The sequence below is a fragment of the Streptococcus dentiloxodontae genome (assembly GCF_053206925.1).
In genome coordinates this window covers 1-57671 of sequence record NZ_JBRUHR010000009.1, presented here as the reverse complement: position 1 = coordinate 57671, position 57671 = coordinate 1, and the positions used below count along the sequence as shown (strand labels likewise).

44 protein-coding genes, 3 pseudogenes and 1 CRISPR repeat array (1 of these 48 running past the window's edge) are annotated in these 57671 nt (G+C 39.6%); of the genes and pseudogenes, 1 reads left to right on the top strand and 46 read right to left on the bottom strand.

What is annotated here, in order from left to right; genetic code table 11:
* From malQ to ACVRZ8_RS06045, 33 genes and pseudogenes are all read right to left on the bottom strand, one after another.
* Positions 1 to 459: the 5' portion of a 4-alpha-glucanotransferase gene (gene malQ / locus ACVRZ8_RS06205; RefSeq protein ID WP_447448446.1), read on the bottom strand. 1035 nt of this gene lie to the left of the window's left edge; 459 of the gene's 1494 nt are visible here — the first part of the coding sequence; the start codon lies at positions 457 to 459; the stop codon falls past the left edge of the window.
* 83 nt (positions 460 to 542) lie between these two features.
* Complete coding sequence (locus ACVRZ8_RS06200) at positions 543 to 2948, bottom strand: glycogen/starch/alpha-glucan phosphorylase (RefSeq protein ID WP_447448445.1); 2406 nt, start codon at positions 2946 to 2948, stop codon at positions 543 to 545.
* Positions 2949 to 3060: 112 nt separating this feature from the next.
* Positions 3061 to 4491 (bottom strand): glycogen synthase GlgA, encoded by a 1431-nt coding sequence (gene glgA, locus ACVRZ8_RS06195; protein ID WP_447448444.1) that lies wholly within the window; start codon positions 4489 to 4491, stop codon positions 3061 to 3063.
* Positions 4488 to 5621 (bottom strand): glucose-1-phosphate adenylyltransferase subunit GlgD, encoded by a 1134-nt coding sequence (glgD, locus tag ACVRZ8_RS06190; RefSeq protein ID WP_447448443.1) that lies wholly within the window; start codon positions 5619 to 5621, stop codon positions 4488 to 4490. Before glgD ends, glgA begins: the two co-directional genes overlap by 4 nt.
* Positions 5611 to 6750, bottom strand: a complete 1140-nt coding sequence (locus ACVRZ8_RS06185; RefSeq protein ID WP_447448442.1) for a glucose-1-phosphate adenylyltransferase — start codon at positions 6748 to 6750, stop codon at positions 5611 to 5613. The genes glgD and ACVRZ8_RS06185 overlap by 11 nt, the downstream gene beginning before the upstream one ends.
* 95 nt (positions 6751 to 6845) lie before the next feature.
* Positions 6846 to 8729, bottom strand: a complete 1884-nt coding sequence (glgB, locus tag ACVRZ8_RS06180; RefSeq protein ID WP_447448441.1) for a 1,4-alpha-glucan branching protein GlgB — start codon at positions 8727 to 8729, stop codon at positions 6846 to 6848.
* Positions 8730 to 8808: 79 nt separating this feature from the next.
* Positions 8809 to 11136, bottom strand: a complete 2328-nt coding sequence (pulA, locus tag ACVRZ8_RS06175; protein ID WP_447448440.1) for a type I pullulanase — start codon at positions 11134 to 11136, stop codon at positions 8809 to 8811.
* 285 nt (positions 11137 to 11421) lie between these two features.
* Positions 11422 to 12093 carry a hypothetical protein gene (locus ACVRZ8_RS06170; RefSeq protein WP_447448472.1) on the bottom strand — a complete coding sequence of 224 codons (672 nt, stop codon included), beginning with the start codon at positions 12091 to 12093 and terminating at the stop codon, positions 11422 to 11424.
* Between the two features lie 338 nt (positions 12094 to 12431).
* Positions 12432 to 12581 (bottom strand): annotated as a pseudogene (locus ACVRZ8_RS06165) (cell filamentation protein Fic); the annotation flags it as partial.
* Between the two features lie 34 nt (positions 12582 to 12615).
* Positions 12616 to 13179 (bottom strand): hypothetical protein, encoded by a 564-nt coding sequence (locus tag ACVRZ8_RS06160; protein WP_447448439.1) that lies wholly within the window; start codon positions 13177 to 13179, stop codon positions 12616 to 12618.
* Positions 13176 to 14222 (bottom strand): hypothetical protein, encoded by a 1047-nt coding sequence (locus ACVRZ8_RS06155; protein ID WP_447448438.1) that lies wholly within the window; start codon positions 14220 to 14222, stop codon positions 13176 to 13178. The genes ACVRZ8_RS06160 and ACVRZ8_RS06155 overlap by 4 nt, the downstream gene beginning before the upstream one ends.
* Positions 14223 to 14386: 164 nt before the next feature.
* Positions 14387 to 14902, bottom strand: a complete 516-nt coding sequence (locus ACVRZ8_RS06150) for a hypothetical protein (protein WP_447448437.1) — start codon at positions 14900 to 14902, stop codon at positions 14387 to 14389.
* Positions 14903 to 15214: 312 nt separating this feature from the next.
* A CRISPR array of direct repeats spans positions 15215 to 18748; the repeat unit is 32 nt; unit sequence ATTTCAATCCACGCACCCGTGTAGGGTGCGAC.
* A 146-nt stretch (positions 18749 to 18894) separates the two neighbouring features.
* A complete protein-coding gene (cas2, locus tag ACVRZ8_RS06145; protein WP_447448436.1) occupies positions 18895 to 19188 on the bottom strand; it encodes a CRISPR-associated endonuclease Cas2 in 294 nt (97 codons plus the stop codon).
* Between the two features lie 10 nt (positions 19189 to 19198).
* Complete coding sequence (gene cas1c, locus ACVRZ8_RS06140) at positions 19199 to 20224, bottom strand: type I-C CRISPR-associated endonuclease Cas1c (RefSeq protein WP_447448435.1); 1026 nt, start codon at positions 20222 to 20224, stop codon at positions 19199 to 19201.
* Positions 20221 to 20892: a CRISPR-associated protein Cas4 gene (cas4, locus tag ACVRZ8_RS06135; RefSeq protein ID WP_447448434.1), complete on the bottom strand. Its 672-nt coding sequence runs from the start codon at positions 20890 to 20892 to the stop codon at positions 20221 to 20223. Before cas4 ends, cas1c begins: the two co-directional genes overlap by 4 nt.
* A 1-nt stretch (position 20893) precedes the next feature.
* Entirely contained in the window at positions 20894 to 21742 is an 849-nt protein-coding gene (cas7c, locus tag ACVRZ8_RS06130) for a type I-C CRISPR-associated protein Cas7/Csd2 (protein ID WP_447448433.1), read from the bottom strand.
* 3 nt (positions 21743 to 21745) lie between these two features.
* The gene (gene cas8c, locus ACVRZ8_RS06125) at positions 21746 to 23632 is read right to left on the bottom strand and encodes a type I-C CRISPR-associated protein Cas8c/Csd1 (RefSeq protein WP_447448432.1); all 1887 of its coding nucleotides are present in this window, start codon (positions 23630 to 23632) and stop codon (positions 21746 to 21748) included.
* A complete protein-coding gene (gene cas5c / locus ACVRZ8_RS06120) occupies positions 23632 to 24360 on the bottom strand; it encodes a type I-C CRISPR-associated protein Cas5c (protein ID WP_447448431.1) in 729 nt (242 codons plus the stop codon). Before cas5c ends, cas8c begins: the two co-directional genes overlap by 1 nt.
* Before the next feature lie 121 nt (positions 24361 to 24481).
* Positions 24482 to 26881, bottom strand: a complete 2400-nt coding sequence (gene cas3, locus ACVRZ8_RS06115; protein ID WP_447448430.1) for a CRISPR-associated helicase Cas3' — start codon at positions 26879 to 26881, stop codon at positions 24482 to 24484.
* A gap of 241 nt (positions 26882 to 27122) precedes the next feature.
* Positions 27123 to 28106 (bottom strand): helix-turn-helix transcriptional regulator, encoded by a 984-nt coding sequence (locus ACVRZ8_RS06110; RefSeq protein ID WP_447448429.1) that lies wholly within the window; start codon positions 28104 to 28106, stop codon positions 27123 to 27125.
* 74 nt (positions 28107 to 28180) lie between these two features.
* Positions 28181 to 28692: pseudogene (locus tag ACVRZ8_RS06105) on the bottom strand (IS982 family transposase); the annotation flags it as partial.
* 363 nt (positions 28693 to 29055) lie between these two features.
* Positions 29056 to 31701, bottom strand: a complete 2646-nt coding sequence (locus ACVRZ8_RS06100; protein ID WP_447448428.1) for a valine--tRNA ligase — start codon at positions 31699 to 31701, stop codon at positions 29056 to 29058.
* Positions 31698 to 33356: an AIPR family protein gene (locus ACVRZ8_RS06095; RefSeq protein WP_447448427.1), complete on the bottom strand. Its 1659-nt coding sequence runs from the start codon at positions 33354 to 33356 to the stop codon at positions 31698 to 31700. Before ACVRZ8_RS06095 ends, ACVRZ8_RS06100 begins: the two co-directional genes overlap by 4 nt.
* A gap of 115 nt (positions 33357 to 33471) precedes the next feature.
* A complete protein-coding gene (locus ACVRZ8_RS06090; protein ID WP_447448471.1) occupies positions 33472 to 34479 on the bottom strand; it encodes a virulence RhuM family protein in 1008 nt (335 codons plus the stop codon).
* Between the two features lie 29 nt (positions 34480 to 34508).
* Positions 34509 to 35711: a helix-hairpin-helix domain-containing protein gene (locus tag ACVRZ8_RS06085; protein WP_447448426.1), complete on the bottom strand. Its 1203-nt coding sequence runs from the start codon at positions 35709 to 35711 to the stop codon at positions 34509 to 34511.
* 23 nt (positions 35712 to 35734) lie between these two features.
* On the bottom strand, positions 35735 to 36484 hold the full coding sequence (locus ACVRZ8_RS06080) for a DUF4336 domain-containing protein (RefSeq protein ID WP_447448425.1): 750 nt from the start codon (positions 36482 to 36484) through the stop codon (positions 35735 to 35737).
* 3 nt (positions 36485 to 36487) lie between these two features.
* A complete protein-coding gene (locus ACVRZ8_RS06075; protein ID WP_447448424.1) occupies positions 36488 to 37204 on the bottom strand; it encodes a ligT like phosphoesterase in 717 nt (238 codons plus the stop codon).
* Between the two features lie 343 nt (positions 37205 to 37547).
* On the bottom strand, positions 37548 to 37748 hold the full coding sequence (locus tag ACVRZ8_RS06070; RefSeq protein ID WP_447448423.1) for a hypothetical protein: 201 nt from the start codon (positions 37746 to 37748) through the stop codon (positions 37548 to 37550).
* A gap of 164 nt (positions 37749 to 37912) precedes the next feature.
* Positions 37913 to 38521: a TVP38/TMEM64 family protein gene (locus tag ACVRZ8_RS06065; protein ID WP_447448422.1), complete on the bottom strand. Its 609-nt coding sequence runs from the start codon at positions 38519 to 38521 to the stop codon at positions 37913 to 37915.
* Between the two features lie 1045 nt (positions 38522 to 39566).
* On the bottom strand, positions 39567 to 39776 hold the full coding sequence (locus ACVRZ8_RS06060) for a hypothetical protein (RefSeq protein ID WP_447448421.1): 210 nt from the start codon (positions 39774 to 39776) through the stop codon (positions 39567 to 39569).
* 154 nt (positions 39777 to 39930) lie between these two features.
* Entirely contained in the window at positions 39931 to 40863 is a 933-nt protein-coding gene (gene rarD, locus ACVRZ8_RS06055) for an EamA family transporter RarD (protein WP_447448420.1), read from the bottom strand.
* Entirely contained in the window at positions 40856 to 41719 is an 864-nt protein-coding gene (gene thrB / locus ACVRZ8_RS06050) for a homoserine kinase (protein ID WP_447448470.1), read from the bottom strand. The genes rarD and thrB overlap by 8 nt, the downstream gene beginning before the upstream one ends.
* A gap of 158 nt (positions 41720 to 41877) precedes the next feature.
* Complete coding sequence (locus ACVRZ8_RS06045) at positions 41878 to 43164, bottom strand: homoserine dehydrogenase (protein WP_447448419.1); 1287 nt, start codon at positions 43162 to 43164, stop codon at positions 41878 to 41880.
* Positions 43165 to 43299: 135 nt separating this feature from the next.
* Between ACVRZ8_RS06045 and ACVRZ8_RS06040 the strand changes: the two genes are divergently transcribed.
* A complete protein-coding gene (locus ACVRZ8_RS06040; protein ID WP_447448418.1) occupies positions 43300 to 44214 on the top strand; it encodes a polysaccharide deacetylase family protein in 915 nt (304 codons plus the stop codon).
* A gap of 63 nt (positions 44215 to 44277) precedes the next feature.
* Here ACVRZ8_RS06040 and ACVRZ8_RS06035 read toward each other — a convergent pair whose 3' ends face one another.
* From ACVRZ8_RS06035 to ACVRZ8_RS05975, 13 genes and pseudogenes are all read right to left on the bottom strand, one after another.
* Positions 44278 to 45162: an SLAC1 family transporter gene (locus tag ACVRZ8_RS06035; RefSeq protein WP_447448417.1), complete on the bottom strand. Its 885-nt coding sequence runs from the start codon at positions 45160 to 45162 to the stop codon at positions 44278 to 44280.
* Positions 45163 to 45177: 15 nt separating this feature from the next.
* Complete coding sequence (locus tag ACVRZ8_RS06030) at positions 45178 to 46242, bottom strand: acyl-CoA dehydrogenase family protein (protein WP_447448416.1); 1065 nt, start codon at positions 46240 to 46242, stop codon at positions 45178 to 45180.
* A gap of 76 nt (positions 46243 to 46318) precedes the next feature.
* Entirely contained in the window at positions 46319 to 46870 is a 552-nt protein-coding gene (locus ACVRZ8_RS06025; protein WP_447448415.1) for a carboxymuconolactone decarboxylase family protein, read from the bottom strand.
* Positions 46871 to 47102: 232 nt separating this feature from the next.
* Entirely contained in the window at positions 47103 to 48104 is a 1002-nt protein-coding gene (locus tag ACVRZ8_RS06020; protein ID WP_447448414.1) for a DUF3114 domain-containing protein, read from the bottom strand.
* Between the two features lie 439 nt (positions 48105 to 48543).
* A complete protein-coding gene (locus ACVRZ8_RS06015; protein ID WP_447448413.1) occupies positions 48544 to 48963 on the bottom strand; it encodes a hypothetical protein in 420 nt (139 codons plus the stop codon).
* On the bottom strand, positions 48960 to 49373 hold the full coding sequence (locus ACVRZ8_RS06010) for a helix-turn-helix domain-containing protein (protein ID WP_003081006.1): 414 nt from the start codon (positions 49371 to 49373) through the stop codon (positions 48960 to 48962). Before ACVRZ8_RS06010 ends, ACVRZ8_RS06015 begins: the two co-directional genes overlap by 4 nt.
* A gap of 136 nt (positions 49374 to 49509) precedes the next feature.
* Positions 49510 to 49662 (bottom strand): annotated as a pseudogene (locus ACVRZ8_RS06005) (His/Gly/Thr/Pro-type tRNA ligase C-terminal domain-containing protein); the annotation flags it as partial.
* A 69-nt stretch (positions 49663 to 49731) separates the two neighbouring features.
* Complete coding sequence (locus ACVRZ8_RS06000; protein ID WP_447448469.1) at positions 49732 to 51060, bottom strand: hypothetical protein; 1329 nt, start codon at positions 51058 to 51060, stop codon at positions 49732 to 49734.
* A gap of 780 nt (positions 51061 to 51840) precedes the next feature.
* Positions 51841 to 52770: a 3-oxoacyl-[acyl-carrier-protein] synthase III C-terminal domain-containing protein gene (locus ACVRZ8_RS05995; protein ID WP_447448412.1), complete on the bottom strand. Its 930-nt coding sequence runs from the start codon at positions 52768 to 52770 to the stop codon at positions 51841 to 51843.
* Positions 52771 to 52779: 9 nt separating this feature from the next.
* A complete protein-coding gene (locus tag ACVRZ8_RS05990) occupies positions 52780 to 54054 on the bottom strand; it encodes a F390 synthetase-related protein (protein ID WP_447448468.1) in 1275 nt (424 codons plus the stop codon).
* Positions 54047 to 54847, bottom strand: coding sequence for an MBL fold metallo-hydrolase (locus ACVRZ8_RS05985; RefSeq protein ID WP_447448411.1), 801 nt, complete (start codon positions 54845 to 54847; stop codon positions 54047 to 54049). Before ACVRZ8_RS05985 ends, ACVRZ8_RS05990 begins: the two co-directional genes overlap by 8 nt.
* Positions 54825 to 55799 (bottom strand): NAD-dependent epimerase/dehydratase family protein, encoded by a 975-nt coding sequence (locus ACVRZ8_RS05980; protein WP_447448410.1) that lies wholly within the window; start codon positions 55797 to 55799, stop codon positions 54825 to 54827. Before ACVRZ8_RS05980 ends, ACVRZ8_RS05985 begins: the two co-directional genes overlap by 23 nt.
* Positions 55787 to 57061, bottom strand: a complete 1275-nt coding sequence (locus ACVRZ8_RS05975; RefSeq protein ID WP_447448409.1) for a nucleotide disphospho-sugar-binding domain-containing protein — start codon at positions 57059 to 57061, stop codon at positions 55787 to 55789. Before ACVRZ8_RS05975 ends, ACVRZ8_RS05980 begins: the two co-directional genes overlap by 13 nt.
* Between the last annotated feature and the right edge of the window lie 610 nt (positions 57062 to 57671).

Below are 57671 nucleotides of genomic sequence, written 5' to 3'. Positions count from 1 at the left end.
GTCAAAGCCCTCCTTGATTGTCATAAAGTCCGCAAAATCTTCCAGCCAATAGCTTTGTTTATGCTTAAAGGCTGAGAAAGCTTCTGCTTCACGATTCTGATTAAGAAAATTAGCAACCGCCTTTTCTAAAATAGGCCGTCTTCCGTAAAAAATTTTTTCATAATCCACCCAATCAGAATTTGTCATCAACTGACTGTCATCAATATCGCTGCTTTCCAAATAACCATCTGCTACCAGAAAATCCAAATCAATCAGGTGTGTATTGCCTGCAAAAGCTGAAAAAGACTGATAAGGTGAATCACCGTAGCTAGTTGTCGTCAAAGGTAAAATCTGCCAATAGCTTTGCTTGCTGGCTACCAAAAAATCAACAAAATCATAAGCAGCTTGTCCAAAAGAGCCAATGCCATGCTGACTTGGCAAGGAAGTCACGTGGAGAAGAATTCCGCTGCTGCGTTTCATGTAATTGTAAGCTCCTTTCACTTAAAAAGCGGTCGGGCTGTCCCAACCACTCTAAACTGTTTTATTTTAATAAAGAATAGCTATTATTTGTTCAATTCCCAAATCTCTTCGGCATACTCTGTGATGGTGTCGTCTGAAGTAAATTTATGAGATTGGGCAATATTACGCAGGCTAATACGCGACCAAGTCTCTTTATCGCGATATAGAGCCTCAATACGCTCTTGGGCTTCCACATAAGAAGCGAAATCCTCTAACAAGAAATATTCATCGTTGTGAGTGACCAAAGCGTCGTAAATTTCTGTTCCTTCATTTTGACTGTCTGGAATTGTTCCATCAATAAAGGTATCCACAACACGTTTAACGATAGGATTACTATCATAAACATTACGTGAGAAGTAATCATGATTGTCATAATGGCGATAGACATCATCTTTATCCATACCAAAGATAACAATATTATCATCACCGACTTCATCTTTGATTTCAATGTTAGCGCCATCTAAGGTTGCTAGAGTCACTGCACCCGTCATCATGAATTTCATGTTTGAAGTCCCAGAAGCTTCTTTTGAAGCCAAAGAAATCTGCTCTGATACATTTGCCGCTGGAATAATAATTTCAGCTAGGCTGACATTGTAGTTTTCAAGGAAGATAACTTTGAGTTTGCCTTGGAGAGTTTCATCATTATTAATGAGATTGCCAACTTCATTAATCAGCTTAATAACTGATTTAGCAAAGTGGTAACCTGGCGCAGCCTTTGCTCCAAAAATAAAGACACGCGGTACCATATCTTTTTCAGGATTGTCTTTCAAATCCCAATAAAGTTTAATAATATGGAGCAAGTTAAGCAACTGACGTTTGTAAGCATGAAGACGTTTAACCTGAACATCAAAGATAGCATCCGTTGAAACTTCCACCCCTGTCGTCTTTTTAATATACTCAGCCAAACGCACTTTGGCCTCTTTTTTAACCTGATAGAAAGTATCTAAAACCTGCTTATCGTCCAGATAATCATTCAATTTGCTTAGCTGATGGATATCTTTACGCCATTCTTTACCGATAGTATCGTCAATAGCTGCCGACAGTTCTGGTGCAGCAATTTGCGTCCAGCGACGTTGAACAATCCCATTAGTCTTATTATTGAATTTTTCTGGGAAAAGCTGATAAAAATCATTGAGAGTGTCTTCTTTAAGCAACTCCGTGTGGAGCTTAGCCACCCCATTGACCGAATGACCGCCAATGATTGCCAAGTTAGCCATGTGAACCTGACCATTTGTAACGATACGCGTTCTTTCCAGCAACTCTAGATTATAACCCTTTTGAGATAATTCCTGAAGGTAACGGTTGTCGATTTCAAGGATAATCTGATGCACGCGCGGTAAAACCTTACTAAAGAGCTCAGCATCCCATTTTTCTAACGCTTCAGATAAAATGGTGTGGTTAGTGTAGCTCATCGTTTTATAAGTTGCTTTCCATGCCAAATCCCATTCCAAACCGTAATCATCAACCAGCAGACGCATAAATTCGGCAGGTGCTACGGCAGGGTGTGTATCATTGATATGAACAGATACTTTTTCATGAATTTTCTCTAAAGGAAGACCCAGCTTCAGATAATTTTTAATGATGGTTTGCAAACCAGCTGAAGTCATGAAATATTCTTGAATAAGGCGGAGCTGCTTACCTTCGTAGCTGCTGTCATCAGGATAGAGGATAGCTGTAATATCTTGGATGCGGCGGCGATCTTTGAGTGTAGGGTAATTGAGTTCTTCTTCCTCAGGAATTTCGACATCCCAAAGACGAAGATTATTAATCACACCATTTTCAAAACCAATTTGCGGCACATCATAAGGGACAGCACGAAGAACCTGTGCACCTTCATAAACAGGGACAGCACGCCCTTCTTCGTTAACTGTTAAATAAACATTACCAAAGAGCTTAACATCAACAACATCGTGATCCTTGCGGACTTCCCAAACATTGCCAGTTGAACCAAACCAAGAATCAGGCAGTTCAACTTGATAGCCATCAACAATACGCTGTTTAAAAAGACCGTATTTGTAACGAAGACCATTACCAAAACCAGGATAACCGGTTGTCGCCAAAGAATCCATGAAAGCAGCGGCTAAACGGCCTAGTCCGCCATTTCCCAAAGCCATATCATGTTCGGCTTCTACTACTTCTTTAAAGTCTACACCAAGTTCGTCAAAACTTTCTTTGACCACATCTAGGATTCCAAGATTGAGAAGATTGGTCTCAAGCATACGTCCTGGCAAAAACTCAATAGAGAAATAATAAGCAATCTTTTCTTGTTTTTCTGAGAGTTCACGATTGCGAGCCAACCATGTATTAGTATAGTATTTGCGTACTAACATAGCAAGCGTTGTGAAAATTTCAGTAGGAGTCGCACGAGGTACCTTAATTAATTGTTCCTCATGAAGAGTATCCTTGAAATCACGAATAAACTGTTCTTTTGTTAGGGTTCTAAATGGCATGGTGTTCAAGATTCCTTTCTAAACTGATAAAACACCAAGAAAGCAAGGACAAAGAATTGCCCTTGTTTTCTGACAACTAAACGATTAAAAATTAACAAAGCTACTAATGTGACTAAAGTAAGGACTTGTATAAATCAACATAAGCATCACTGGCCGTATCCCAAGAAAAATCTTGAGTCATTGCAGTCTTTTGAAGAACTTTCCAATCCTCTGCTTTATTATAATAAACATCCAAAGCTTTTTCCAGTGTTTTAACTAGCCAATAACCCGAAAAATCATTGAAGGTAAAACCGGTTCCTGACTGGTCAAATTTATTGTAAGGCTGAACGGTGTCTTTAAGACCGCCAACTTCGCTGACAATTGGCAAAGTACCATAACGCATAGCCATCATTTGTGATAAGCCGCAAGGCTCAAAAGCCGATGGCATGAGGAAAAGATCACTTGCTGCATAAATTTGCTGCGCCAGCTCTAAATCGAAAGTGATATTGGCCGATAATTTGTCTGGGTATTGATTGGCAAACCATGAAAAAGCATTTTCATAACCTGCATAACCTGTTCCCAATAGAACAATTTGCAAATCATGCTGGAGAATATTATGAAGTTCATTAACAACTAAATCAAAACCTTTTTGATCTGTCAAGCGTGACACAACACCAATCAAAGGTAAATCATCTCTTACTGGCAAACCGACACGTTCTTGCAATTCAGCCTTATCTAAAGCCTTACCAGACAAATCTTTCACAGAAAAATGATGCGCGATATAAGAATCTGTTTCAGGATTAAGCAAATCAGTATCAATACCATTAACAATTCCTGAAAGTTTACCTGATTCCATCCGCATAATTTGATCCAATCCCTTACCAAATTCCGGTGTTTGAATCTCGCCAGCATAAGTAGGAGATACCGTCGTTACACGATCAGCATAAAGAACAGCAGCTTTCATCCAATTGAGGCAATCATTCCAACGCAGAGTACCATCAGCATAACGTTCAAAACCTACTCCAAAGAGGTCTCCCAGCATAGCTGGATCAAACTGACCCTGAAACTCAATATTGTGAATCGTAAAGACGGTTTTAATATGACGATAAGCTTCAATCCAATGATATTTTTCCTTAAGCAAATAAGGAATCATAGCAGTGTGATAATCGTGAACATGAAGCAAATCTGGGATGAAATCTACTCTTTCCATAAGCTCCAGCGCAGCTAATTGGAAAAATGCAAAGCGTTCGCCATCATCCCACTCACCATAAATTTTACCACGGTGGAAATATTGCTGATTGTCAAGGAAATAGAAGGTCACACCATCACGAACGATACGTTTGACCCCAACATATTGATGACGCCAACCTACATTGGTGAAGTAATAAAGCAAATCTTCAGCTTGATCGCCAAACTTAGCAGCAACTACATCATAGTAAGGTAAAACAACCGCTACTTCGTGACCTTTTTTTACTAAGGATTTAGGCAGAGCACCAATAACATCCCCCAAACCGCCTGTCTTGGCAAATGGGGCACCTTCTGCAGCTACAAACATGACTTTCATTGGATAATATCTCCTGTAATTGTTTGACCTTTACCAATAACCAAAGGCTTATCGGGACTTCCTTGTAAAGTTACACCATCAGGAATGACAATATTTTTGTCAACAATCGCATAAGCAACTTTTGCTCCTTCGCCTACAGTGACTTTTGGGAAGATAATAGCATTTTCCACAACAGCCCCTGAAGCCACATTACAATTTCTGGAAACAATCGAATGTTCTACATGACCTTTGATAACCGATCCAGAAGCAAATTGTGAATTATTAACAACAGATTGAGCATCAAAGTAGGTAGCTTCTTCATTCTTCACCTTAGTATACACTCTTTGGTTAGAATACAAAAGGGAATAAAATTTTTGAGGATCCAACATGTCCATATTGGCATCATAATAGCTCTTAACTGAGCAGATATTTGACAGATAACCTGTATACTCAAAGGCCAGCGCATTTTCTGATACAATCAGTTCGCGAAGAAGATAACGGATTTTACGCGGATTTTCTTTTCGTGATTCTTCTTCCAACTTTTCAATTAACCATGGCGTATTGATAACATAAATGTCAGCAGACATTGGCACTGTTCCTGTAACAGAATCAATATCTCCCTTGCCAACAACCTTATCAGTTTCATCAATTTCCAAAACTTCATTGGCTGGTGAAAAATTAGACTTAGTCATTTTTTTGTAAACGACTGTGATATTTTGATTGTTAGCATTGTGCAGGTGAATAACCTGACGTAAATTAATATTGCAAAGAATATCACAAGACATGTAAATGGTTTGATCTGAACCTGAACGTTTCAGATAGGTCAGCACTTGATCATAATAATCCGCATCAGCTTCTGTTGAACCGTCTTTCGTATTATAGAAACCTAAGAAATAATGGCTGAGCAGCGTATTTAATCCCCACTCACGTCCTGAACGGATATGGTCGAAAATAGAACGAACGTTTTGTCCGCGGAAAATACCATAAACACTGCGAATACCAGCATTGGCCAAACTAGATAGCTGGAAGTCAATCAGACGGTACTTCCCATCAAAAGGCAAACTAGCCAGCGGACGTTGACTTGTTAGACTTTCCATATCGTGATAACCGATCGAATTGCCCAAAATAGCTGAGTATTTATCAATCTTCATTTTTTACCCCCACTCTTTCACCGTATCCGATGACTTGTACTTCTTCTGTTCCATCAATTTCAACATTATCACCAATCACGGCACCTTCGCCAATAATGGCACGCGTAATTTTAACATTTTCACCAATCTTAGCGCCGCTCATGATGAAACTGTCTTTGATTTTAGCACCTTCTTTGACTTGAACATTGGTTGACAAAATGGAATGCTCTACCGTTCCCGATACAAAACAACCATCTACAACCAGAGAATCTTTGACATCAGCAGTCTCGGTAATAAAGTTTGGTGGTGCTATCATGTTCCTAGAATAAATCTTCCACGAACGATCGCGGCTGTCCAACTCATTATCCACCGCAATATATTCCATATTAGCTTCCCAGAGAGATTCAATCGTTCCTACATCTTTCCAGTAACCTGAGAAGTTATAGGTATAAACAGGTTCGCCTTGTTCCAAATAAGCGGGAATAACATGCTGACCGAAGTCTGTCATGTCAATGTTGTTCTTTTCAGCCTCTACCAGCATATTGCGGAGCTTTTGCCAATTAAAAATGTAAATTCCCATAGAAGCCTTGGTAGACTTAGGATGTTCTGGTTTTTCTTCGAACTCCACAATACGGTCGCTGCTGTCTGTATTCATAATACCAAAACGGCTAGCCTCTTTAAGTGGAACATCAATAACTGCAACAGTCAGGCTGGCTTGATTATCCTTGTGAGTTTGCAGCATGTCATCATAATCCATCTTGTAAATGTGGTCTCCCGACAAAATCAAGACATATTCAGGATTGATACTGTCAATGTAGTCGATATTTTGATAAATAGCGTGGCTGGTTCCCATGAACCACTTGTTGCCTTCAGTTGCAGAATAAGGCTGCAGGATAGTTGCTCCGCTATTAATACCATCAAGACCCCAAGATGAACCATTTCCGATATGGCTGTTAAGAGCCAGCGGTTGGTATTGCGTAATAACTCCGACCGAATTAACACCAGAATTAGCACAGTTTGAGAGGGCAAAATCAATGATACGGTAGCGACCTCCAAATTGAACGGCTGGTTTGGCAATGCTTTGTGTCAGCTTGCCCAAACGTGTACCTTGCCCCCCAGCAAGAATGAGGGCCAACATTTCATTACTCATAAAGATATATTCCTTCCTAATCTATATCTATTTAGCTAACTGAATATAATACTCATAAAAACAGTTAGTCGTGGACTACTCATCAGAGCACATTTTCACTTAGAACGGCTGCGGCGCTTAAGTTTCCAAATAGAAGCACCCATAGCAGGAACCGTAAAAGTCAAGGTGTTTTGATAATCTTTCCAAAGCCCGTCTTGGGTCTTGGTTTGAGGATTGCTTTTCTTCCAAACACCTCCCCATTCTTCCAGCTCAGTGTTGAGAACTTCTTCATAAAGACCTGCTAGCGGAACACCGATGGTAAATTCGCGGCGTTCAAGCGGTGTCATATTGAAGACACAAATCAAGAAATTACCTTTGTCATCCTTACGAATGAAGGATAGGATACTTTCGTTTCGATTATCCGCATCAATAATTTCCAATCCCTCATAGGACTCATCAATCTGCCAGAGGCATTTATGTTCCTTGTAAAAAGCATTGAGATTGCTGGTAAAGGTTTGCATTTGCTGATTGAGAGGATCTTCAAGATTACCCCATTCTAACTCATGGTCATATTTCCATTCCAAAAATTGACCAAATTCAGAACCCATAAAGAGCAGCTTTTTACCGGGATGACACATTTGATAAGTGTACAGACAACGAAGCCCTGCAAATTGATTATAACGGTCGCCCCACATTTTATGCATCAGGCTTTTCTTGCCGTGAACAACCTCATCATGGCTAAATGGCAAGATAAAGGCTTCCTCAAAACAATACATAAAACTGAAAGTCACCAGATTAAAGTCGTACTGCCGATAAATAGGATCCTCTTCGTAAAACTTGAGAATATCATTCATCCAGCCCATATTCCATTTATAATCAAAATTCAGACCATCTTCTTCAAAAGGCTTGGTAATTGGTGTTGCTGCGGTTGATTCTTCAGCAATCATCATGACATCTGGGTGGTGGTACTTGATAACACCGTTGAGCTTTTGCAGAAAATTAAAGCCTTCCAAATTACGATTTCCACCAAAAACATTAGGTGACCAAGGACCATCATCATAGTCCCGATAAAGCATGTTGGATACTGCATCTACTCTGATGCCATCAATATGATAGTGTTCAATCCAAAAGAGCGCTGAAGAAATCAAGAAAGACTGTACTTGATTTTTTCCTAGGTCAAAATTGAGTGCCCCCCAGCGGTAATTATGTGCCCGATCATGTTCTTGATATTCATAAGTCGGTGTTCCATCAAAATAAGCCAGAGCATCATCATTTTGCGTGAAATGGCCTGGAACCCAGTCTACAATCACACCAATATTGTGCTGATGACAGCTGTCCACAAATTCTTGAAAATCCTCTGGTTTGCCATAACTATGTTCAAATGCAAAATAACCCATCAGCTGATAACCCCAGCTCATTCCCAAAGGATGAGCCATAAGTGGCATGAATTCCACATGTGTGTAATTCATCTTAATCAGATAAGGAATCAGCTCTGCGGTTAATTCCTTGAACGTGTAAGGCTTTCCAGTTTCGTCGTTTTTCCAAGAACCAGCATGTACTTCATAAATACTAACCGGACGCTTCTTGAAGCCAAAACGCTTTCGGCGCCCCAGCCAGAGGCTATCCTGCCACTTGTATTGACTCTTAGTTCTGACAATAGCTCCTGTTGATGGCCTTGCTTCCAAATAATAGGCCATGGGATCCATCTTTTCAACCTGCTGACCGCCTTTTCGCGTCACCAAATATTTGTAAATCTGACCTTCTTGGGCAGAATCTGCAGAAACTTCCCAGATTCCAACCTCGTTTTTTTCCATGGCTAGAGGATTGTCAAACCAATTTGTAAAGTCACCGATAACAGAAACTGCTTCTGCATTTGGAGCCCAAACACGAAAAACATAGACTTCTTTACCTTCTACAACTTCCCTTTGAACCCCCAGATAATCCTGCAAATGGAAATTTTCTCCGGTGCCAAAGGTATAGTTTTCTAATTCTCTTGTCATTCCTTCCCCCCTTTTGTGCTTATCAATTCAATATAAAGAATTTTCAAAGCAGTGCCTTAAAACGAAAAAGAGACCAAGCTTAAAACTTGGACTCTTTTTGAATGTCAAAGACCACCGCTGTCAAATCTTCAATAGTTAAAAGATTTTCATGAAAGCGCTTTTTATTTGACACTAGTATATCATATTGTTCATGGTTTGTCATGCTGATTTCTAAATTTTTCCCACTTGCGTTAAAAAGAACCTTAATCTTTTGCTTATTCTTTTCTATTGTGTAGGAAATAAATCCAGATCCTTGAATGGCTGTTTCCACATAAACCTGCTGACGAATCTCCTCATAACTTGAGATAGATAAGAGAGGATGGTAGCGTTTCAAAACAATCAGCTGCTGCACAAAGTGGACTGTTTCTTTGTGGATTGTCACATTGTTCCAGTCTACCTGATTGACTCTGTCTGGTGCATTGTAGGAATTCATAGCCCGCTTTTTATCCGCATCTGTCAGAGTACCATTTTCTCCTGTTGGATAACGTTTCGTCCGAAGGAATTCCTGCCCCAGCTGCATGAAAGCTATCCCCTGCATAAGCAAATTCATAGCTGTGGCCAATTCAACCCGCTTAATGTGTGCTTCAAAATCATCATCAGGATGTAGCTCTAAAAGCAGATCGTTAAGGTTATAATTGTCATGAGCTTCAACATAATTAACGACTTGCGCTGGGCTTAGATACGGAACTAATTCGTCAGAACCCAAGATGGCTTTAGCAACTTTGTCTTCTGTAGAGGCACCAGAGACAAATCCTGCTTCAAAAGAGCCGTAAATTTCCGCGCCCTTAACAGCATTGCGTTGATCGTCATTAAAGAATCCTACCCTTGGCAGCTGCGGTGCATTGTCCTTTTTAGCCTTATCCTCTGCTGGAATGCCCTGCCCCATGTCCCAACCTTCGCCATACATCATAATGCGAGGGTCAATTGTATCTAATGCTTCCCGTATAGCTTTGAGGGTTTCAATGTCATGCAGCCCCATGAGATCAAAGCGAAAACCATCTACACCGTACTCAGTAACCCAGTATAGGACTGAATCAACCATGTACTTACGAAACATCTCTTTTTCACTGGCTGTTTCATTGCCGCAGCCCGAACCGTTTTGGAAAGAGCCGTCTCTATTCATACGGTAATAATAATCAGGAACTGCCAGCTGAAAAGCTGAATTATAAGAGGAATAAGTGTGGTTGTAAACCACATCCATAATAACCCCAATACCTGCTTCATGATAAGCCTTAATCAAATTTTTCAATTCATGAATCCGCGTTGCCGGTTCCGTCGGGTTACTGGAAAAGCTAGCCTCTGGAACATTATAGTTTTCAGGGTCATAGCCCCAATTGTAAGCATAGGAACCATCTGCCTCTATAATCTGATGATGATCAAAAACCGGCTGCAGCTGAATATGGCTGATCCCTAAATTCTTAATATAGTCAAAAGCAGAGCTATCGCCATAAGCATTTTTAGTTCCCTGCTCATAGGCACCCTTGAATTTACCGCGGTTATTGGGATGTACTCCCGAAGTTACCGACTTGGAAAAGTCACGTACATGCATTTCGTAAATAACGGCACTACTAGGATTGTCCAAACGCCAAATAGCTTCTGTCCCTTGCTGAACCTGAAAATCTTGAGGCGTCCTGGCTTCAGGACTCAAAATAACCGAACGCCTCCCATTAGCCGTCGTTGCAATACTATAGGGGTCTCTGGTATCCTTAAAAGCACGCCTTCTGTAGTGAACGCGATAACGGTAAGCGTGATAGTTGAGATCCTCTGCTACCTGCGTCTCCCAGAGGCCATGAGTATTTTCCTTATGGTTTTCTGGAGAATAGCTGTCGCCTCGCTCCATAGGAAGAACCCTAGCAACACTGGCCTTGTCATCCGCAGAAGCATAGAGTATTAATTCAACCCGCTGTGCTGTCGGAGCCCAAAGACGAAAATGCGTTTCTTCAGCCGTATAATGAGCTCCCAGCCAGCCATCAAATCCCCACTTTTGATCAAAAGCTCTGCTATTGACCGCCATATCAAAAGCATGAGGCTGTCTGCGGCTAAAATGGTGGGAGGTTAAGGCAGCCTGTCTGGAATAATAGAGAGTATCATCGCCATCTACAATCCAAACCTCAGTCTTAGGAATACCGACATCACGATTGATGTGAAATTCCTGAGACTTAATTGACCAGTCATGATTTTTAATCATGACATAGACCTTAGATAAGAAAAAATAGGCTGGGTAGTTAAGATGAGCCACTGCCCCAAAACTGTCAAAATGCTGGAAAGCTGTGTCACGTCCCATCTCATGATCGCGCCATTGCCACACACTCAACTCAAAATAATTATGATACTTAGAATGAAAATGCACAATAACCTGATTGTCCATATAAGCCCCCTAACGAGAAATACTGACTCTATTATAACAAAATAAAAAAGCTTGGTCTTCTACAAAAAATAAAACCAAGTCTTTTGAGGAAAAAATTCTGCCTTCGTTGATGGATCAGCTGTGATATGTCATTTCTCAACCAGACTATACTTTTAAGAAAAACATAACATACCAGATATTTAACGCTAACACTTCATCATTTTATTGTGAGAGTTTGTAAGTTATCCACCATCATCCAAGTAGCTAAACTCATTTTCAGATTTGCACGGACTTTAAGGAAAAATCTTATCTGACATTTTCATTGCTTTCTTCATTTTTAAAGATGACTTTATCTTCACTGTATAAGCGCATAATCTTCATAAAGCGCACAGGATTGTTTTGATTATAGAGCAAGAAAGTTACAAACCATATCAGTCCCATAATCCACAAATCATAGCTCAGCTTAATTGGCTGACCAAATTGCTGCGCGTAATGGTAAACCAAATAAAGTGAGTAAAAACAACAGCCAACCATAATTCCTCTGACTATGCGATATAGGGCAGTTGACCCCTTGGCTGGATCAAAATGACTATCTCGACTAACCATCAAATTACCACAAGCTGCCTCCCAAAACACTCTTTTGCTCGTTGGCTGTGCCTGACGGACATTTTTATAAAGTCCAATTTCCAAGATTGCTGTCAGCACAATAAATTCTGCCAGCCAAAGCAGTAAAATATAAGAAAGGCTCTGCCAATTATAAACACCAATACTGGGCAAGCTGAAGAAGGCAAACACCCCAGGACCACCGCCGATAAGCAAAACAACAATGAGAGGAATATAATCGTTAGTCTTTTTAGCCCCTTCTGTATTAAGAAGGGTACTTTTTGGTGCAGATAAAGCTGCTCCCGTTTTCTGGTCATAATAGACCGCTTGACCTCTATACTCTCCGATGAATACACGTCGCCTTAAAAACATTATTTTTATAAAACCTTTCTCCGTAATTACCTCTATTATATCAAAAATACTAGGCGGCTGGGGTTGTTTTTCAGTTCTTCCCCTTAAACTTACAAACATCTGAACGTTTTGCTGCATAAATAGCCATACTGACAAAATTCTCATCATCAACCTGAACAATGATACGGTAAAGTCCTACACGAAAGCGAACATGTGTTAAGATAAGTCAGCCTACTACAGTTGACAAAGAGCCAAAATATTAAAAGCCGCCACAAAGTGACGGCCACATACACTAACAGTCTATTGCAGTCAGAACCCTTTTCTGGCCTTAGGTATTAGCTTGTCCATTATTGATATAGGTACTACTGCTTAGCCCAACCTAGTCTTTCATATAAACCCGCATTAGATAACTCATTCTGACCGCCAAGCAGGAGATGTTCAAAGAATGTTGTTGAAAATTCAGACTGTTTCTGGAAGATTTTGACATTGTCCAAAATCAAAGCATCTCGGAAACTTTAGCATATTTTCTAAATGCTATCTAAAAAATCACCAGCGTTTGTATGCGTAACCATCAATCTTACCATCACGGACAACAGTGAAGCGCGTTAACGTGATTTCATCTCCCACCTGATAGTTCTGATAATCGTCCAAGGTACAGGAAACCCTTTGCTTCTTTCCGTCTACCTTGACCACGAACTCATAAGAAAGATATGGATAGTAATGACTATATTCAGAATAGTCCGTTCTTTTCTTTAACTTTTTGAGGACAATGGCAGAAACTTTCTCATCATCCGCCATCCGATAACTTGCTTTTCTGAAAAATGTGGAACTGTAAAAATGTTTTGATTTCAGATAGCCCGTTAGACACAGATCTGCTATCGCATAGACAATAAGCCCTGGTATACAGATTAAGAACACTATCAGAACAAGTAGAAAACACAGCAAGAATCTGGTGCCCCAATCTGACTGTACCAGTTCATCCAGCCAGAGATGCGCCATCTCACTGATCCCCTTGCGAAAAATAAGGAAGACGATCAAATAGCACAAAACGGTTACAACAGCAGCAAGAAAACTCGCTGTGTGTTTTTCAATAAAAGGTGTCTTTTTCATCTTTCTTCCTCACTCGTTAACACATCAGCACTATTTTCCACACCCAGCAACTTAAAAATGCCTTTTCTAAAGTCAGCTAGCTGCGCATTGGTTTGTGGGATAAAGCGAGTCCCATCATCCAGTTCAAAATACATGTTTGCCTCTACATTCAGCTCCTTAGTAGCATTGTCATAGAGAAAAGAAATACGAGGTAAGAGATGGTCGCCTTCAAGGTTATCATCATCAAAGACAGCTTCTCCCCAGTCAACAGTCAAATTTTTTATCTCACCAGGCACATAATGCTCCATTCTCTGCGTCATCACATCAGCTTCCTCAATCCCATCTGAGGTGATGACGGCATAGACCTCCGTGCGAACACTTTCCCCTTGATGAAACAACTTGGTCACAGAATCTGTCAGTTGCCGGACTAGGCTCTCCTTACTAATTTTCACCTTCAGCTGACTAACCTGAGCCCAGTCAATCGTCGGATAATCAAAGGTCATTCCCATCTTTTCATGAACAAAATCAAGAATCGTTTGAGCCAAAGCGTAGCCTTTAACCTTTTGTCCCTTTTCCTCTGCCCAATAAGACTTCGACCAGTCTAAGGTAGGAAGAGTAAAGGTTTCGGATTTCGTCTGATATTTAAAGCGATAATATCGGTTTGGACCATAATAATCTCCCCCGCTACTAACATTGTAATTAAAATGAAAGCTCTCTAAGTCCGAATAGAAAATCTCTTTTTTGAGTTTCTCCGTCTTCCTTGAATAAACCAACAGGCGATCTGGCAACAGCTCCATTACCACTCTCACTTGCGGCTCAGGATTATCCTTTGTCAAGCGATACTTATACCACACATAAGCGGGAAATACCCAAACGATCACACCAAGGAAGATAAAGAAAAAATAGTCAAATGACGAATGATGTTCTCCACCTAATTTCAAAGTGACATCTAGAACCGTTGCAGTCAATATAAAAAGACAAAGACCCGTCACTATTAAAGCAACACCAACCGCCAATTTCACCAATGATTTATTTGCTCCGTATTCATAGTCATAGACTTTCATGCAAACATCTCCCTTGTGGTTTATCGCTATTATTGTATTCCAAAATCTAAAGAAAGACAACTGGAGAGTTGAAAAGTTTCTGATTAAAGCTTGCTCCTGTATTCAAGGGAAAAGGAATTTTAGTCTTCTAACTGGGGTGTTTCAAAGCTACCCTAAAAGGGAAATCACAGTTTGTACACGTATTGAACAAATTTATCTTGATGATTCACTTGCTGACGAGTAAGGAGGATTTCGTCTCCAATATGGTAATGGCCATAATCCTTAAAAGGACAGAGAAGCTTCTGCTGTTTCCCATCAACCTTAACCACTAACCAATAATCCGTTGTAGAGACAGTGTCTCCATACGTATCCGCCTTCTTTTTAAGCACAGTAGCTGAAACTTTTTTGGTGTCCACAATTTCATAGAATCCATTAGAATACAAATGAGGTTGGACAAAAATAGTGAGGATAAAATAGATAAAACCACCCGGCAAACACAACAGCATAGTCAGCGATACAAAAACTAACAGCAAGCTACTCCATGTGAAATAACCAGGAGTATTTATAGAATCTCTCAAAACAGTCAGAATACCAGCAATCTGATGGCGAAAAATGGCTCCACAGATAAGATAAAGCAAAACTGTCATAATAGCCGAAATGAAGCTAGACAAGTGCTTCTCGACAAATGAAGCTTTTTCCATGTTTTCCTCAACTCCCTGCAAAACTCTTTCTCCCTTAAACTTTTGATTATCTATCTCTGTTCATTATATCAAAAACAAGCCCAACCTTGCCGTTAGACTTGCTTAGAGAAGATTGTTTTTCACCCGTTGCCTTTAAACTTATAAACATCTGAACACGTTGCTACATGAACATTTAGAATCACAAAATTCTCATCAACCTTTGCAATGATATAGTAAGACCCTATACGAAAACGAACATGTGCTAATACTCCTTGAAAATCAAAACTATACGTCGTTGACTTCAGCTTAAAAACGACAGTTAACAACGCTTCAATTTCAATCCACGCACCCGTGTAGGGTGCAACATTTTTTCTCCAGGCAGACTATCTGGACTAATGAATTTCAATCCACGCACCCGTGTAGGGTGCGACATATCTATCCAGAATTTAATAGACAAGGTGGTATTTCAATCCACGCACCCGTGTAGGGTGCGACTCACGATAGCTGTAAGGGAGCTTACGTTTTCCAAATTTCAATCCACGCACCCGTGTAGGGTGCGACATTCAGTGAACGGTAAAGCTGTAAATACTACTGTTATTTCAATCCACGCACCCGTGTAGGGTGCGACAAAATGAGTACTACACTAAACACCACAAAAAAAAATTTCAATCCACGCACCCGTGTAGGGTGCGACAAAGAATTGCACTTCTGCGCGCTCTTCGACCCTGTATTTCAATCCACGCACCCGTGTAGGGTGCGACAGTCGTCTGATTGTACTCAACTTTAGGAAGGTAATTTCAATCCACGCACCCGTGTAGGGTGCGACAGTCTATCCATTCTCGTTTTGATCCATCCCAGCATATTTCAATCCACGCACCCGTGTAGGGTGCGACGCCGTCCCGTCGATGCTGACTACTGTATCGTCTGGATTTCAATCCACGCACCCGTGTAGGGTGCGACAAATCCTTTCAACGCAGGCATTTTTGCTTTAGTATTTCAATCCACGCACCCGTGTAGGGTGCGACCGAAAAAAATGCTATACTAAAGTTATCAAAAAAATTTCAATCCACGCACCCGTGTAGGGTGCGACTGCTTAACTTTAGCCAACGCGCGAATGTAGTCGTATTTCAATCCACGCACCCGTGTAGGGTGCGACCTTTCAACAAAGCACGTCCGCTTGATGTTGACTATTTCAATCCACGCACCCGTGTAGGGTGCGACCCATTCATTAATTGATACTTCATTACCCTTTAAAATTTCAATCCACGCACCCGTGTAGGGTGCGACTATAAGTCTTGGGACAAGTTCAAACTTACACTTATTTCAATCCACGCACCCGTGTAGGGTGCGACAGACGGTATTTTGCGGTTTAACAAATCGGATTATATTTCAATCCACGCACCCGTGTAGGGTGCGACGAATGGCAAAATGTGCAATATCTGAAAACTCAAAATTTCAATCCACGCACCCGTGTAGGGTGCGACGTAAGCATTTGGACCGTGTTTACGCAAGTAATGTTTATTTCAATCCACGCACCCGTGTAGGGTGCGACTTCGCTAGGCTTGTGATAGTAAGGTCTAAATGTTTGATTATTTCAATCCACGCACCCGTGTAGGGTGCGACGGTGGTGAGTCTAGCTGTAATCCATACAGGTATATTTCAATCCACGCACCCGTGTAGGGTGCGACTCTTTTGCAAAGTAGAATTACCTAATGGAAAAAAATTTCAATCCACGCACCCGTGTAGGGTGCGACAACATCTTCCAAAAAATTCGATTCACTATAAATCCATTTCAATCCACGCACCCGTGTAGGGTGCGACCTAGCCGTTCTTCTTTTTTTAATTCATTTAATAATTTCAATCCACGCACCCGTGTAGGGTGCGACGAAAATGGATGGGGCTGGTGGAAATATGAACTAATTTCAATCCACGCACCCGTGTAGGGTGCGACCTATGGGTGGAACGCCTAACAAACGTCAAGATGATTTCAATCCACGCACCCGTGTAGGGTGCGACACTTGCCAAGTAAGACATCTACAGACCAGTGCAATATTTCAATCCACGCACCCGTGTAGGGTGCGACCAAAATGCTGATACTACTCAAAGTTCTTCAACTATTTCAATCCACGCACCCGTGTAGGGTGCGACCTAAACAGCCCTCAAACTCTTGTCCTTCGAACTATTTCAATCCACGCACCCGTGTAGGGTGCGACGAAGCAGGGGTTTTAAGCACTCAATACTTAGAAATTTCAATCCACGCACCCGTGTAGGGTGCGACTTTTATTTCGCCTGACAAAATGGTAGAGGTACAAATTTCAATCCACGCACCCGTGTAGGGTGCGACAATGTTGGGAACGATAGCTTTTGTCCTGAATCTTAAATTTCAATCCACGCACCCGTGTAGGGTGCGACTTACAATGAACAGGAAACTGAGCTTTGCATTATTATTTCAATCCACGCACCCGTGTAGGGTGCGACGGTTATATTAAATTTCCTGTATTCTTTAGACATAATATTTCAATCCACGCACCCGTGTAGGGTGCGACTGTTGAGTTAAGCCCAATGAATGTCAAAGCCTGTATTTCAATCCACGCACCCGTGTAGGGTGCGACCGCGGATTTTGTCGTTGAGTAAAATTTCTCTGTATTTCAATCCACGCACCCGTGTAGGGTGCGACCTAAACAGCCCTCAAACTCTTGTCCTTCGAACTATTTCAATCCACGCACCCGTGTAGGGTGCGACGAAGCAGGGGTTTTAAGCACTCAATACTTAGAAATTTCAATCCACGCACCCGTGTAGGGTGCGACTTTTATTTCGCCTGACAAAATGGTAGAGGTACAAATTTCAATCCACGCACCCGTGTAGGGTGCGACAATGTTGGGAACGATAGCTTTTGTCCTGAATCTTAAATTTCAATCCACGCACCCGTGTAGGGTGCGACGGTTATATTAAATTTCCTGTATTCTTTAGACATAATATTTCAATCCACGCACCCGTGTAGGGTGCGACTGTTGAGTTAAGCCCAATGAATGTCAAAGCCTGTATTTCAATCCACGCACCCGTGTAGGGTGCGACCGCGGATTTTGTCGTTGAGTAAAATTTCTCTGTATTTCAATCCACGCACCCGTGTAGGGTGCGACGCTTTCAGCGTTGTCAAAACTTGTTGGCAGTCCCTATTTCAATCCACGCACCCGTGTAGGGTGCGACTTAAAATAGACTCATCAAATATAATATTTTTATTGATATTTCAATCCACGCACCCGTGTAGGGTGCGACCTTTTATTTTTGTGCTTGCTCTAATTCCTTTGTTTATTTCAATCCACGCACCCGTGTAGGGTGCGACCATGGTCGAAAACAGACAGCGTCAAGAGGTACTATTTCAATCCACGCACCCGTGTAGGGTGCGACAGTCATTCCACCATCAGCATAGCAATCAATAGTATTTCAATCCACGCACCCGTGTAGGGTGCGACTGTATAATGATATTTTTTGTAAGAGTCATAATCAAATTTCAATCCACGCACCCGTGTAGGGTGCGACTTTGACAGGTATGCTGAAAGAACTATCATTCCAATTTCAATCCACGCACCCGTGTAGGGTGCGACAGAGTGCTGTACAGCTAAAGCATGGTCGAGAAAAATTTCAATCCACGCACCCGTGTAGGGTGCGACCGTTTGCAAGACCATTGCTGTAGATTGATTTGAATTTCAATCCACGCACCCGTGTAGGGTGCGACATCGTTGGCTGACGCTTGGGTAACACGCTTGTTATTTCAATCCACGCACCCGTGTAGGGTGCGACGCCGCTATAGTTGTCAGGTGTTGATGTTGATAGTATTTCAATCCACGCACCCGTGTAGGGTGCGACGGCGCGTGGTTGCACCGTTTGTGGCTAAAGCCGAGAATTTATTAAATCAATTGACTCAATAGAGACTGAATTTTTGCCACGATATTTCTGTTTTTGTGCGCGAATGTTCTAGGTTTTGATGTGCAACCTAGGTTCGCACGTGTAAATTATAAGAGTAAAACCCCCACATCAGGATCATAACTATCGTCACGGCCAATCGTCTCTATCCTGTTTTGCCAATGCTTTCCTAACATATAAAAGCGGATACTGTCAGACTCCTGATCAATAATTTGCAGCAGCTGTGCTTTAACTTCAACAAATTCAGCCGGCGTTACCGAGCATTCAAAGACTGAATTTTGCACGCGTTGACCGTAGTCAACACAAAGTTTTGCAACATGCCTTAAACGTCTCCTGCCTGCGGCAGTTTCCGTATTGACATCATAAGTTACTAAAACCATCATAAATTGACTCCTAGATTAAAAACGGCGGATAGGATTCCAGTTCTCCACGAATCGCTTTGGCCAATAGCTGAGCTTGGACATAAGGCAGCAACATCAGTTTGACTTTTTCCTTAGTGAAAGGATGTTCAGCTTCTGTATGCTTACGCTTCTGCCAAGCTTCAATGAAGGTACTTCTTCCCTTATCCTTTAAAATCACACTGCCATTTTCCTTAATATCAAAATCCTTCCTAGTCAGCTGTCTCTTGTTAATCAGAGAAAAAACAAAGCGATCGACAATATAGGATCGAAATTCTTCCACTAAGTCCAAGGCCAAACTCGCCCGACCTGGTCTGTCAGTATGATAAAAACCAACATAGCTGTCTAATCCAACCGCCTCCAAAGCAGACTGGCACTCATAGGTCAACAAACTATAGCCAAATGACAGGAGAGCGTTGACACAGTCCAAGGGAGGCCTGCGTGTCCTACCGTTAAACCGAAAGGTTTCTTTATCTGTCAAAACCAAATCATTGAAGGCGCGGAAATAGTGATTTGCGGCCTGTCCTTCGATCCCTAACAGGGTTTCTTTATCGGGTGCAGTTTGAATCATTTCTAATGCCCGAACAAGCTCCGTATTAATTTCCTCAAAAAGTTGAGTATTAATTTTGTCTCTGTGATCTCGTTTGAAACGCAGGAGGTATTTTCTTGCATTCGACACTTTAGCAAGAATGAAACGTTTAGCGTACTCTGCAGACTGGTTGTCATCAGCCAAACGGTAATGCGCTCGCCTCAGCAGGACATTCCCATTAGCGGGGCCAACAAAGCGGCCGCAAAAACGACCTTGGGGAGTATGAAAAGAGAGATTAATCTGATTTTTAGCACAAAGTTCAATCAAAGATGGTGAGGCCCCTAAGTATGAAAAGCAAACGATACCATCAATAATGCGATAGGGAAAACGATGAACAGCTTTTCCTTCCTGCTTAATGACAATATTATCCCGCTCACGTGTCAAATAAAAGTTATCCTGCGTCAAATATAACGTATTCAGCAATTTTTTCATAAACTCTCCTCACTCACCAGAGACTGTTTGATATAATTGGCAACATTTCGTGATTTCTTACTTAGACGTGGTTTACAGATATCCACTAACGAACACAGCGGACAGTTTTTAAAATATTCTGCCTTATCAATGATTTTATTATCATAATAATAATGCATTTGTCCAGCTAAATCAAAAACTTCTTGGCGCAATGCCTCAGTAATTTCAATAACCTTCTTTTGATTCACACTATGGTAATAAAGACACCCAGTCTCAATAGGACATCCCAGTGTTTCCTCAAGACAAATGGTCTGTGCTGCCAACTGCACAATATCACGGTTATCTCTTTTCGGTTTTCCACGCTTATACTCGACAATCGTTGGCAGCCACTTTCCGCGCTTGCCTTTCAAAGCAACCCCGTTTTTATCTTTATGAAATTCCACAACATCAAGAATTCCATAGAGACCAAGCGTTTTTGATGAAACATGCATAGCTCTGGAAATAATGACATCTTTGCGTTTTTCCTTAATATAAGGATTATCCGCCTTCTGATGCAGAATTTGACCATGGGCAGTTGCTTCATTATCCGCCCATTGCTGCTCAATGTGAATCAAGCCCCACTGCCTCCTGCAAAATTGGAAATGCTGAATGCCCGATAACATAAGATAGTCATCTTCTGAATAAACCATATCAGAGTCCTTCTAAGATGTCAACTTTCAATCCTTTTGCTTCATAATCTGCCAATGTTTCTTTATTAAGATGAATGGCATAATCTTCATAACTGTCTTTGTCTTGCTTTTCTTTGTCAAATTCTAACAAGTCAAAGACACGCGCACTGGACACATTGCCTAATTTGCTGGCATGGGTAAACCAGAAGACTTCCCGGACACGCATAGACCCTTCAGGACGAGCGGATGACGCATCGTTTTCAAAAAGACTCAGGAGAGCTTCCTTAATTACTTCGGCATCTTCATCAGAGAAGCCAGTTTTTTCAGCAAAATTCGGGTTAATAGAACCTTTGATGATATAGACACCGTAATCTACAAAATGCTTTGTTCCCATGGTGTCAGATGAACGGCCGCTTTCATTTTTAGCTTCCATACCGTTGGTGCTGCGAGTAATCTGTAAACTAGAAATCACGATTGGCTCTAAAGATTTTGCCATACTAATAGAAACTGGACCACGTACACCTATTGATTTTTTTAAGTAAGTGAAGACTTGACCAAAGGAACGGACATCTAACCATAATTGATTAGCCCTTTCTTCAACTTCACTGTCAGGAGTTTTAGCCGTAAATTGGTTTGAAAAGCGTTTTTCTAAAGATTTGAACTCATCTTCAATACGATCTCCTGCTTGTACAAAAGTAGACTGCCCCATATCCTGCATACGGTTTCTAATTTTGCGCTTAATAGAGACATCGCTCATCAAGCCATGACCTTTCGCATCCGTTCTGGGCATATTTCCTGATAAGGGGTCTCCATTTGCGTTAGCTTCTCTCACTTCAACGGTCACCATAAAATCAATCTTATGTTCTAGCATATCTTATTCCTCATTTTCTTTAGTTTGTTTAGTGTAATAAAATTGTTTTTCAGCGTAGTAGCCAAAAATAAATTTATAGTCTAAGGGCTGTGTAAACTCCTTATTAGCATACAACGGAGTTAAAAGCTGAATAATTTCCGCTCTTTCTTTTTCTAGCTTATGCCAGATACCCGGTTTATTTAGTTTTAAAGTTTCTTCATAAGGTTTAACCTTATTTTCTAAATGATTCATCATCTTTGCTGGTTGACCTGTGTAGGCGGTCCAATAACGTTCTGCATTCGTGATGCGTTCTTGGCTGCCGCCATCTAAGGCATAGCGCTGCGCCTCAATCAATTCATAAATGGCAAGCAATCGTCCGAATAAATAAGAACGATCTGTTTCTTCATGGTCTAACATCGGTGTAAACTCCCTTCCATTTTGTTTATGTAACATTCCAAGACTAACTTGTTGTACTTGATACCAATGTTTTGGATATTTTTGTCTCTGTTTGATATTATTCTCTAATTTTTTAACAATTGAAGACGGCGCTGGTTTTCCATCAATCAAAGCAGTGACTAATTGCTGATACTGATCACTGCGGAAACTATCATTATCCAATTCTAAATAACGCTCTCTGTCAACGCCATAGGCAGCGCTGATTATTTCATTAAAAGTTGGTGTTTTTAATTTATAATTACCTTCTTTTCTTCTTGCTTCCCAAGAGTAATTTTCCTGCCAGGTTTCCAAATTTTTCAATAACTGAGAAGCTTGAAGCTGGCGGAAGTATTTTAACGCAATTCGACCATTGCTTGTTTTGTTCAGTATGGCAACATAGTAGGTTGCATCACTGCTAAACAATTTTCGCCCCTTGATAAATGAAGATCCTAGTTGCCTATTTTCTTCATTCGGTTTGATGGAAAACAGACTGTCTTCCTCGCCTTCATCATCTTCAAATAAATCATCAAACACCGGCTTCACAATATCCAATTGACTTTCATTTGCTAAATCGTCACTAAACCAATTGATGAGATATTGTGACGAACCCAGCCAAGTACTGCTGTTTTTATTTTCCAGCAGATACTTAATCATTAAATGAATTTTTTCAGAGGTTTCATAGCCAACACTAAAAACATCTTCCCGCTCCTTGAAGCGTCCTTTATAGGCTTCTCCTTTATTACTAACCGAAATAATTTTAGCATTCCCCATCAGTCCCCGATGTTTATTGGTAATTTGCTCCGTTCGTCCGCTAATATTACAAATTCCCAAATTATCTCGATTAGCTGTTATAAAAGAAATAAAGGCTTGATGTAATGCTTGATAAGTGGTTACTGATTCATCTTTAAAACCCTGAAATTGTACAATTGAAAATTCTAAAAAATAAGCTGATAAATCAACAGTCTTAGCTTTTCCATCAGAGTCCGAATAGGTGACTTTCAAACTTTCTCTTTGGTAATGCTCACCATATAAAGAGTGAAGAATGCTACTTAGAAAATCTGGTTGGAGAATAAAATGCTGAATCTTTGTTAAAAAATCCTTGACTTCACCTTCCTCACAATAAGTAATCCAATTAGCCAATTGTTTATGAAAATCATTATATTGTGATTGGCTCACCTCTGAAATATAATAAGAAAACTTGTCAACAAGAGGGTGCGGTGCAGGGGTGCTGCCCGATCTCGCAACAGAATCCGCAGTCACAGGAAAAATAATCGTTTGATTATTAGCCATGAATTCTGCCTTATAAAAACTGCCATCCTGATCCAATTTGACTGAAATAATATTTTTCCCATTTGACTTCAAACTGGTATGATAAATCGGCAGCAAAACAGCCTCACTATCGCCTTTTTGTTGATCAACTAAACCCGTTTCCTCTGCTTTTTCATAAGCTTTTAAGAGAGAAGTAAAAAAATCCATTAGCTTTCCCCTTTCTCTATAGCTTCGTATTCTTTATACTCGTCATCAACTGATCTAATCTGTCCAGGTGCTTTAAATGCGTAACTAGACAAAGTATTTTCAATCTCACACTCAGACTGAGACTTAAATTTAATGACACCATTTTCCATTACTGTTTTGGTGAAATAAGATTTCAGCGGCCTTGTTTTATCTGTCGGGTAGGCAAAAGAATGGAACATAATCCCTAAATCAATAGTGACACCATCATAATAAGAAGGGATTGTTTCATACTCTTCTTGACTGATTTCATCAACCAGACCCAAGCATTCTCTCGTGCCAATAAAAACATCCCGACGCCCACCCTTTCGAATAGAGCGTTCCATAATGGCTTCGTGCTTATTAGGCAGTCTATCCTGAATTAAATCTTCGCGATTTTCATTCCAAATAAAATGAAATTTGACAAGGTAGTCGACATCGCTCAAATAGGACACGTAGCTCAAATCAGCACTGTAATCGTGCAACAGCGCACGAACACCATGCAACTCTGTTTGAATTTGATTGACAACCTTTACTTCAGTGACAACATTCGTAAATGTAGGTTTATAATAGATGCTATCAATTATTCCGTTCAAGGCCTGTCTTGTGGGTACCGAGTAAGAACTCCTTTCACTGCCGCCTTTAGTAGCTGGGTTTGTAAATAATCCCAGATCGCCTCGGATTCTAACATAAAAATTTCTCGATCTATACAAGGTCAAACCTCCTTCTATCACGGTAATACATAAATTGAAATTATATTTAGTGATTATTTAAGCTGAATGACAGGTCAACGAAGTTCTCTACTAACTTTCGTTGGCCTGTTTTCATTTGAAGCTACATAAGGAAACCGCCCGTTTCCAAGGTGATACCCTTTTTCTCATCATAATAACCATCAGACAAAATACAAATTTGCCCATGAAGATAAGATTTTGTCGCTTCAAGTATTTGATCATGCTCACGAACATTTACCGTATAAGGCTGCAATTCCTTTAAAAGTCCTTTTATGGCTTGATAGCCTTCAACAGACGGATAATCAGATTCGCATAATTCTTCTAAAATCAATAATTTTTCTGCAGCATCTCCGTAAGGAACGAACACACCAATGGTTTCATTATTTATCAGATTCATCTTCAAACCAGCAGTCTTAAAAGCTTGTTTTAGTTTTCCAAAAAACTTTGGTCTCTTTTGATGCTCATTAACACTTAAATAATCATAAACTGATTCGCCATCATGTTCCAAAGGATAGTCCATTAAACCAGAGTTATTAGCATAATAATACTCAAAGAAATCACGATTTAAAAGAGAAGTGTCTATGGGCGATGAAATCTTATGTATAATATGTTCTGTTGCATCCTTCTTAGCCTTTATCTCTTTAAGTTGAGAGATATTTTCTTCTTCACTTGTCACATTAACTAAGGTGACTTGACCTTTATCACACTTACCCTCACGATTGCAACGCCCACTAGCTTGCACAATTGAGTCAATTCCTGCATAGGAACGAATGACACGATTAAAATCAACATCAACTCCCGCTTCGATTAACTGGGTACTGATACAAATAATGGGAATATCATCTTTTAATTGCTGTTTAATTTCTGAAATAATATCTAGTCTATGCTGTGCACACATATTGGTTGAAAGCTGATAGATTGGTCTGTCTGTCCGATCTTCAAGCAGAGTATAGAATGTATCAACTGTCTTTTTGGTATTGAAAATTGCAAGGGTTGATTCATCATTTTTCAAAACAAAATCTACCAAATCTGAAAGCTTCGAGTTTTGATTATCTTCATCGAATTTTCTCAGCTCTGTTCTTGAAAAGACTTCTTTCTCATCATGCTTTAAATCAACAATGTCAGCAGATTCATCATTTTTACCGCCATAAGAAATTCTATGTTCAATAGCAGCAGAATCATAGACTGGCTGTGTAGCCGTACATAGAATAATGGTTGTATTCATCACTTTATTTAAAAAATTCATGGTTAAATTAAACAAAGTCATCACTTCAATCGGTAAAGACTGAACTTCATCCAGGATCAAGACACTGTCAATAAGACTTGAGAAACGTCTAATATTAGAGGATTTTGTTTTGAATAAAGTTTGAAAAAATTGCACCATTGATGTCAAGACAATCTGACTATCCCAACTGTCAATCAGGTAGTCAGACATCAACGTTTCTTTTTCGTCATTATCATCGGTTTGTCTGATAACATTCGAATGGTGTTCTAATACGCCTGCATCACCCGTTATTTTTCTAATTTCAGCAGCATTCTGTTCTAAAACGGATAAAAATGGTGTAATGTAGAAAAATCTTGATTTATTTTGGTCGACTAATTGATGAAAGGCGTATCGCATACTGAGATTCGTCTTACCAGCACCAGTTGGCAGGTCTAATCGATATATCCCAGTCGAATCATTTTCCCCTCTGTTTTGGACGCGCGCACTAATTTGTGTCCGAATGATGTTGAGTTTAGTCGTTGGATGGGCAAAACTACGATACTTTTTCTCGATAGCTTCAAGATATGACTCGTTTAGTTTTATTCTTTCTTCCTGTTTTAATGGATTAACAATTAGACCATAAGCGTTGATTGTATCCAAAATATCAGCATTCTTTAGCAATGATAGATACAATCGCACAAGGCATGATTGATAATAAGCTTCCTCACTGCTATCCCGATAGTCCAAATTTGCCATAGCCTGTTGATAATTTTTAAAGGCTTTTAAAATCAAATCATCTAAATGCTGATAGCCATAATCTTGCAATTTCGATTCTAAAAAGGCAGCATAATGTTTTACTTCACTATCGAAATGATAATCTGACATCTGCTTAGCAATGCGATTTCTAAGTTTATTATAATTATATTGGTCCGCTTCTTCGTCATAATAATAAATATCAAACATTCCATGATGAGCAGCAATAACATAAGCAACAATATCGTTGAAATGTAAACGCGCTGCTTTATCAACATCCTTTGCCGAAAGGCATATTTTGATTTTCTCAAACAAATACTTAGCACCGGCATAGGAATGATCAACGTGCATAGCAGGATTCTTGGTTAATTTATCTTGAAACTTCTTATCAGCTTTCCCCAAATCATGATAAAGTCCTAATAGAAATAGAATATCTCCTTGTCCGATAGGGGCAGCATCCTCCCTTGCCTTGTTGGCTACATTAAAGGAATGTTCCTCTAATGACTGTTTCTTATCTGTTTCATGTTCATAATGTGCTAAAATCATTCATTCACCTCACAAATCATTTATACGAACAAATAGATATTTCAAATAAACAATATCAAAATTACTAATGTATGTTCAGTTACTTTTATACTTAAAGTATATCAGAAAAAATCATTAAATAAACATTTTTTTGACATTTTAATTTAAATTAGGTGCTATACATACTTATTCTTATTAAAAAAATAACTACAAGTACATAAAACATGTACTTGTAGTTAAATTTTATAAGAGATTTTTTGTATTAATCATAGTTATTTTTTATGTTTTTTATATTCAGAAATACAAAATCTCCGTCAAAACGTTGAATATATTTCTGGAAACCAAGCAAACTCAGTGTTTCAATCTCATAGATTATAGCTTCTTCCAGCTCATTAATAATTTTCAATTTTGGAATATCTGCTTCTAGTATGTCTCTAAATTTGCCAGTATACTTAAACTGAATCTTCACCCACTTTTGATCAGAAAGCATTGAGAATGTCTGGTATCGAACTTGTTCATCCTTAATAAGTTGTTTTTGCTCCTCTTTGGTTAGTGAAAAAGCGGAATTTAGAATAGATTTGTGAATGGTTTTAAATCTATCTACTCGAAAATATCTTAATTCTTGGAGTTTGTATTGACTCTTAAAATTTTCATCTAATTTGTAAGAAATACAGTAAAAATAATGACTATCAAAAATAACAGAAATCGGCAAAACAATATACTCTTCAACCTTGCTAGATGGCTTTGCATAACTAAAAGCTAGCGGACGTTGATCAACAATCGCATCAAAAATAGCGGAAATAGTCGGCAAAATAGACTGATTAGATTCTTGATAAAACTTTAATTCCTGATAACTGTTAAGTTCAAACTGAGTTAATTTCTTAATTCTTGTACGCTCTTTATCATCAACTGCACGTTCAACAAAAATATTAATAATTTCAGAGACTTCATCTTTTCGCAATGCTCTGCTCTCCAATAAAATTTTTGATAGAATAACTGCTTGATTGTATTTTAAATTTCCATATCCTTGTTCATAGTTTGCGTAATAGCAAGCATATTTTCGTGAAAATTTGACTTGCATATTAGGGCGCAATTCTTTTAAATTTGCTTTCAGTTCACTGATGTCTTCTTTCATTGTCCTATCGCTAACATCAAACTTAGACAGATACTCATCCTTGTTTATCCGATTTCCCTTTTCCAGTTCAGACATAAAATAAAGTAATCGTTTCGTCTTTGGTTCAGCCATATCACTTAACCTCGTTATTTCTTTTTACTATGCAACATTACAAATTAATTTAAGTTCATAAGATACCCGTGGTGCTAGTTAAACTCAAAATAGCTCATATTATAAGTCAATAGGATTTGTTCAATCCTCAACTGTAGTGATACCCTCTTCGTTCCAAGCTATCTTTCAGCTCCCAACTGAGGTAGCCCAAGTCTGCTAAAATCACAGATTGTTGGCAGTTTTCCAATAAGTCATCAACCACTTTAATATCATGAACAGAAGCTGACGTGACAACATAGTTCAAAATATAGCCAGATAAGGTGACTAGCATGTGAACTTTGAAACCATAGAACCATAAGTGTTTAGACGCATTGTAACCAATGTCTGCCAGCCCTTCAAAAATACTTGCTCTATAGTTGCGAACAGGCTGACAAAGTCTTAAAGGGAAACTATCCATGATGACGATAGTATCAGGTGATAGTTGCTTGTTCATAGCTTGGCGAATCAGTTGCACTAGCCAAATTAATTGTTTTGACCGACGATTAAAGCGACTTCTTTCAAGGATTCGACCACAAGGAAATAGTTGGCAGATTCTATAAAAGTTTAGAAGGATTTTCAACTATTAAATTATGACTAACTTTTTGTGACAATACACTTCTGATGTTTCTTCCTCATACAAACTATTGATTGTCTCGTTTCTCAAATTAATCATATCAAAACCAATTATTTTAGGTCGTTTCTCAATCCGTTCACCAAAAAATTTCAATACATAAATAAAATCTGAAATCCTCACTATACATCTCCTTAATCAATACTTACTATGCGATTATACCACAAAAAACACGGCATTCCACCGTGTTTTCTGATATCTAGTAGGGCTAAAATCAGCTTGAGGCAAGGCTGCAAAGTTGCATGCTGTACTGATGGTACGGCAAGACGAGCTAACGCTGTATCAAGTGATTTTAGACCACTAGGCCAACTTCTCCATCTCTTCAATCCTTGCTACTGTTGCGTCGTATTTAGCTTGGTAGTCGGCTTGTTTGTTGCGTTCTTTTTGGACGATTTCTGGTTTGGCGTTGGCGACGAATTTTTCGTTGCTGAGCTTCTTGGCAACCATGTCCAGTTCTTTCTGCCATTTGGCGAGTTCTTTGTTGAGGCGGGCTAATTCTTCTTCGACATTGAGCAGGTCAGCCAGCGGCAGGAAGATTTCTGCGCCCGTGATGACGCTTGACATAGCTAGTTCTGGGGCAGCAATAGCTGAGCTGATTTCCAAGTGTTCTGGATTGGTGAAGCGTTTGATGTAGTTGGTATTGGCCTTGAAGAAGCTTTCTAATTCAGCATCTGTTGTCTTCACCAAGATGGTAATAGGCTTGGATGGGGCAACGTTGACTTCTGCACGCGCATTACGAACCGCACGAATCAGGTCTTTGAGGCTTTCCACGCCAGAATGCGCAACGGCATTTTCAAAAGCAGGATTAACGACTGGATAAGCTGCTGTCACGATAGAACCTTCAGAGATTTGCCCGAAGATTTCTTCTGTCACGAAAGGCATGATGGGGTGGAGGAGACGCAGAATTTTGTCCAAAGTGTAGAGAAGGACAGAGCGCGTGATGACTTTTTCGTCTTCGTTGTCGCTGTAGAGAACTTCCTTGGTCAACTCGACATACCAGTCGGCAAATTCATCCCAGATAAAGTTATAGAGGATATGACCAGCCACACCAAACTCGAACTTGTCAAAGTTTTCAGTGACCTTGGCAATGGTTTCATTGAGATTATGAAGAATCCAGCGGTCAGTGACGTTACCAGCTGTGCTATTAACAACCTTGTCCACATTGGCTGTTGCTTGGTCGAGGGTAAGGCCTTCATTGTTCATGAGGATATAGCGGGAAATGTTCCAAATCTTGTTGATGAAGTTCCAAGCAGCGTCCATCTTTTCATAGCTGAAACGCACGTCTTGACCCGGTGCAGAACCGTTTGAGAGGAACCAGCGCAAAGCATCAGCACCGTATTTGTCAACAACATCCATAGGATCAATCCCGTTGCCTAGGGATTTGGACATCTTACGACCTTGTTCGTCACGAATGAGACCGTGGATAAGGACATTCTTGAAGGGGCGATGGCCAGTGAATTCCAAGGATTGGAAAATCATACGAGATACCCAGAAGAAGATGATATCGTAACCCGTCACAAGGGTTGAGGTTGGGAAGTAACGTTTGAAGTCTTCTGAGTCCGTGTCAGGCCAGCCCATGGTTGAAAATGGCCAAAGGGCAGAGCTGAACCAAGTGTCAAGCACATCTTCGTCCTGCTTCCAGCCATCACCCTCAGGAGCTTCTTCGCCGACATACATGTCACCGTCCGCATTGTACCAAGCAGGGATTTGATGCCCCCACCAGAGCTGACGAGAGATAACCCAGTCGTGGACGTTTTCCATCCATTGGAGGAAGGTATCATTGAAACGCGGTGGGTAAAAGTCCACTTTGTCATCGGTATCTTGGTTGGCAATGGCATTTTTAGCCAACTCATCCATCTTAACGAACCATTGGGTGGACAAGCGAGGTTCAACCATAACACCAGTCCGTTCTGAGTGACCGACCGAGTGAACCATTTTTTCAATATTGACAAGAGCGCCGATTTCCTCTAATTTAGCAACCGTCGCCTTGCGAGCCTCGAAACGATCCATGCCAGCAAATTCACCAGCCAGTTCATTCATAGTTCCGTCGTCGTTCATGACATTGACTTGCGGCAGGTCATGGCGTTGACCGACAAGAAAGTCGTTAGGATCATGGGCAGGTGTGATTTTAACGACACCCGTTCCGAATTCTGGATCGGCATGTTCGTCGGCTACGATTGGGATTGGTTTGTTAACGATTGGCAGGATAACATTTTTGCCGATCAGGTCTTTGTAGCGGTCATCGTTTGGATTGACAGCGACAGCCGTATCCCCAAACATGGTCTCTGGACGCGTAGTCGCAACTTCCAAAGCGCGTGAACCATCTTCCAGCATATAGTTCATGTGATAGAAAGCACCTTCCACGTCCTTGTGGATGACTTCAATGTCGGACAAAGCTGTGCGAGCTTTCGGATCCCAGTTGATGATAAATTCGCCGCGGTAAATCCAGCCCTTTTTATAAAGCTCTACGAAAACCTTGCGGACCGCTTTTGACAAGCCTTCATCAAGGGTAAAACGTTCCCGCGAATAATCGACGGAAATCCCCATCTTGCCCCATTGTTCCTTGATGGTTGTCGCATATTCGTCCTTCCATTCCCAGACCTTATCAAGGAATTTTTCACGACCCAGATCATAGCGGGAAATGCCATCTTCAGCCAAGCGGGCTTCTACTTTAGCCTGCGTCGCAATCCCCGCATGGTCCATACCAGGCAGCCAGAGGGTATCAAAGCCCTGCATGCGTTTTTGACGGATGATAATATCTTGAAGCGTCGTGTCCCAAGCGTGACCCAAGTGGAGTTTCCCAGTGACATTTGGCGGTGGAATCACAATAGAATAAGGCTTAGCTTTCTTGTCGCCTGAAGGCTTGAAAACATCCTCCTCAAGCCATTTCTGATAACGCCCAGCCTCAACCTCAGCTGGATTGTATTTTGGTGATAGTTGTGTCATTTTTGTATCTCCCTGTTAAATTGTAAAATATTTTCAAGATGAATTTTAAAGGGTTTTTGAATTATCTTACGAGCATTTGATAAATTTTCATCTTTTTTATACGTTGACAACGCTTTTTCGAGTTTTTCTATTGAGGTACTTATATCCATACCTTTATCTAACATCATCCAAATAATATAGAAACGCATCTGTTTTGTAGATTCTTTATATTCTATTTCAATTTTTTTGTAGGTTCTAAATAAAGCAATCAGCTCATCAAAATCTAGTTGATCATTAAAGATTTCATCATAATATCTGTTAAATAATGCAGATTTTTGATTTGTTACAACCTCAGGATAACCCATTTTTGAATAAATTAATTGAGCCATGACTTCCATAGTAACTGATTCATTTGATACCTTACTGCTCTTATCTGTTTTCCGTATATAGGAAATTCCATTCTCCCTAAAGTATTCCTCAATTTTTATCTGAATATTACTTATTGATTTTAGATCAACTGCAGAAATTGCATTTTGACTATTTGTAAACTCTGCAATATTATTAGTCAAAGCACTATCATTTTCTGTTTGAAAAATCCTAACCAGTATTTCAGCATTTGAAAGCTTTTCTTCATCAAAACCAGCTTCTTTATATTTATATATGGTACGAAGAGTTTGTCCTCCGTTTACAATTTGAAATCCCTCCAAAGTACACCTTAATTTATGGTTTGCATTGATCTTCTGGACTTGTATTTTGTTGGTCGTTATTGTTATACCGTTGTTATACATAAAGAATCGATTAGGTTCTTCATCAAGTGAATTGAGAATATTTTTATTAAATTTTGTGTTACCCAAATACCCTCTGACATTATCATATAATAAAGCAACATCAAGGCTTTGACTCTCTAACTCTGTATAATCTTCAATAGCATATTTATTTCGTAGTTCCTCATTTTTACAAGTCAATCTAATTAAGGTAATCAATGGCAGTTTTACCAGATAAGATTGTGATGAAGACATAGGATCATCTTTGAAAATCATTACCGAATCAGAATCAATAACAAATGTTGCAGTTCTATCATCAGGTTTATCTGAGATGAATTCAATAATATCATCTAAACATATAGGAACAATATCTACGCTATTAGTACTTATAAAAGACTGGACCTCATTAATATTTAAGTTTAACCTCTGGTTCTCGTTAGAAATCAAATATAGCTGAGTTGTCCAAATTTCGTTAGAGTTATATCTTTCAATAATTGAATTTACTACTTCTTTAGTCAGTTCATCTAAACCTTCTAAATTACCACTTGAAATAGAATTTAAAAATTTTGTACTATCACTAACTGTATTTAATGCTTGTGTTTTATCAGCTTTATAGTTTTCTCTATATTTAAAATTGAAAAGTTTAATTTCATGTTTATCTTCATCGATATATACAGCATCAATTCCCAAATCATTATTTGTTCTACCAAAAACTTTTCTTTGAAAATCTGTATCAATCACAAGTTCTTTCAAATCTTCAATATCAGTAATATCAGTTACACAAGATAACACAAACATATAAAATCCTAATCTTGATTTTTCAATATCCGATATGTCTATATTCAATTTTAACTGTTCAAAATATTTTTTTGAAATATTATTTACTAATTTAAAATCATTCAATGTACCCATTATTATACTCCTTGATAATTTCTTCAAATAATTTCAATTCTTTAAACTCTTCCCCTCACTCACTTCTCAGCAAGCATCAGCCAAATCTGCACAGCTGATAGTAAAGCATATATATTCATCTGTCATTGCCATCTTTCATTTTAGCTACCAGCTTATCAAAATCGGACACGATTTTCTGGGTGCGGTTGAATTTCTCATATTCTTGACTGGCTTTTTCATCTGCCTGTTTTTTGGAAATTTTGCCCTTACCTTCTAAAATTTGGTATTCATTGAAAGATAGGAAGCGATCAATGCTTTCGGCCAAGGCCTGCATGGTAAAAGTATTTCGGCGTTCAATCAAGCCTTCAATATAGTCAAAATAAGAGGTCACAGTTCGTTCCAGTTGGCGAATTTCGTCCTCTTGCAGATAATTTTTAGCCACCGTCACATCCGATTTCAGCACACGACCATCTGGTGCATTCTTCCAAGTGGTCAGTCCCATCTGTTCTTTTTCAGCATCCGCCTTATGATAGATAATCTCTGCGGCAGTATTGCCTGTAATGGCAAAATGAAACTTATTCTGAACCATGGCATAGAAGTTCTTAGTAATCTCTGAATTTCTATCGTAGTCAATGGCGCATTCCGCAAAAATATCGGTTACCTGCTGATAAATACGGCGCTCACTGGCACGGATGGATCGGATACGTTCTAAGAGTTCACGGAAATAATCCTGTCCAAAGACTGTCTGTCCCTGCTTGAGCCGCTCATCATCAAGCACGAATCCTTTGATGATGAATTCTTTTAAGGTATTAGTCGCCCAAATCCGAAATTGTGTTGCCTTGGTTGAGTTAACACGATAACCAACTGAGATAATAGCGTCAAGATTATAGTACTCTAGTTCACGCTGAACCGCTCTGCTGCCCTCTTTTTGAACTGTTCGGAATTTCCGAACAGTTGCCATTTTTTCCAATTCACCATCATTATAAATGTTAGCTAAATGCTCACTTACCGTTGATTTGGTAACACCAAACAACTTAGCAATCCCTTTTTGCGTCAGCCAGAGATTCTCATCCTGTAAAAGGATATCCAGATGTACCTCACCATTTGGCGTAGTATAAAGGACAAAATTAGAGATTTCATTCATTTTCTTTACTCCGTTCATCCATCACTTGATTATTTTTTAAACCTCACACCATTTTCCTTAAACTTTTTGACGGTTGCTGGGCCAATGCCTGAAATGGCTAAGATTTCTTTTTCGGTGTGCTTTTCTAAGTCCTCTTGACTCAGAATGCCGGCATCACAGAGGCTACGCCCTTTATCTATCTGAATGCCTTTCATACAGGCAGAGTCCAAAAACGCCATCCGTTTTCGCGGAGTATCAGGTAAACTGTCCTGATAATCTTCAGCTAAAGTCATCATCTGCTGGATAATAAATGGTTTGGTTTCCAAAAAAGTTCGTAAAGGGTACAAAGCAACTCGTAAAGACATCGCAGAATAAGGACGATAAGCATCAACTTTCTCTGATAATGACAATAGGTGAACCCAGTATTGACTATCGAAAGTCTCCACGACTTCCAAATTGATTTCAGCTAAATCAGCAAACAAGGCGCTAGCCGCCTCAATGTCCCCGTTTAGCAACTTAGCTATAATCAGGTGCACAAGGACACCGTCATCTTGCCAATCTTGGGCTAGCTGCTCTTCATAAAAGTCTTCAATTTCCTCTTCTTGATAGAGGGCATTGTAAACACTCATCATCAGATGGATAAATCCAGGTGGAAATCTGTCATCAACAGCAATTTTAGAGCGTACAAAATCTACCACCTGTCCTGCCAGACCAATCAGCCCTTCCTGCAGGTAAGTCTCTGTCACAAAAGTGATAACGGTCAAAGGGCTGCGCGCTTCCAAACTATACCAAGATTCATAATCAGCTTTCTTCCACTCTGCCAAAGCAACTTGATAAAAATCCTGCAGCTCTTTTAAATAGTCAGCTGAAAACTCTGTACTTCTTAAGATTAAGGATTGGAAGTTCGCTTCAAAATGGTCAGGATAAGCTGCTAATAAGTCGGTAAGCAAACGGAGCTGAACCTCTTCATCTTCCTCTTCCATTGCTTGGTAAAAGAGCTCATCGGCTTCGTCCATTTCCACATCTTCAAAATTTAAAACAGAAGTTAGCTGTTCTAAAATTTCAAGGTCACCCGTCCGCTCAAATTCTTCAAAAAGTTCTTTTAACTCTTCTTCTGACCGTTCAAAATCTTGGAAAGCTTTGAAATCATTCCTTTCCTTGTCATTTTCTAAAAACGCCATGAAATCAATAATCTTATTTTCTTGCTTTTGCTGTTTTTTCAATTCTTTTTTTCGATTCTTCTTTTTAGCCATAAGATCTATCCTTTCTCAGTATGCTATTTCACCCACTCAAAAGCTTTCTCCAGTGCTTCCTGTCCATTGCTAAAATGACAGCGGCCATGAGCTAGGATGATATTTTTAGGAGCCCAGTTTTTCAGAACTTGTAAACTGGTCTGCGCTTCTTTTTTATGCCCCGCAAAGGTTAGGCGCAAATCACGCGGTGTCCTGCCGTTAGGATAAGCATTGTTTCCGATTTTATAGAGAAGCCTCTGGTGAGCTTTCATCTGCTTCGTTTCGATATTTTCAATCATATCAGTCAAGATAAGCGTCTGGCTTGGTTTATGGAAAAAGACAGCTTCCTTCATAAAACGACTGCCTTTAAAAAGATGCTGCTCCAGATCAGATGACCAAGCTACAGGTACTTGGTCTGCCAATTCCTGCCCTGCCGGCAAAGGGATTTTCTGAGACTGGGCACGCTCAGCAATCCCCGGCGCCAGCCAGACCTCAGCCTCGGGATAGCGCCTTGTCCAAGCTTCAATATAGGCATAATGAATCTTGTTGGGACCGATCAGATAGCTGATTTCTCCCAGTTGATCCAAAGCCTGAAAAAGCTCTGCATATGGCTTAATGGGGGAATGACACCAGAGCCTGCCATCTGATAAGCGTACAACTGTCATACGGGTGGAGAAAGGAATCTTAGCTATTCCTGCACTCATCTCCACAATATCTCCATCTGCAATCCAGATATTCTCCGCAACAGGCTTTAAGGTATTTAGGGGATAATAAAGTTTCAAAGGGATTTTCATTTTTTACTCCTCTCCCATCAAAGCAAAAACACTCTGATAATCTTTCATGCTCCTAAAGGTTTGGTAGTAAAGTTTCTCACTGTCCAAAATAAAGTCATGCTGCATGTTGTTTAGCTCTGCAACAAGCTTTTTCAGCTTTCTCACGTGTTCAGCCGAAAAACCATTGGCATTATAGTAGGCTAGAGTAATATGCGGCGTAAAAGGATAAGGCAAAGGCATCACGTCATCAACCAGCCTGTACAAAATCATCAAATTGTCATAGTCTACCTCTCTGTCTGGAACCAAGCCCATAACTAAGCTCGTATCCACCATATTAAAGATAAAATGGCTTCTCATCATGATTTTTGGAGAAAATGAAGACCAATCTGCCAATTGCTTTCTCAGCTTCTGGCGATTGGTTTCCAGCTCAGCCATTAAGCTACTCAGGCGCGATCCACTTGACAAGTCATGCAGGGTCATGTGGTAGCTGGAGACAGGAAGGGCCTCGGCAAAACAGGCAGGCAGTTCATCATAGAGCTTTTGGACAAGAGTTGCTAGCCATGTCTTATCCGCTTCTGCTAAGTCAAAGACAACGGTATCGCCATAAAAATCACGAAAACGATTGTCTGGATGGACTTTTGCTGCTACAGAAACACCAGGTAAAAAGTCCGCTTCTGGCAAAGCTAATGCTGCCTGCTCAAATTGATTAATCCGCTCTAAAAATGCTGCGAAAGTTTCCATAACTGCTTCTTCCTTCAACAAAAAACCGCCCCTGCCAATCGACAGGGACGAAATTCATGATTTATAATCCGCGGTACCACCCAAGTTCGGGTCATCACCCGCTGCTTTTTTCTTCAGTTTTGACATCAGCAACTCTTTTGCAGTCTTTGCGGATTTCTCAGCATCACCGCTTTCTGTAAAAGACTGTTCTCAAAATACCTCTGAATAGCATAATTGTAGCAAAACTTGGCTGAAAAAGCAATATGCCTAATGCCTTTCAGCTGGATTTCACCCTCTGCAAGCCTATGGCCTCAGCTTCACAAGCTGTCTTTGCAGACTGCTGTGCAAAACGATAGGCACTTGCTTACTTGTCTCTATTTTTCTCTTCCAGCCAGTTATGATAAGTTTCCAGCAGATTAATAGCCATCTGAGTCGCCAGAGCCGTTGAAAAGGCTTCCGTGCCTTCTAACTGATCATCTTGGATTTCTAATTTACTTTCTTCATAAATCGCTTTGAGGCTGTTATTGCTCAGTGTATCTTTGAAAGCTTGAAATTCTTTAGTCATAAGGGTTTTCCTCCCGTTTTTGTAATCGTTTTCACTTATAGTTTACTCTTTTTTCTGAAAAAAGCAAAGCTAAAACAAAAAATTGTTTTTTTCTAGCTGACAAAGCACAGCTATTTTTCAAAAAACAAAAAAGCCAGAAGCAAGCTTCTAACTTTTAAGTCCTGTTAAAATAAAGCCAGCACCCAATTAAGTCCCTTGTAGGAAATCAGGGTGTAAAGATAAAGCGTTGCCGGTTTTGTAATCAGAAAAATGAGAATAAACCGCTGCCAGCTCATCTTGGACATGCCGGCTACCATGCAAAGAAAATCATCCGGAAAACCTGGCAAAACAAAAGCCGCACCTAAGAGTCTTGCGAAAAACTTGCCATCATTTTTTTCCAAATAACCCGTATACTTCTGGTAGGTCGTTTCGCTAACGAAAGCTCCTGCAAAGCTTTTGCCGTAACGTCTAGCCAAGCCAAAAGCTGCTAATGAGCCAAGAAAAATGCCCGTGAAATTGTAAATAAATCCTACCAATGGTCCAAAGATGATATGGCCAATAACACTGGTCATACCGCCGGGAATAATCGGATAAATTACTTGAATCATTTGCAGCAGGATAAAGAGAATAGGTGCCCAAATCCCCATCTTGACCAAATTAATCTGGAAAGTTCCACCTACTGCCAACAAGTTGGGATGCAGCTTGAAGTAAATCAAAAGCCAAATAGAAAAGATAAGCCCCAGCAAAGCTATTAATTGAATAACCCTTTTTTGGCTAATTTGTTTAACTTTCATGCGCTTCTCCTTTATCTTCTTTTGAAAAGACGGCCTGTCTTAAAGGTGAATAGGCTAAATAAAATACCTAAAATACCAAATAACGACAACAATCCCAGAAGTACTTTTTTCAATTTGCTTCTCCTTTTACCTTTGTATTACAAATATAACACAAAATGATTTAGCTGTAAAGAATTTACAGCGGTTTGCCTAGCCATATGGGGCATCAGTTGATTTTCTCTCCCATCTAGGTTACTTTCTACTTTATCAGAATAAATGCCGTTTCGCCTCAGTCTTAGGGCTGAAATTGCTTGAAATCCGGCTTGAGACCGATTTCTTCAAAAAAAAGAACGGGAGGGGGACAAAGAAAATATCCAGTGGATGTTTTCTTCATGAGCTTAAAAACAAAAAAGCGAATCGGGATTTCGTTGAAATCGATTTCTCAGCATTCCCTAGTTTTTAGTTGCTAACCTGAAACAGTCCGCTGGACTGTTTTTTGACACTTGCTTCGCAAGTTTTATTTCCCGATTAAAAGGTTCCCCAGACCTTTTTAACCCACCTCCGAACAAGTTGATTAGGAATTGATATGAACTAAGGTTCATGGGATTAGATAAGCTCCAATAGTTCCCCAAACTGTTGGAGCTATCACTTGCGTAATTGAACACGAGCTACGAGCTGGGTCAAAAAGATAGTTTTTCCTAGAGTCTTGTGACTCTTCGTCAAAACTCCTATTTTGACTTTGCTCGTAAACGCTCTTTGCATCTTAATAATTGAACACGGCTACGAGCTGGGTCAAAAAGATAGTTTCTCCTAGAGTCTTGTGACTCTTCGTCAAAACTTCTATTTTGCCTTTGCTCGTAAACGCTCTTTGTATCTTGTCTAGCAAGAGATAAGGCTATCCAACCAGCAGAGTTTATTGCTCAAACAATTGAGAGTTGTTTGAGGTGGGAAACAGGACTTGCGAAGCAAGTATCAAAAGCACCTAATGAACTATGCAGGGGTAAGACTAAGTTGGCCTAGCCAACAAGTCTTTCTCCCAACCACTGCGTCAAACTGTTACGGCTATTTATATGACAGTCCTAGAGACTTTTATCTCAGCCTCATTCTTTCTAAAATCATAACACAGGACTTGTCTACTATTTTTAATGGGACAGATTGTTGCACAAATCCCAAAGACCTGCGCCAGCATGTTATCTGTAAAGACTTGGCTGGGAGTCCCTTTATCATAAACCTGTCCGTGTTTTAGATTAAAAGCTGTCAAAAATGACAAAGTCATCTACGCTGATTATTCTACCTACATGCTGGGATTTGGCGTTGTCTCACAGGAAGCTATCATGAAACAAATTTCAGAAGAATGGCTAGATAAATAATTTATTAGTAATCGTAAACTCAAAAAAGCTTGGAATGATTTTTCTTCCAAGCTTTTTATATTAAGATTTTGTTCCAAACGCAGCAGACTGTTTCAGATCCAACATCTGGAAATTAGAACTTGCGGATTGATAAAGTTGATCCACGATAAAAACAGCTACCGCCAACCAGATAAGAACAAAACCGTAAAGTTCACCGCTGGTAATACCTTCCCCAAAGAGTAAAATAGCAATAAAAAGCTGGATGGTTGGGTTGATATATTGGATGAAACCAACTTGATTAAGAGGAGCACGCTTAACCCCTTCAGCAAAGAGCAAAAGCGGAATTGCTGTCACCACCCCTGATATAACAAGCAAAAACATTTCAATGCCTGTGTAACTTAAAAAGCTTTCACCAGAGAAGAAAAACAGGTAAATTAGGGCAAACGGAGCAATGACACCTGCTTCCACCAGCATAGCCACATCACTGGATAATTGGACATTCTTTTTGATTAGGCCATAAACCGCAAAAGAGACTGCTAAAATAAGGCTAATTAAAGGCACTTTGGCCGTCAGCAAAACTAAAACTGCTACGCCAGCACAAGCTAGAAAGACCGAAAGTTTAGTCAATCTGCTCAGCCTTTCTTTAAGAACTAAAACTGACAGTAACACAGAAACCAGCGGCATAATATAATATCCCAGACTGGCTTCGGTAGCTTGACCATGACCGACACCGTAGATGTAAGACAGCCAGTTGACTGCAATAAAAAGACTGGCTAAAATCATATGACAAGAGGCTTTTTTATCCTCCCAAAGCATCCTCAATTCTGCCTGATAGACGGCTTTTCTTTTTGATATTAACATGTAAATGAACATGGTAATAAAAGTGAAAAGAATACGGTAAGAAAAAGAATTGTAGGAATTGACGCCAGACAGCGCTTTCCAGTAAATGGAGATAAAAGCCCAAGAAAGATAGGCCCCTAATGCAAATAGGAGGCCTTTTTTAGTTCTAGTCAAGATGCACACCCTGAGTATCTACTGACAGAATAAAACTCTCGCCGTCTAAACCGAGGGCATCTATATCTGATTTGATTTTGGCTGCTTGATGATGAGGAGTCAGTACCATAACTGTCGGGCCAGCGCCTGACAGATAAGTGGCATAGGCACCGTTATTGACACCCACAGCCCTAACTGCTTCAAATTCCTTGACTAGGCTCTGACGGTAACGCTCATGAAAAAGGTCGCTTTGAATAGCTTTGCCCGCTTTTTTAAGATCACCTGAAAATAGCGCAGCGATTGCCACATTGGCGATAGATGAGGCTGCGACAGCTTCTTTATAAGGGAGCTCAGAGGGTAGCACTCCTCGAGAATCAGAGGTCTTAAGTTCATAATTAGGAATAAAGGCAACAAATCCGCAATCCGGAAAATCTGTCACAATACTATTGACCTTATCATCCACATAAGAAGCTACAACTAGGTTGCCAAAAATAGCTGGTGCTACATTATCAGGATGACCTTCAATTTCCGTTGCAACAGCTAATTTATCATCATCTGACAGATTAAGGCCGCCCAGCTGATTAGCCAGTTCAATACCTGCCACAATGACAGACGACGAAGAGCCTAAACCACGAGCCAGCGGAATATCACTTTTCATCACCAATTTATGAGGAGACAAATCGGACTTGACCGCCAAAGCTGTTGAAATAAGCAGATTTTCTTCATCAGTCGGAATATCCTCACCTAAGTCATGCTGAACAAACCAAGAGTCCGCTGGTTCTAACACTTCAATGGTTAGATATTTTGAAAGGGCAACACCGACAGAATCAAATCCTGGTCCAATATTGGCAGATGTTGCAGGGACAGTAATTCGCAAAGACATATGAATCTATCTGGACGGCCAAGAAAAGCTGCCATCCACTCCTTTCTTTTTAACGCTGCCAAGTAGCAAATTAGTTATCATGACCTTAATCTTATAATTGGCTGATACATCTATCAGGCTTAGATAAGATCAAAAGAGGTAGAGTGACAGCTTTAGTCACCCAAGACTTTAAGAATATTTACCACGTCAAAGTCTGACTGAGCTTCTAATTGGGTATTAACAGCTTCCAACTGAGTCTTGCTGAGTTCGTGTGTGATGATGACAACACGCGCACTTGTACCATTAGCCTTTTGCTGGAGTACTTGCTCAAAAGAAACATCTTCAGCATTGAAAATATCTGCTAGGCGGAGAATTTGACCTTTTTTATCAGGAACATTAATAGCAAAGTAATATTTTGCCTTAATGTCTGCTGGGTTGGCCAATCTTGTTTCTAAGGTAAATTCATTGAATGGTTTACCGACATTGCCGTCCTTGATACGGCGAGAAATACGGATAATATCAGCAAGAACAGAGGTCGCTGTAGGTTTTTGACCGGCACCTGGTCCATAATACATGGACTCGCCAATACCAATTGATTCTACAAAGACCGCATTCATGACATCATTAACACTTGCAAGCGGATGCTCTTTTGGTAAGAAGGTCGGTGATACTTCGGCAGAAACACCTGATTCAACTTCGCGAACATCGCCAACCAGTTTAATAACATAGCCCAATTCCTGAGCGACAGCCACATCATCAGGCGTAATCGTAGTGATACCCTTATGCTCAACCGTTTCAAAATCAATCGTCATGCCAAAGCCAAACTGACTGAGAATAACAGCTTTATAAGCCGCATCAATTCCTTCAACATCATTGGTTGGGTCGCTTTCAGCATAGCCAAGTTCTTGAGCAGTTTTTAAAGCATCTTCATAGGTCCAGCCTTCATCAACCATCTTGGTCATCATAAAATTTGACGTTCCATTGAGTACTCCAAGAATACGTGTCACCTTATCTGAAGTCAATGAATTGGCTAAAGTACGTAAAATTGGAATACCGCCAGCAACTGCAGCTTCATAATAAAAAGCCACACCTTTTTCCTGAGCCAGCGCAATGAGCTCCTTACCATGAGTTGCAATCAAATCTTTGTTGGCTGAAACCACGTTTTTACCAGCCTCAAGCGCCTTGGTGATAAAGGTACGAGCAGGTTCAATACGTCCCATCAATTCAACCACGATTTGAATATCGGTGTCGTTTAGAATCTCGTCAACATTTGTGACAAAATGATAGTCATTGCCAGCTGCAATTAGACGATTCTTTTCTTCATCATCTTTGACGAGAACTTTGGCAATTTCAAGTTCATCACGCGAGGCAGCCACAACTTTTTCACTATTTTCTGACAGCAAAAAGGGAATACCGCTTGCTACTGTTCCAAAACCAAGCAAACCAATTTTAATAGACATATCTTCTCCTTAGAAAGTAAACGTTTCTAACATTATATCAAATTTTCATCTGGATATACAGGAAATCGGTAACAATTTCAGCTATTTTTTGTTACAATAGTAACCAATTAGAAATATTTATTGAAGGGGAGTTCTATGAAAGCAAGATCTGTCAAAACTAAGACAAAAAAAAGACGGCTATTGATTAATTTGGTTCTTATTGCAGCCAATATCCTTGTACTTATTTTTCTAGCTCTGCTATTGGGAGGCAAACAAAAATCGGCTGATACGGCTGCCAGCACTTCTGCTAGCAGCAGCTCTGCTATTTCCAGCAGCAAAACTACCGAAAAAAAGAACGGGCAAAAGAAAAAAGACACGTCTTGGACTCACTACGATGAGGAAGTGAAAATTCCTATCCTCATGTATCATGCTGTCCATGATATGGATGCTTCTGAGTCTGCCAATGCTAATCTGATTGTTTCGCCTGAGGTCTTTGAAAGCCATATCAAAGCATTGTCTGAAGCTGGTTATTATTTTCTAACGCCTGAAGAAGCTTATCGAGCTTTGACGGAAAATGCGCTGCCGGCTGAAAAAGTCGTCTGGCTTACCTTTGATGATGGCGATGAAGATTTCTACTCACAGGCCTACCCTATTCTAAAAAAATACAAGGCTAAGGCTACCAATAACATTATCACAGAATTTGTTTCGTCTGGGTCAAAGGCCAATCTAACAATTGAACAAATGCTGGAAATGCAAAAAAACGGTATAAGCTTTGAATCCCATACCGTAAATCATCCTGATTTATCTGCCAGCAGCCAAACAACTCAGGAAGATGAACTCAGCCAGTCCCTCTCTTATTTGGAGAATAATCTAAACACCGAAGTTAATACAATCGCTTATCCATCTGGACGCTACACCGATACTACAACCAGCATTGCCAGTCAGTACTATCAGTTAGGACTTACGACCAATGAAGGAATTGCCAGTGCCAGCAATGGATTGCTAACCCTTAACCGTGTTCGCATTCTGCCAAGTACGACCTCTGATAACCTTTTGTCTACTATTGGATAAGATAAAACTAGTTTGGAAAACCAAACTAGTTTTGTTGTTATCTTATTCATAAAAGGTGTCAGCTTAGCTTTTTCTCCAGAAAAATCGGGCGTATAAAAAGAAGACCAGACTAACAGCTAAGAGCGCCAGCACCATTTCCAAAAGCGACAAAAACGGAAAAACAAAAAGTAATCCCAGCTTCAAAACACCTAATCTCAGAGTCATGGCTGAAATAACAAGCGGAAAAGTGAGCGCTGACCAAAGAGGGGTGAAACCCTGACTAAGAATGCGAATCGCTTGATAAAGTTCCCATAGGTAAATGGCTTGCGCTAAAAACAGAAGAAAGCCAGCAAACCAAACTGACCTACCGCCTAAGTTTAGGTAAGCCGTTAAAAGAAGTGAGGTTGGTGCTGCCAGAATGACCAGAAGCGGTCTTTGTGTTTTTTCCAAAGGATAACGTCTTAGTCTCACTAAAATGACTGGCAGCAAAAGGAGATAAAAAACGAAAGCAACAGACCAAATCAGCCAAGATAAGCCTATTTCTTTATAAGCTACCCCTGATATACTGATCGTTGCAATTCCAATATAAACAATGACCCAGCTAGGAAAAACCAACCGTAAATTCTTTTTGAGGACAAACCGATAACTAAACCAAATCAGATAAAAAATAAAAATCAGGGCAATGATGCTCCAAATTGCTTTGTGAAAAGGAAACACACCGGTCAGTAGCTGAAGTCCCATGAGAAAGGCTGCAAAACTAGAGGCAATTATTGGCGACTGAAATTCCAACCTTGCTTGGGACCAAGTCAAAACAAGCTTCAGAAAAACTAAGAGCAAAACCAAACTTCCCCAAAAATAGCAAAAGAAGGTCAGCGGTATTAAAAACAGTTTAAAGAGATTTCCCAATGCGACTAAGGCAAGTCCCAGACCTGACACAGCAAAAGGAAGCCTGTTTAAAAATGGTATCATAGGCTTCCTCTTTCCTTAACTTGATGCTAAAATATGGCGGAGCTGAACTGCACTTGGAGACACGATAGGCAGAAAAGCTCCTTCGTTCCAACGGCGTGAAAAGCTTGATGTCGAATTTTTAAAGTAGCCTCTGCCACCGCTTGCTTGCAATTCCAGCAGGAGACTATCTGCAACTACATCCACAATGTCAATACGAAGCTGGAAAAGTTCTTTAGGATGCTCAATAAAATAAGCGTAATCTTCTAATCCTTTATAAAGCTCCGTTTTAATACGGTCAAGCCCTGCCCGAGCTGCTTCGTATTCATCTGCTAAAACCGAACGGCTGCTTGATAAAGTGGCTGCTACTTCATTCAAAGAGCGCTGAGCTAGGCCAAAGGCCAAACCAAATTGATAGCCCAAAAAAGCTGGGCGCGTTTGCGCAATAAAATCGGGCGCATTTTCAGAGAGAATCCAATTGTCATCCAAAGGAATATCATCAAAAGTAAGTGCAGCCGTATTGGCTCCCTGAAGAGATATGAACTCTAAATCGTCTGATCGCTTGATACCTGCTGACTGAGGTACCGCTAAAATAACTGGTGCTTTACTCTTATCGGCATATGCCGCAGCAAAAAGCACAGCAAAGTTATCTGAACGAACGTTGGTTATCCAAGGTAAGCGACCTCGTAGATAATGTTTGCCATCTTTTTCGATAATTTTAACATTCAGCTCTTCAATTTTTGATAAAAATTTAACGGCATTTGACAAACCGGTAGCTGCTGCCAGCTGTCCTGTTAAAAGCTCTGGCAGCCAATTGTCACGCAGATAACTGTTGTCAGCTTCCAAGATATTTTCGATAAAAGTACGATGCCCCCAACCGATAAAAGCAGCAACCAGTGAATGCTCCCCTAATTCTGTAAGCGCATCAATCGCTTCGGTGTGACTGCCGCCAGCTCCTCCAAATTCTGTCGGCACACCAATCTTGAAAACACCTTCTGCTGCAATACGCTCCAACAGTTCATCTGCAGCGCCGCCTGATTTCTGGTCAATCGCTTCCGCATTGCTGTCAAGCCAATCTGTAAATTCCTTTGAAAGATAGGTCATAGAGTTCCTCCTGTTTTTTCTGTGAGACTTTTCTTAATTCTTGCCAGCTTCTCTAAACACTTGCAAAGCAAACAAACTATTTTGCGTACTGCTGCAATTCTTCATTGATTGGTGTGTCAGCCATGTTGTTAGCATAGTTACAAAGCGTTGCAAGACTAACTCCCAAAATAACATCAAGAGCATTTTCACGCGTATAGCCTGCTTCAAGGAAATCATTGAAAGCTTCATCACCAACACGGCCCTTAGTATTAATAACAGCAATGGTAAATTTGGCCAAAGTATCCAGCTTTGGATCATCATCAATCGGTGTACTGTTGCGAAGCGCTTCAAGCAGATCTGGTGCCATTTGAATTTGCTTGATTGAAAAGGCGGTGTGTCCAGCTACACAAAAAGCACAGCCATTAGTAACCGCAGCCGTAATCTGAACAACTTCGCGTTCAGTGGGCGTTAAACTGTTGCGACGGTTAATACCGCCAACCGTCCGGTAGGTCTCAAGTGCTGTTGGTGCATTAGCCAAAAGCCCGATTAGATTGGGAATATAACCACCGTTATCTTCCTTAACAGTTTCAAGAACTCCCTTAACCTCTTCTGGCGCAGATTCGATTGTATGAATAGTAAATTTAGACATAGTAAGTACCTCAATTTCTTTTTTGTTATCTTAACATGCCTGTAACAGCTTGCATAATCTATCTTTTTTATGTCCAGTTATAAATTATTTTTATGGCAAATATGAGCATAAAAACTGACAATTCCCATAAAATATGCCTATCTTGATTTCATAACAAAAAGAGCCATCTTATGACAGCTCTCTCTATTTTATTTGGGCAAAAGAACAGACAAAATGACTGAAAAAAAGTAAATTAGCTGGGAAAATTTCGAACCAATTTCCGAAATTCTCTAGCTTCTTTTTTAAGCAGCCGATTTAAGGAACGACCATTTTGAGCATAAAGCCCCTTTGGGGTAAAAAATGATCTTTCAAAATCCTGCGGTGTTCTCCTAAAGAAAAATTTTCTCACCGTATTGGGAGCTCGAAAAGATTTTGCTAATTTTCTTCTGAAGGTGGGATCATGCGGTTTTACAGGAGCTACATCCAGCTGAACATGGCGTTTAAAAGTTCCGTAATTAAAACTGGCTCCATTGATAATGCCATTTTGACGAATTACTTCTGCATCTGCTTCATTCAGAAAATTTCCTTGGCTGTCCAGTATAAATTCCGTATGACGATGCAGCAGTACTTTCAGATTAAGACTGATTTGACCATCTGGATAAATAACCTCATCTGCCTCGTATTTAATCTTCTGATGCAGACGTCCCTTGTCCATCAAGCTGTATCGTTTTCTTTTTAGAAAGATAGCTAGCGCTTCTTTATCCGTCATTCCGTTTTCTTTGAAATGCTTTCTGATATATTGCGCCTGCTGACTGGAAATGACATAACGAAATTGGTGAATGCGTTTGGCAAAATTTGTCTTAGCACTGAGTTCGTCCTTTGGAAAAACCTCTTGAACCAGAAGTGAAAAATCATGCCAAAAAGCATGGTCTGGCGCCAAGTCATTTGAAAAACGACCAACTAATTTTTGATTTTCCTGTAAATCACCCGATAATTCTTCCGGCATAGCAGCCATCTCTAAGACAATCGTTAATAATTCTTGCGGTTTTTTAGCCGCATAAGCAGCCCGCCATAAGAGATGAAAAACCTGAGAGCCTATGCAAAAATCAGATAACTGTAAATCTCTTTTAGCTATTTGCTTTACATCTTCCCTAGTCCATCCTGCACTTTCCCATAAAAGCAGCTGTCTAGCTTGATGATAGCGTTTGTTCAGACCTGTTTGGGAAAATGAATAATTTCCTAAAATTGACCACATAGGCTCCCTCCTTTCAACACCATATTATAACAAAAAAGGCAATAAGACAGAAGCAGATTCTTGATAGCAGTGATTCCATTGTTACTGATTTGGTTTTAACAAGGCATCCTTACAAGTACATAGTCGAACAAGCTTAAATAGCTTAATGGAACTGACTGAAAGGGCTTATTTCTTCTTTATACTCAAAGAAAATCAATCTAGACTAGGCAACGTCTTAAGAAAATCCGCTAACGCTGGATTTTCTACGCCAAGCTCTATGGAGCTGGCTAAAGACCTTACTAGCTCGTTGGTGAAATAATATCGATTTTACCTCCTCGCGTCGCAACGAGCCGCAGACAACTTCAATTATCCAGTGAATAGTTGAAGGCTGAAATGAGACAAACCTAACTTGTATCACTAGAGTAGGCAAGGCGACGTTAACGACGTCTTATTTTGATTTTCAAAGAGTATTCCCCTTCACAAGGCTCCGCAAATACATATAATAGACGCCAAACAATCCTAAAATGAGCAAATCAAAAACGAATTGCCAACCAAAAAGCTGAATACGATTCCTAAAAAGACTGGTCAATAGTATTAGTATGGCATCTGTCCAAAAGGCTAGTCCAGCTAAAATAAAAGCTGATTTCTTTTTGAAAAGATAGAACATCGGAGTCAATATCCCACCCAATAAATTGCTTATCCATAATATCAAAAAGAAGAGAGGATAGTTGGTAAAGTAAGCCTCAATGGCTGGGCTATAATGTTCCGCAAAATAAGCCTGATTGCGCGTTATTACCATGACAAAATCATAGCAGCCAATCAGATTCAGAAAAAACATTAACAAGGTAAAGCCAATCCCAAAAACAGTTATTTTTTTCATTTGAGTATCCCCATTTCTTCAAAAGCTTGAACAAAGAAATCGCTGTCCAATAAGGCTAAGCCTTGATTGATATCCCCCAAAACCATAAGGTTATCGCCCTTTTTGATATCAAATAGTTTCCTTGCCTGTGCAGGAATGACGATTTGTCCTTTTTCACCAACCGTTACTGTTCCAAAGATATATTTACCCTCTTTGGCTTTGCCTGCAAAAGGAGATTCATCTCCGTTAACCAGCTCATCCAAGCTGATACCAAAAATCTCTGCCAAATGGTTTGAAGAGACAATATCCGGTAAGCTTTCCCCCAGTTCCCATTTACTAAGGGTCTGACGAGATACGCCTACCTTTTCAGCTAATTTTTCCTGAGAATAACCTAACTTTTTTCTCAATAGAAGAATCGTTTCACTTATCATACTTTTCCTACCTTTTTTAAATTGATTACATTATAGGGAATTCTTACCCCACTTTCAAGCAAGTTTCGCTGGCAAAATAAGATTTTTTTGTTAAGAATCGTAGCAAAAAAGAAGCCACATGGACTTCTTCTTTTACCTATTCAGCATCAGCTGGTTTTGATTTACGGGCGATATCAGCTAGAATGTTTTCTGTAAATTCTGCGATGCTTTCTGTGTGGGTAGCTTTACTGCCGTAGCGGCGGACGTTGACGGTGCCGTCTGCCATTTCTTTATCCCCAACGATGATTTCTGTTTAACTCCCTTGCAAAGTTACATCATCTTAGTTTGATACACAAATTTTATACAAGCTTCATAGCTGTTAAAATTTCTTCCTTTTATTGATTAAAACTAAACCTAGTGCAGTAATTCCAATAAAAGCAAGGCAAATGATTCTTGTATAAAAGAAAACACCTTCTATATTTTTGCTATTACTTGAGAGAGCATAAGCACTTAAGGCTGACTTGTGATTTTGACTCCAAGAAACAACTATCAAAGTTAAGAGCAAAACAACCTGTTGCATAATAGCTCCCAGTCCGTAAAATTTGGAACGGATAATTCTTCTTTCTAAAAAAGGCAATCGTTCATCTTTTGTGAATTTTTGCAGAACGAAATGATTGCCGCTAGCAATAAAAGTAGAACTTAGCAGAATACCTAGGAGGTAGGTTACAGGTGATAAAAGCAATAGAAAACTTGCCATGCTAGCCAGTAAACAAGTGATGACAAAATAAGATTTACCGACAATCTGTTGAAGTTTCTTTCTTATTGTCATCGAAAGCATTAAGCCTAGGACAAGCATTGCATAAGCAAACCCAACCATGTAAAGTTTATCAATAGCTATGAAATAGATAAGACTATAGATGACTAAAAAATTTCTTGCAGCGCCAAACCATAGGGTAAATAGAGCTTGCAAAGAAAAATGCAAAGATCTAAAGAGGAGACTAACAACAATAAATAAACAGAGAGCAAGCCCAATATATAAAGCATAATCTGTATTTGCTGTCTGTTTTAGCAATCTGGTAAAAAATGAGAAAAGCAGCATACAAATAGCTGGGATAAAATGCCGCCAAGAATCTCTCTTTCTTTCAAAAGGAGCTTGCTGATTAAATCTTGATTCTTGTTCCAGTTGATAGATAAAACTATATGAAATGACCAAAAGTAGCAAAAAGAGAGCAAAGACCAAGGTTATTGAAGTGTGGCGAAAAGATAAAAATAGCAAAATGGTAATCCCTAAAATGAAATAAGCTTTAATCAGTGACCCTTTATATACCCATTCATTTTTTTCTTTTAAAATACTTTTGATTGTCTTAAAAAGCGCATTGTAGTTAGCTAAACCAAGTCCTACTAGAACAGCGCCTATTTCCCAAAATACAAAAGAAAAATCACCAAATAAACAAAGACAAGTTCCCAAAATAGCTAGCAAGATGCTATATCTTAAAACTTTGTATGGATTTTTTAGTCTGCCAAATCCCTGTATAACAAAGACCCCCGCTTTTTCAAATGAGTATAATAAGACAAAAGGAAGTAAAAATTGATAATAACCATAATGTTGATATAAGAGTCCTGCAAAGATAATATTTGGAACGATAACAGCGCCTTCTGCTAAGGCTTCCCCTATTGAGGCTGCTGTATTTTTCATCACTGAATTCAATAACATCACCAACTTTCAAAGTTACAATTATTATAACCGCATTACATGTTCACTGTACAAACCTATGCTATACAATATAGTAGATTTACTCTACATTATACTCTCAAAAACCAAAAAAGAGAGGGACAAAAATCGGTCATTCAAAGAATTCGATTTCTCAGCAAGCCCTAGTTTTTAGTTGCTGACCTGAAACAGTCCACCGGACTGTTTTTGATTTCCGTTCAACTCCCAAGCATAGTCTTTTAGGTTGCTTTTAGTACAAGGTAATTCAGCAAACTTTATGACTGCTAAAGCAGTTCATAAACTAACGGTAGCCACTATAGTGGACTGCCTAACTGCCTTACTAGCTTTGTTGGCGAAAAAGTAATGGCTTTCGCCTCCTTGCGTTACAGCAGTACAGGCCGTATTGTGGAGTACGGCAAAGTGAGCTAACGAAGTAATAAAAGATAAACTAAAAGAGTATAACAGCTCGGTATTACTGGCGGCTGTTTCCCGCCAAGCCCTACGGGATTTGGCTAAAGCTCTTATTAGAAAAAGCAGGGAAAATTATCGTCTCCCTGCTTTTCATCACAATATCTGCTACTTTATTCAACGGATTCTTCTGGACGTGACTTGCGTTCAATATCTTTAAGAATGTTTTCTGTAAATTCTGTGATGCTTTCTGTGTGGGTAGCTTTGCTGCCGTCGGACATCTTTCATTATAAAGTATATAAACTATTTTAACTAATAATCATTTTCACATCTGCAAAACTCTGTAATGTTAATCTGAATAAACGATTATTATAATCTGAGTAATAACAAATTTGTTGTCAAACCAGCAGCAGTTCCCATCAACCCAATCAATTGACCTTCTTTAATAATGTTTTTATCCATAGCATAAGCTAAGGCGAAAGGAATAGAGGCAGAAACCATATTTCCATACTTAGGAACAATATTTAAATATTGCTCCTCTTTGAAGCTTAATTTTTTCATAACAAGCGGTAAAGCTTTACTTGCCTGATGTGGAATAACAAAATCAATGTCTTTGGTTGACAGATTCTGACTTTCCAAGAAGTCAGACAGCATTCTGGGTAATTTTTTAGCTGTTAATCCTAAAATTTTGATTCCCTTCATATCAAATTGATAATCTGATTTTCGTTTTTCACTATATTCATAGGGAGGAAGGGCAGTCAAGCCACCACGAATTTCGGTATCATGAGCTCCTTCTGACCAGGTTTGTTGCTTACTGGCAACAACTCCTTTCTCTTGTTCTGTCGCTTCAAAAATAAAAGCTGCTGCCCCATCGCCGAATAACTCATAGCTTTCTTTTTGATTTGGATTTAAACCTCGTGAACCGATTTCGCTAGATACAACTAACACACGCTGATAACTCCCAGCAGCAATAAAATGCGACACCACATCTAGGGCCGTCACAAAACTAGTACAGGTCGTGTTGATATCCATGGCTGGAATGGAAGTTACTTTAGCCAGTTGTTCATGGATTAAAGCTGCTGTACAAGGGATGGGTTGAATTCCAACAGCAGATGCTGAAACTAAAAGGTCAATATCTTGAATCACAATTCCAGCCTTATCTAAGGCTTTTTGACAGGCTTCAACTGCCAGTTGAAGCTGAGTCTCATCTGCACTTACTCGATAACGTCGCTCACCGCCAAATTCTACATAAGACTTTGGCAATGCCGTTCCATATCCTTTAATTTGTAATTTTCTCATTTTTCTCTCCTATTTTTCAGGCAATTGGCAAATAATTCTGCGTAATTTTTTCCTCTTTTCCAGTTGGTAAGGAATAAATTGAATATGCAATGGTGCCAAATCAAATTCTTTCTCCAATTGATGAAAACTACTTCTAATTTCATCCTCCACCGTTTTATCATGTTCAGTTAGAGCAATCTCTAAAACAGAGCTCTGAGTTTGTTTGACTTGATACTCTCCTATTTTCGATACCATCAACAAGCAACGGCGGATAAAATCAGGGTAAATTAACCATTTCGTCACACCATCTGCACCAAGCAAATGAAAAATATCATCTGAACGTCCTTCGATCTTCTTGATAACCAAACATGCAGAACCACAGGAGCAGCCTTCAGGGTCTATCTGTAAAATATCATTTAACCGATAGCGATAGAAAGGCTGACTACGTCGTTTCAAATCCGTAATAACCGGATAAAATCGCTGGCTATCAAGCCATTCTTTTTCAAAGATTAACCCCTCTTCATTAAGATGCAATTTACCTTTTTGACAAGTTGCTCCTAAAAAACCTTCAGTTGCTTGATATACTTGATGCAAGGGCTGATGAAAAGCCTCTTCAATAAAGCTTCGATCACTATCTTCTAATATTTCTGCAACAGAGATAATCCGCTTAGGAGTGACATGGAGCAAACCTTCTTGAGATAACTGCGCCAGCTGCCTCAGTACCGAAGCTGGTGCAATTAAAATGGTTGGCTGCTGCTGATTCAAGTGATGAATATGCTCAGTAATCTCTTTTTCCATATCATAATAATCCAAGTGTAAAACTGGAGAATTAACTGATTGGTACAAGTTATTATCCGAACGCAGGAAAAAGGCTATACGATGCCCAAATAAATGCCTCTTGGGGAGCATTTTGGCCAGAATAGTTGCTGCCCAAATAGTCTGTTCATAAGGGCTGGTTAAAAAAATACCATAGTGCCCTGAAGTTCCAGATGATAACCCAATCGAAATACCGTGATAAGTGGGAGAAAAATCACGTGTGCGCTCACTTTCTCTTGCCAAGGCTAGCGCTTTATCTTGCGGAACACCTACTGTATTAAGCTCATCAAAGTGCTCCATCATAAATCTTTTATCCATCTGAAACGCTTCATTAAAGCCATGATTAGCAAAATATGGGGAATGTTCTTCCATATATTTTTTATAGTTTTTTAGAAGTATTTGCTGATGATTTTCTATTTTTTGTCGGTTATTCCATTTTTCCAGCCACCTGACGCGAACGAATGTTTTTAAAAACAAGAATTTATTCATGCAAAACCTCTCTGATACGTTCTTGGCGATCATGACTGAAAAGAACTCGTACTCCTTTTTCAATTAAATTCTTCATCAATTTTGCACTAGCAAGATAGGCTTGAAAATCCTGTTGAATCAGTTTTGGTATTCGTTTCATATCTTGAGCTTTATCCAAAAATTCTATGCCCCAAAGTACATCAGCCGCTAGAAAAATATTTTTCTCTGGCATATGAAGTCCCATTTGTCCTCTCGCATGTCCATCTAGGGAATAAAGTATCATACTTCCATCTTCAGCAAAATCATAGCAAGCTTGCTCTTCTAAAACCTCTGACTTCTGGGTCATTTTTAAAATAACCAATCGCTTATCAAAATCATCTGGGAAGTAATCACGGAAAACCAGATCTCTCATACTGGACTTTTGATAAGTCTTGTAACAATCCGCAGTGAGATAGAAAGTCGCTTGTTGAAAAGCCTTCAAACGTCCAATATGATCTGGATGCAGGTGAGATACCAGAACTGTTTTAATAGCATATGCCGGAATACCTATCTGCTGCAGTTGGGCATCAATCGTATCTTGGGCTGTCATTCTAATAGGATTGGGCAGCCTATAGGCGATATTTCTTGGGGTGGGTTTCATAACATCATAACTGTATCCTGTATCATAAAGAATATAACCTAAGTTTTCATGATGAATGAGAAAAACACCAGCTGGAAAAATAATCGTTTTCCTAGGTTGAGATTTAAATAACAAGGAAGCTTGATTTTTGCAGGAACCACAGGCAAAGTAATCAATTTTTTTGACTTTTGACATAGTGATGGATTCCCTCCTCTATTGTCATAATGGGCTTATAGCCTAACTCACTCTTAGCTTTCTGAACAGACAAAGTCTGACTATAAGTAAGTAAATAATAAGTATATTTTGTTAATTTAGGTTCCTTATAAATGTGCAAGAGTTTGTATGTCATTTCAATGGTGTGGGCTGCACAGGCCATGACCCACTTAGGAACTGAGATGTATTTTCCTTGGATAGCCATTTCCTTGAAAAATAAGTCAAGAAGATGTTTAAAGGTCATTGGCTCATCATTGGTAATATTATAGACCTGACCTAAGGCTACTTCTTTGTCCAACATTAATCTAATAGCATAAGCAACATTCTCCACACAAGTCACATCAACCAAATGCTGACCTTGATGTATCAGCGGAATACCAATTTTATCATGAATTCCCAACAATCGAGGAATGATACTAGTATCACCCACACCAAAAAGACCCCGAGGACGAATAATCACATAAGGTACAGACGAACGAATAACCATTTTTTCTGCCATCATCTTACTTTCAATATAGTAGGATAAATGATTTTCAGCAGGCACTTGATTTTCTCTTACTAAATTTTGATTTTCAGCTTTGGCATAAATACTCGGTGAGGAAACAAAGACTAGACGTTCCACTGGGTACTTTTGACATAAATCAAGGACATGTTGTGTACCTAAAACATTAGCTTGATAAAAATCTTGCCATTTCCCCCACACTGTTGACAAGGCACCTGCATGCACCACTTGGTCAATTCCCATTTGGAAGGCTCGCTCAAGCTCCTCTTTTTTAGTGAAATCTCCCTTAACAAAAGTTACTTTTTCTCCTTGAAGTTGCTGACCTACTTTGTCATTACGTCCAAAAGCGATAATGCTATGACCTTGATTTAAACACTCTTGAATAAGATAGCCACCTAAAAATCCTGTTGCTCCTGTGATTAAGATTCGCATTTTTTCATCTCCAAAATTCTATCAATTTCTTCCTTTAAGCGTTCCGAAGGATGGTAATTTTCAAAGGCTTTTTGTAAATCTTGAAGTTCTGACCAATCTTTCCGATGAATCAATTTATCAAATTGACTACAAATCTCGTCTATATCCATCTTATCCGCGACATAAGCAATATTGGCAACCTCTCCACGCACTGCAAAATCAGGTTGATCATAATCATGCGGTAAAATCAAAGCTGGTTTCGCATATTTAACACAGTTATAAAAAATGCCCGCACCCCCATGATGGATAACCATATCCATCAATGGGATATAAGTAGTGTATGGTATATATTGGACTACGGTTACATTCTCTGACAGCTGTACTGCTGCTTCTGACATTTTGCTAGCATTTCCTAGCGTTACAATAAAATGACAATCTGGATGTAAATCTCCCAAACGTAAAGCAATTTTTATTTGATTGTCCCTCCCCCATTCAAGTTGCGTACCACAAGTTAACAAGACATTTTTCTGCTCCTTCCTAAGGAGATCAAAGGAAAAATTTGAGGCTTGTTCAAAAGAAGAACAGACTGGTCCTGCCCAAATAAAATGATTGGGAAATCTTGACTTCAACTCCAATTCTTTCATACCCAGTGCAAGGATAGAGTAGGGAGAATAAATGCTTTCATTTCCCTTTTCATTATACATTTTAAAATGATAACGAGCTATTTTCTTTCTAATCAAAAAAGTAACTAAGCGTTTACTCAAACGGGTCAATTGACGGCCACAGGCATTGCGCCAGCGAATCCAAATGCTTTCTCCATCTCTCCAGCCACCAAAAAAGCAAGGCGGCCCATCTTGACTTTCAATAGCAAACTGTGTTGCCATGCTGGTAATCCAAGGGATATTTAATTGCTGACACACCAATCCTGCTGATAAAGTAATAAAATCAGCCAACACTATATCCGGTTGGTCTGTTGCCCATTCTGCCAGAAAAAAATCAGACACAGCATTAATAATATCAACACTAGCAGAAATTTGACGATAGGCAGATAAAATTGTCAATTGCTTATCATTATTCGCAACCTTTTCAAACTTTTCGACATCATTTTTCAAAAAAGTACGTACTTCAAAACCTGCCTGCCGAGCTATTTCTGCTTTTTGTGGTCCCGTAAATAGGCGGACTTGATAGCGATTATCTTCAAGGAGCGGTTTTGCCAAGTCCATAATAGGATAGAGGTGACCACTTAAAGGCACAGCAACTACATCAACTTTTATCCGCTTCATTGTAAACTATTATCTCCATTTTTGTACTTTAATTATAAACAACTGACTTTGTACATTATATTTCTATTTTGTTTATTATAGCACATTTCTATATTCTATAGAAAAAGGTTCCCTACTATAGGGAACCTTAAAGTGATTTCAGCATCAGCTGGCTTTGATTTCCGTTCAACTCCCAAGCATAGTCTTTTAGGTTGCTTTTAGTACAAGGTAATTCAGCAAACTTTATGACTGCTAAAACAGTTCATAAACTAACGGTAGCCACTATAGTGGACTGCCTAGCTGCCTTACTAGCTTTGTTGGCGAAAAAGTAATGGTTTTCGCCTCCTTGCGTTGTAGCAGTACAGGCCGTATTGGAGTACGGCAAAGTGAACTAACGAAGTAATAAAAGATAAACTAAAAGAGTATAACAGCTCGCTATTACTGGCGGCTGTTCCCCGCCAAGCCCTATGGGATAATGGCTAAAGCTCTTATTAGAGAAAAAGCGGCTCTATAATATCTGTAGTGGGTAAATCTCATTCAGATATTATAGGGCTTTTTGGGTGTATACACAAAAAGTCCCATATGACTTATAATGAAAAGCGATCAAACTATCATTAGAAAGACTCATATG

What these genes read in the sequence shown, in the direction of transcription:
- cas7c (WP_447448433.1), bottom strand. Translation starts at nt 21,742, where the DNA reads ATGCTAGAACATAAGATTGATTTTATGGTGACCGTTGAAGTGAGAGAA.
- ACVRZ8_RS06095 (WP_447448427.1), bottom strand. Translation starts at nt 33,356, where the DNA reads ATGGGTACATTGAATGATTTTAAATTAGTAAATAATATTTCAAAAAAA.
- ACVRZ8_RS06080 (WP_447448425.1), bottom strand. Translation starts at nt 36,484, where the DNA reads ATGAAAATCCCTTTGAAACTTTATTATCCCCTAAATACCTTAAAGCCT.
- ACVRZ8_RS06020 (WP_447448414.1), bottom strand. Translation starts at nt 48,104, where the DNA reads ATGTGGTCAATTTTAGGAAATTATTCATTTTCCCAAACAGGTCTGAAC.
- ACVRZ8_RS05975 (WP_447448409.1), bottom strand. Translation starts at nt 57,061, where the DNA reads ATGAAGCGGATAAAAGTTGATGTAGTTGCTGTGCCTTTAAGTGGTCAC.
- ACVRZ8_RS06090 (WP_447448471.1), bottom strand. Translation starts at nt 34,479, where the DNA reads ATGAATGAAATCTCTAATTTTGTCCTTTATACTACGCCAAATGGTGAG.
- cas3 (WP_447448430.1), bottom strand. Translation starts at nt 26,881, where the DNA reads ATGATTTTAGCACATTATGAACATGAAACAGATAAGAAACAGTCATTA.
- ACVRZ8_RS06200 (WP_447448445.1), bottom strand. Translation starts at nt 2,948, where the DNA reads ATGCCATTTAGAACCCTAACAAAAGAACAGTTTATTCGTGATTTCAAG.
- ACVRZ8_RS06015 (WP_447448413.1), bottom strand. Translation starts at nt 48,963, where the DNA reads ATGAAAAAAATAACTGTTTTTGGGATTGGCTTTACCTTGTTAATGTTT.
- glgD (WP_447448443.1), bottom strand. Translation starts at nt 5,621, where the DNA reads ATGAAGATTGATAAATACTCAGCTATTTTGGGCAATTCGATCGGTTAT.
- pulA (WP_447448440.1), bottom strand. Translation starts at nt 11,136, where the DNA reads ATGGACAATCAGGTTATTGTGCATTTTCATTCTAAGTATCATAATTAT.
- ACVRZ8_RS06025 (WP_447448415.1), bottom strand. Translation starts at nt 46,870, where the DNA reads ATGTCTAAATTTACTATTCATACAATCGAATCTGCGCCAGAAGAGGTT.
- glgA (WP_447448444.1), bottom strand. Translation starts at nt 4,491, where the DNA reads ATGAAAGTCATGTTTGTAGCTGCAGAAGGTGCCCCATTTGCCAAGACA.
- cas2 (WP_447448436.1), bottom strand. Translation starts at nt 19,188, where the DNA reads ATGATGGTTTTAGTAACTTATGATGTCAATACGGAAACTGCCGCAGGC.
- ACVRZ8_RS06070 (WP_447448423.1), bottom strand. Translation starts at nt 37,748, where the DNA reads ATGACTAAAGAATTTCAAGCTTTCAAAGATACACTGAGCAATAACAGC.
- ACVRZ8_RS06085 (WP_447448426.1), bottom strand. Translation starts at nt 35,711, where the DNA reads ATGGCTAAAAAGAAGAATCGAAAAAAAGAATTGAAAAAACAGCAAAAG.
- glgB (WP_447448441.1), bottom strand. Translation starts at nt 8,729, where the DNA reads ATGACAAGAGAATTAGAAAACTATACCTTTGGCACCGGAGAAAATTTC.
- cas8c (WP_447448432.1), bottom strand. Translation starts at nt 23,632, where the DNA reads ATGGATTTTTTTACTTCTCTCTTAAAAGCTTATGAAAAAGCAGAGGAA.
- ACVRZ8_RS06035 (WP_447448417.1), bottom strand. Translation starts at nt 45,162, where the DNA reads ATGATACCATTTTTAAACAGGCTTCCTTTTGCTGTGTCAGGTCTGGGA.
- ACVRZ8_RS06160 (WP_447448439.1), bottom strand. Translation starts at nt 13,179, where the DNA reads ATGAAAAAGACACCTTTTATTGAAAAACACACAGCGAGTTTTCTTGCT.
- ACVRZ8_RS05995 (WP_447448412.1), bottom strand. Translation starts at nt 52,770, where the DNA reads ATGAGAAAATTACAAATTAAAGGATATGGAACGGCATTGCCAAAGTCT.
- ACVRZ8_RS05990 (WP_447448468.1), bottom strand. Translation starts at nt 54,054, where the DNA reads ATGAATAAATTCTTGTTTTTAAAAACATTCGTTCGCGTCAGGTGGCTG.
- ACVRZ8_RS06060 (WP_447448421.1), bottom strand. Translation starts at nt 39,776, where the DNA reads ATGACTTTGTCATTTTTGACAGCTTTTAATCTAAAACACGGACAGGTT.
- ACVRZ8_RS05985 (WP_447448411.1), bottom strand. Translation starts at nt 54,847, where the DNA reads ATGTCAAAAGTCAAAAAAATTGATTACTTTGCCTGTGGTTCCTGCAAA.
- ACVRZ8_RS05980 (WP_447448410.1), bottom strand. Translation starts at nt 55,799, where the DNA reads ATGCGAATCTTAATCACAGGAGCAACAGGATTTTTAGGTGGCTATCTT.
- ACVRZ8_RS06155 (WP_447448438.1), bottom strand. Translation starts at nt 14,222, where the DNA reads ATGAAAGTCTATGACTATGAATACGGAGCAAATAAATCATTGGTGAAA.
- ACVRZ8_RS06110 (WP_447448429.1), bottom strand. Translation starts at nt 28,106, where the DNA reads ATGGCTGAACCAAAGACGAAACGATTACTTTATTTTATGTCTGAACTG.
- ACVRZ8_RS06150 (WP_447448437.1), bottom strand. Translation starts at nt 14,902, where the DNA reads ATGGAAAAAGCTTCATTTGTCGAGAAGCACTTGTCTAGCTTCATTTCG.
- ACVRZ8_RS06075 (WP_447448424.1), bottom strand. Translation starts at nt 37,204, where the DNA reads ATGGAAACTTTCGCAGCATTTTTAGAGCGGATTAATCAATTTGAGCAG.
- ACVRZ8_RS06010 (WP_003081006.1), bottom strand. Translation starts at nt 49,373, where the DNA reads ATGATAAGTGAAACGATTCTTCTATTGAGAAAAAAGTTAGGTTATTCT.
- ACVRZ8_RS06065 (WP_447448422.1), bottom strand. Translation starts at nt 38,521, where the DNA reads ATGAAAGTTAAACAAATTAGCCAAAAAAGGGTTATTCAATTAATAGCT.
- cas1c (WP_447448435.1), bottom strand. Translation starts at nt 20,224, where the DNA reads ATGAAAAAATTGCTGAATACGTTATATTTGACGCAGGATAACTTTTAT.
- ACVRZ8_RS06100 (WP_447448428.1), bottom strand. Translation starts at nt 31,701, where the DNA reads ATGACACAACTATCACCAAAATACAATCCAGCTGAGGTTGAGGCTGGG.
- ACVRZ8_RS06045 (WP_447448419.1), bottom strand. Translation starts at nt 43,164, where the DNA reads ATGTCTATTAAAATTGGTTTGCTTGGTTTTGGAACAGTAGCAAGCGGT.
- ACVRZ8_RS06030 (WP_447448416.1), bottom strand. Translation starts at nt 46,242, where the DNA reads ATGACCTATCTTTCAAAGGAATTTACAGATTGGCTTGACAGCAATGCG.
- cas4 (WP_447448434.1), bottom strand. Translation starts at nt 20,892, where the DNA reads ATGGTTTATTCAGAAGATGACTATCTTATGTTATCGGGCATTCAGCAT.
- ACVRZ8_RS06185 (WP_447448442.1), bottom strand. Translation starts at nt 6,750, where the DNA reads ATGAGTAATGAAATGTTGGCCCTCATTCTTGCTGGGGGGCAAGGTACA.
- ACVRZ8_RS06040 (WP_447448418.1), top strand. Translation starts at nt 43,300, where the DNA reads ATGAAAGCAAGATCTGTCAAAACTAAGACAAAAAAAAGACGGCTATTG.